Source organism: Gordonia jacobaea (assembly GCF_001186365.1).
Taxonomy (GTDB): domain Bacteria; phylum Actinomycetota; class Actinomycetes; order Mycobacteriales; family Mycobacteriaceae; genus Gordonia; species Gordonia jacobaea.
In genome coordinates this window covers 55,284-112,954 of sequence record NZ_LDTZ01000020.1, presented here as the reverse complement: position 1 = coordinate 112,954, position 57,671 = coordinate 55,284, and the positions used below count along the sequence as shown (strand labels likewise).

The following is a 57,671-nucleotide window of genomic DNA, read 5'->3' as shown; positions in this document are numbered from 1 at the left end:
CCGAACTCTTCTGTGCGATCTCAGTGCCCGTCCACGTGGTCGGTGCGTCTGTCCGCGAGGTGAGGTCAGTCAACGGTTACTCCTTCGGCAAGGCATCCACACAGCACTTCGTCACAGGCGCACATTTGGTGCTGTGCGGAGACGTTTGGCCGCGACCTTTCAGCCGAAAACATACTCCGTACCCCGGAGGAGATGCGACGTGATCGAGCTGCCGAGAATGGGCTGTGGGTTGTCGTCCGCGTTGCGGGGACGCTTCTGCTCCGCGAAGGATCGCGCAGCGGCATTCTTCACGGCCATCACGATCGGCGAGACGCCGATGGTTTGCACACGGTGCCACGGCACATTCGCGTCGCCGGGATGTGCCCAGTACCAGAGCCAGATCGGGTACATCCACAGTTGGATACCGCGTGGTTTTGCGACACGCATGGCGGCCTGGCCGACGGCTTCGTGATCGGCCTCGCCGTCGTGATCCCAGACGGCCAAGAGGCCGTTTCGGGCGCCCGGCCGGTCGTCGAGGGCGTCGGTGATCATCGCGTCGAGCCGGTCGGGGTACTGCTCGAGGGTTCCCGAGTGGAGGCCGCCCCACCGCGGGAGGTCAAGGCCGAGCAGCATCGACGCGGCATCGAGTTCGAGGTGTCGACGGTTTGCCAGTTGCTCCGGCGATCCGGGGTGGGTCGCATGGCCGTCGGAGGCGCAGATCGTGACCACCTCGATGCCGTTCGCCGCCGCGGCATGCACGAGGCCACCGGCCCCCAGGATCTCGTCGTCGGGATGAGCTGCGACGACGACGAGGCGATCGATGTCGAAGGCAACCTGTGGCCAGCTCTGCGAAGCCAGCCAGGTCAGCCACTCCGGTTCCGGGGTGCCGAACGACTGCGGTGGCTGACTGTGCGTCGGCGCGGGAAAGAACCGGGTCATCGGCGTGCGGGGCGGAATCGGGACGTCAGACGTCGAAGAACTACGCAGAGAGACTGGTGGGGTGATGTGCTGGGAGGTCATTGGCGGACTCCTCGGGGAGTTGCGCAATCCGCGGTACTCGAACAGCGGTACACAAACTGCGTCGCACAGTCTTCGGTGAGCCGTTTTCTACAGCCCGATGTATTGATTATACCGGCCCTGGCCAGCCTTAATTGTGTGCTCGGGGCACATCACGTCCGAATAGGGGACTCGCGACGTCGTCTCAGGGTGTTCGCGCGTGTCGACCACCTCGACCCTGCGTGCGTCGACGACGCTGCCCCCGCGTGTGTGGACGACTCCCCTGCGTGTGTGGATAGCACCGTTGTCGGGTCCGTTACCCTGAACACCCGTGGCCACCAATAGCACCGTCGTGTCGAACTCCGCCTTCGATCTGATCATCGTCGGATCCGGGTTCTTCGGTCTCACCATCGCCGAGCGCGCGGCGACCCAGCTCGACAAGCGGGTTCTGGTGGTCGAGCGCAGGTCGCACATCGGCGGGAACGCTTATTCGGAGGCCGAGCCCGAAACCGGTATCGAGGTGCACAAATACGGCGCCCACCTGTTCCACACGTCGAACAAGAAGGTGTGGGACTACGTCAATCAGTTCACCGACTTCACGGGCTACCAGCACCGGGTGTTCGCGCTGCACGACGGCCAGGCGTACCAGTTCCCGATGGGACTGGGCCTGGTGTCGCAGTTCTTCGGCCGGTACTACAGCCCCGATGAGGCGCGCGCGCTGATCGCCGAGCAGTCCAGCGAGATCGACACGAAGGACGCCAAGAACCTCGAGGAGAAGGCGATCAGCCTGATCGGGCGCCCGCTCTACGAGGCGTTCATCAAGGCGTACACGGCCAAGCAGTGGCAGACCGACCCCAAGAACCTGCCCGCGTCGAACATCACGCGGCTGCCCGTGCGCTACACCTTCGACAACCGCTACTTCAACGACACCTACGAAGGGTTGCCGGTCGACGGGTACACCGCGTGGCTGGAGAACATGGCGGCCGACGAGCGCATCGAGGTGCGCACCGACACCGACTGGTTCGCCATCCGCGACGAGATCCGCGCCGCCAACCCCGACGCACCGGTCGTCTACACCGGCCCGCTCGACCGGTACTTCGACTACTCGGCGGGACGCCTGGGATGGCGCACCCTCGACTTCGAGACCGAGGTGCTGGCAACCGGCGACTTCCAGGGCACCCCGGTGATGAACTACAACGACGCCGACGTCCCGTTCACGCGTATCCACGAGTTCCGCCACTTCCACCCCGAGCGCAAGAACTATCCGACGGACAAGACCGTCATCATGCGCGAGTTCAGCCGATTCGCCAACGACGACGACGAGCCGTACTACCCCATCAACACCCCGGAGGACCGCGACAAGCTCGCCGCCTACCGGGAGCTTGCCAAGACCGAGACCGCAGACGCCAAGGTGTTGTTCGGCGGCCGGTTGGGCACCTACCAATACCTGGACATGCACATGGCGATCGCGAGTGCGCTCACCATGTTCGAGAACACGCTGGCGCCGCACCTGAGTGACGGTGCGCCGCTGGCGGAGGCGGAGTAGATGAGTGTGACTGTTTCCAACGAAACGACGTCTGTCGAGACGATCGAGACCACCGGGGCGCAGCCGGCGACGGCGCCGAGCGTTCCCGAGTCGAAGGCCGTCGAACTACTGCAGCGGGTCATCTTCCCGCGGCCGGGTGAGCCCATCGACGTGCGCTCGCTCTATCAGGTGGAGTCCGACAACAACACTCGTCGTGCCCACGCGCCGACCAGGACGTCTGTGCTTCTCGCAGGCGAGTCGGAGGTCAGCTTCGAGACCTACTTCAACGCGTTCGCGGCGTCGTATTGGCGACGCTGGTCGGTCCTGAAGTCGGTTGTGCTGCGCGTCGAGGTCCGCGGCACGTGCCGCGTGGACCTCTACCGCTCCAAGGTCGACGGTTCGCGCATTGGAATCGGCGGCGACCTGGTGCCCACCGACGAACATGGTTACGGCGTCATCGAATTCGAGCTCGACCTCGGGCCATTCGAGGACGGCGGATGGATCTGGTTCGACGTCACCACCGACACCGACACCGAAATCGTCTCGGCGGGTTGGTATTCGGCGGTTGCAGCGGCTACAGGCCCGGAGACCAAGCGCGTCACCGTCGGCATCCCGACCTTCAACCGGCCGACGGACGCGGTCAATGCACTGGCCGCGCTCACGTCGGATCCGTTGGTGGACGCGGTGATCGACGCCGTGCTCATGCCCGACCAGGGCACGCGCAACGTCGTCGACGAGCCCGGCTACGAGGAAGCTTCCGCAGCGCTCGGCGATCGGTTGCACATCTTCGACCAGGGCAACCTCGGCGGCTCGGGCGGCTACGCGCGCATCATGTACGAGGCGCTGCGGCTCACCGACAGCCCGTACATCCTCTACATGGACGACGACATCGCGATCGAGCCGGATTCCATCCTGCGCGCGCTCGCGATGTCGCGATTTGCCAAGTCGCCCATGCTCGTTGGCGGTCAGATGCTCAACCTGCAGGACCGCAGTCACCTGCACTCGATGGGTGAGGTGATCAATCACCACAACTTCATGTGGACGGCCGCGCCCTTCGTCGAGTACGACCACGACTTCGCGCAGTACCCGTTGCGCGACAGGGAGAATTCCAAGAACCTGCATCGTCGGATCGACGTCGAGGGCAACGGCTGGTGGATGTGCATGATCCCGCGTGAATGCGCGGAGCAGATCGGCCTACCGATGCCGTTGTTCATCAAGTGGGACGACTGGGAGTACGCCCTGCGTGCCGCGAAAGCGGGCTACCCGACGGCGACGATCCCGGGAATCGCCATCTGGCACATGGCCTGGAGTGACAAGGACGACGCCATCGACTGGCAGGCGTACTTCCACCTTCGCAACCGGCTCGTCGTCGCCTCGATCCACCACGACGGTCCGATCAAGGGGATTCTGCAGTCGATGGTCAAGGCGACTGCCAAACATCTTCTGAGCCTTGAATATTCGACGGTGGCGATTCAGAACGAAGCGATCCGCGACTTCCTCGCGGGACCGGATCACATCCGCGACCTGTTGCCGACAGCGCTTCCCAAGATCGCGGAGATGCGTAAGCAGTACCCCGACGCGGTCGTGTTGCCCTCGGCGACCGAACTGCCTCGAACCAGCGGGGAGGCAACGCATCTCGGTGTCAATGTGCCGACCAATCCGGTGAGCAAGATCAAGGCGCTCGCGGCGTCGGTGGTCAACAACCTGCGCCCGGCAGACCCTCGTCATCACGAGGTGCCGCAAGCCAACTACCCGCCCATCGAGGCGCGGTGGTTCTCGCTCGGGCGGGTCGACGGTGTCACGGTCACCACGGCGGATGGTCGGGGAGTGGTGTATCGCCAGCGAGACCGCGACAAGATGATCGCGCTCGCACGCGAATCCGCTGCCCTGGTGCGTGAACTCAACGAGAGGTTTCCTGAGATGGCGCAGCGCTACCGCGCCGCTCATCAGGACTTGACCAGTAAGGAGAGCTGGGCGGGTGTCTTCGGAATCGAATGATCGGGACGTCGCGGAACGCGACGAGTCGTCGAACGATGCAGTCAGTCGCGGCGAGAGCCGCGAGGTCGACGCGCTGATCGCCATCCAGGATGCGCTCTACGACCGACCCGGTGTGCTCCCGACAGCGCGGGCTCTCTCGCATTTCGGAGAGCATTCGCTCGGTTGGCTGGCCATCTCGGGACTCGGGTACGCCGCCGCTCGTCGTCGGGGCGACGCCACGGCGCAACGTCGATGGGTCGAGGCCGGAGTCGGAGCATTCGGGACGCACGCGGCGTCGGTGATCATCAAACGCATCGTCCGACGCCCCCGGCCGCACGACCCCAGAATCCGGATCGGGGTGTCGACGCCGAGCAAGTTGAGCTTCCCGTCGTCGCACGCGACGTCGACAACTGCGGCGTCGATTCTGATCGGTCGGGCCGCCGGTTTGCCGCCCTACCTGCTACCGGCACTTCTGGTGCCACCTATGCTCACCTCGCGGCTTGTGCTCGGGGTTCACTATCCGAGCGACGTCGCCGCGGGAGCCGCACTCGGCGCGCTGGGTGCTGGAGCCGTCATCGGTGCTGACACGCTGTTCGAGCAGGCATCACGCACGGCTGCAGGGCATCCGCGTGCCACGCGCACCGCGCGTGTGGCGGCCCGAGCGGGTGCACTTGCACTGGTGCCCGGGCAGACCGCACGGACCGCTGCCGCGTGGGCGATCAGGAACCGAGGAGAGGCATGAGCGAGGAGCCCATCGAGCACGGCAAGAAGGTCGGCCCGCCGAAGAACCGGGTCGACGGCCTGATCAAGGCGCTCCGCCCACGCCAGTGGGTGAAGAACGTCCTGGTGCTGGCAGCTCCGCTCGCCGCGGGCAGCATCACCGATGCACACGTGCTCGGCCGCGCGGGTATCGCCTTCGTGGCGTTCTGTCTCGCGGCGTCGTGCATCTACCTGATCAACGACGCGATCGACGTCGAATCCGATCGCAACCACCCGACCAAGCGTTATCGGCCGATCGCCGCCGGCGTGGTGCCGGTCAAGCTCGCGTACGTACTCGCGGTGGTGCTCGGTGTGGCGTCGCTGCTGATCGCCTATTCGGCGAACTGGCAGACCGCGGTGGTCATCGCGATCTACCTGGTGATCCAGCTCGGTTACTGTTTCGGGCTCAAGAACCAGCCGGTCATCGACATCTGCATCGTCTCGTCCGGCTTCCTGCTGCGCGCGATCGCCGGTGGTACCGCGACCGACATCAAACTGTCGCAGTGGTTCCTGCTGGTCATGGCCTTCGGATCGCTGTTCATGGCAGCGGGCAAGCGTTACGCCGAGCTGGTTCTCGCCGAGCGAACCGGCGCAAAGATCCGCAAATCGCTGCAGTACTACACCACGAGTTACCTGCGTTTCGTGTGGACGCTGTCGGCGACGCTCGTCGTCGCGTTCTACGGCCTGTGGGCGTTCGACAAGAACTCCGGGCACGACACCAACGTGTGGTACGCCATCTCGATGGTGCCGTTCACCATCGCGATTCTGCGCTATGCCGTCGTCGTCGACGGCGGTACCGCGGGCGAACCCGAAGAGATCGCCTTCGGCGACCGCATTCTGCAGATCCTGGCGCTGGCATGGATCGTCTGTGTTGGTGTCGCGGTCTATGTCGTCTGACGTTCGTGACGAGCCCGCTCGCGCGGGGCGACACAGACTTCGAGAGATCCCCGGCACCGCGGACTCCTATGACGACGCCGACCGAGCCGTGGGCACCGACGTCACGATGGTGATCCCCGTCATCGGTGAGCGGTCTGGTGCCGCCGATCCGGAAACCGGTCCCGTCGGCGAGGACACCGGAGCTGATGTCGGCTCTGATGACGTCGGCCCCGATGACGTCCGCACTGACGACAAGGTCGACGACGAGAGTGACAAGGCCGTCGACGGTGCGGCCGCCGGCCCCCCGCCGGGAGCGGGGCGTCGGCGATTTCTGTCGTCGTGGGGGCCGCGTGAGTGGACGGCGACGGTCAGTTTCCTGATCGGGGCCATCGGGGTCGCAACCTTCTTCGCGATCGGTGCGTGGCAGCGTCGCTGGATCGCCGACGACGGTCTGATCGTGCTGCGCACGCTGCGAAACCTCTTCGCAGGCAACGGACCGGTGTTCAATGCGGGCGAGCGAGTCGAGGCGAACACGTCGACGGCGTGGACCTACCTGCTGTGGTTCTGGGCATGGGTGACCGACGGTCAGCTCGAGTACGTCGCCCTGTGGGTCGCACTGGTGCTCTCGGTATCTGCGATCCCGATCGCGATGTACGGCACGGCGCGACTGCTCGGACCGCGCATCACCGGTCCCGCTGCAACCGGGATCACGCTGCTGCTGCCGCTGGGAGCGATCATCTATATCGCGATCCCACCCGCGCGTGACTTTGCCACGAGCGGCCTGGAAAACGGGCTGTGCATCTTCTGGGTCGCGGTGCTCTGGTGTCTGCTGATCGCCTGGTCCCGAAGACGGTCCGGTGGTGCCGCTCCGGAGGGCGCGCAGAGAAACGCGGGATACCGAGGAGCAGCGGCGACGCTGTTCCTCGCGTTCTGGGCGGGTCTCGCGCCGCTGATCCGGCCAGAACTCGCCGTGGTCGGCGGAATCGCCTTGCTGTTGGTCTTCCTGGCGCCGCTGACGTGGAAGATGCGTGTCGGCGTTGTGCTGTGTGCCGCGGTGTTGCCGGTTGGCTATCAGATCTTCCGGATGGGCTACTACGCACTGCTCATTCCCAACCCTGCCGTCGCGAAGGATGCGAGCGGGTCCAAGTGGCATCAGGGTTTCGTCTATCTCGGCAACCTCTTCGGGCCGTACACGCTTGTCCTTCCGGTCGTCCTCGCGATCGTTGCGGGAGTCCTGATCGTCGTGGGCATCCGGATGAACCGCACGGCCACACGAGACGACTCGAGCGCCGCGGCGTCGTCAAAGGACACGTCGAAGGACACAGAACGCCCGACGGTCCGCGAGCGACTGTCACGATGGTCGCGCAATCTGCAGACTCCGACGACCGTCACGGTGGCCATCGTGGTCGCGGGATTCGTGGTCGGCGTCTACTGGCTGCGCCAGGGTGGCGACTTCATGCACGGCCGTGTGTTGCTGACGCCGATGTTCACGATCCTGCTCCCGGTCATGGTCATACCGCTCTCGCTGCCCGCTGTTGCCGATGTCCGCGCGGCCTTCGGACGCGGCGTCGACGCGGTGAAGGACCGGGGTCGGCGCCGACGCGTGATGGTGCAACTCGGCGGTGCGACCGTGATGGCTGCGCTGTGGATCACGACGCTCGTCTGGGCGATCGTCTGCCATGAGAAGGTGCTGCCCAACGCCGGCATCGACATCGGACGCAGCGGCATCGTCGACGAGCGTCGGTTCTACGTCACCAACATGGGCAACGAAAACCCGGTCACCGCAGCCGACTACCTCGACTACCCACGCATGCGTGCCATGGTCGAGCGGATCGACGAGTACCGGACGCAGGGTGGAGTGATCCTGCCGTCGAACAACTACGACGAGTGGTACGTGGCCAAGCTGCCGGACAACACCCCGCAGTCAGAGCGCAAGGCGACCGTCTACTTCCTCAATCTCGGGATGACGAGCATGAACGCTCCGCTCGACGTCCGCGTGATCGATCAGATGGGACTCGCGTACCCGATCGCCGCACACACCGAACGCCTCGAGGACGGTCGCATCGGGCACGACAAGAACCTGCCCGCCGAGTGGGTCATCGCGGAGTCCGGCGCCTATCCCAAATGGCCGGTGCTGCCGGGCTTCCTCGACGAGGACATGGTTGCGCAGGCGAAGGAAGCGCTGACGTGTTCGCAGACCGTCGATCGGATCGAGTCGTATAAGGACACGTGGTCCTTCGAGCGTTTCAAGAAGAATTTGCCGCAGTCGTTCGGCTTCTCCGACTACCGCATTCAGCGCAACCCGGAGTACGAACTCCAGCGCTGCGGACTGCCCGTTCCGCCCCGCATGCACCCGAGATGAGCGTCACAATCTGGACAAATCACCCAACGATCTGTGCAGGTCAGACACCTTAAGGGTGGCTAAGTGCATGACAGATTTGTCCTGTTATGTATCGGATAGGTAACGTCGGAGCCTGATAAAGCGATGAGAGATAAGACCGAGCGGTATTGGTCGATCGGCACCACGTCGACGTCGTAAGACGGTCCATGTGGCGACGGTCACACTGATTGTCAGTGTGTTGGACTATGCAATAGGCTCCCGAGTCGTTGTGCATTGCACCGGATTCGGTGTGTATTGCACTCGCAGAGTGTGTCTCGCACAGGTCGTGCGGAGGCCGCATGTGACGGGTGGGAACGTAGTCCAGGGGTAGCCAAGCCGGTCGGGTTGATATCGCGCACGTAACGATCTGGTGCCTGGTGTGTCCTGTGGGGCGCATGGGGACTGGTAACAGAGGAGAGTTTGGTCGATGGGAGTAGCGGTGAGGTCGGGAGCGATGACGCCCGGGAAACGCGGTGGATTCCGGATGCGTAGCCGGTTGGTTGCGGTGACAGTCGCGCTGATGACGATCGCGGGTCTCGCGTCGGTCATCACGGGCGCAGGTACCGCAGATGCACGTGTCAACGGAACCCCCGCAGGCAAGAGCGAGTGGTGGATCGACGCCTGCGGCATGCCGACCAACGGTGCCTTCGGCAACAAGTCGATGGCTCCCGGCAAGGTCAAGGTGCGCTCCTGGTTCAAGCCGGGCAACACCCGCACCGTGATCCTTCTCGACGGGATGCGCGCCCAGTACGACTTCTCGGGCTGGGAAATCAACACCAACGTCCAGGAGCTGGTCAACCGCGGCGTCAACGTCGTCGAGCCGATCGGCGGACCTGCCAGCTTCTACACCAACTGGAACGCGCCGAGTAACTTCAACGGCCAGCAGCGTCGTTACATGTGGGAGTGCGTGATCCAGAACCGCCTCGCGCCGGCTCTGCGCCAGAAGGGCTTCAAGGGCAAGGGCGGCAAGTACGCCATCATGGGCATCTCGTCCGGTGGTAACGCGGCTCTGGTTCTCGCTGCCAAGCGCCCCGATCTCTACTACGCGGCAGGCTCGCTCTCGGGCTACGACTTCCTGAGCGCGCCGGGCATGCACACCATGCTTCGACTGGCCATGCTCGACGTCGATCCCAAGCCGTGGAACGTCGACGCCATGTGGGGTCCCCCGTGGGATCAGCGTTGGTACGACAACGACCCGTTCATGCTGATCAACCGCATGCATCACCTCAAGGTCTTCACCGGATCGGGCAACGGACTCTTCGGCCGCTACAACGCGCTGCCGAACGTCTTCGACGACCTGTTCAAGGGTTCGACGCTCGAGGTGCTGGCGCTGGCACAGCGCAAGGCATTCGAGGTCGCAGCCTTCACGCAGGGCATCAACCTGATGACCTACGACGCCAATGGCACCCACGCGTGGGGCTACTGGCAGGACATGGTGTGGAGCGCCTACCAGCGAGGCTTCTTCCGCTGATCTGATCAGTAACGCTCTACTCGTACGCGACCCCGACCGGGACTCCCGGTCGGGGTCGCGTCGTTTGTGGCCGACCTCGAATTTGTGGCCGACCTCGATAGCGCCACGTCGACTGACCCCATCTGCATCACAAGTCACAGAAATCTCATCCGCCTCAGCGCGTCGCGCGTGGATTCATCGTCGGGACAGGGTAAGAAACACCTGAGGCAAAATGTGGCTAGTGGGATGTGTGTGATTTCTGAGGTGTGCGTAGACGCGTACACAGCGGAGTTCCGCCCCACCGGTGCGAAGGAGTGGGAATCGAATGCGTCGAGCGGTACGCGCTGATCGCGCGAAGGGGGATCGGGTGACGAACGAGCAGGGGTGGCGACGAGGACGTCGGATCACGCGTTTCGCAGCCACGGTGTCGGCGACGATCGCCGTGGCAGTCGGTGTGACGATGGCGGGCCAGGCGTCGGCGCCTGCTGATCCGCCCGCCGCGCCCCCTGCCAACCCGGCAGCGCCGGCTCAACCCGCAGCGCCAGCCCAACCCGCAGCGCCGGCGCCCGCTCAGCCTGCGCCGCCCGCGGCAGCACCCGCGCAGCCTGCAGCGGCGCCCGCTCAGCCCGCACGCGTCACGAAAGTGTTCTGGTACACCGACCGCCGCGTCGCGCTGTGGGTGCACTCGCCCGCGATGAACACCGACATCCAGGTGCAGATCCTGCTGGCGCGTGACTGGTGGGCGCGCCCGGACGCCAAGTTCCCGCAACTGACGATGCTCGACGGCCTGCGTGCGCAGGACGACCAGAGTGGGTGGGTCCTGAACACCAACATCGTCGACTTCTACAAGGACAAGAACGTCAACGTCGTTCTCCCCATCGGCGGTGAGTCGAGCTTCTACACCGACTGGAAGCAGCCCGACCGCGGCAAGACCTACAAGTGGGAGACATTCCTCATCCACGAGCTGCCCCCGATCATCGAAGGCGACTGGCGTTCGACGGACGTCCGCGGCATCGAGGGCCTCTCCATGGGTGGCACCGGCGCGATGATGCTGGCCGCGCGCAATCCGGGCTTCTACAAGTTCGCGGCGTCGTTCTCGGGCATTCTGCAGTTGACGTCGACGGGTATGCCGCAGGCAATCCAGTTCGCTCAGCGCGATGGCGGTGGCTACAACTCGATGAACATGTTCGGACCGCCGAGCGATCCGGCATGGAAGGAGCACGACCCGTTCCTGATCGCCGACAAGCTTCGCGGAACGAGCCTCTACGTCTCGTCGGGCAACGGACTCGTCGGACCACACGACAAGCCGTCGGATATCCCGCTGCTCGCCACGAACTACTCGGGCGTCGGTCTGGAACTGCTCAGCCGCGTCACGTCGCAACAGTTCGCGATCAAGCTCAACCAGCTCGGCATCCCGGGGCAGGCGGTGTACCGACCGTCCGGAACCCACACCTGGGCCTACTGGGAGTTCGAGATGGCGCAGGCGTGGCCGCAGGCTGCGGCGGCGCTCGGACTCGGCGGCGACAAGGTCGCGTGCCGTGCGTCGGCGGCGTTCAAGAAGGTCGCAGACGCCAACAAACTGGGCGGCTGCCTCACCCCCGAGTACGCGGTACCGGGTGGACGCGCACAGGACTTCTACAAGGGTCGCGTGATCACGGGTCCCAAGGGGCCCAAGGAGGTCGCGGGCGCGATCGGTGGGGCATACGCCTCGATCGGCGGTCCCGGCGGCAAACTGGGTCTGCCGACCAGCGACGAACTGCCAACCAGGGACGGCAAGGGACGCTTCAACACGTTCGAGCGCGGCAAGATTTCCTGGACCGCCAATGGCGGGACGGTCATCGGTAAATGACCGCGCGCAGCCTCACCCGGTGCCGAGTGTGTTCGATTGATCGGCACAGCCTCGGCGCCGGGTGTGGGTGCGCTGAGATCTCGCTGAGGAATCGCGGCGTTTTCGCAGGTGACGTCGTTGTGGTGGTCTGTGACGTCTTGCGTTCGGAGTAGCCTGGCACGGTGCCGACAACGACCGGTCGGGTTGTGATGAGGAAGTGATGATGAGGAAGTTCTTCGGGTTGGGTGTGATGGTGGCGGGACTCGCTCTGGCAGGCGGATTGACCGCGTGCTCGGACGACTCGACAGCAAGTGCTCCGATCACGAGTGACCCCGTCACGACGACGTCGATGTACTCGTCTCCGTCGTCGTCGGCCGCGAAGTCGTCGGAATCAGAGATCGAGTCGTCGAAAGCCGCGTCGGACGGCACCAAGGTGTCGGGTTCGACGACGCTGCCCGCGACCGCACCGAACAGCGGCACCAAGGTGCCGGAGAACTTTCCCGGCCCCGGCGGCGAGCCGGTGAGCAACAAGGGCAAGAAGTACCTGCAGGCGCTCAAGGACCAGAACATCAGCTTCGCAGGCGACTCCGACAACTCCGTCGCGCTCAACAGCGCCGAGTACGTCTGTGCGCAGCAGTCCAAGGGAGCCGATCCGACGACCGTGAAGGCTTTCGTGACCGCGATGATCGGCCCGAGTTCGAAGAACGTCGCAGAGGCGAACTCGAAGGCGGACAAGGTCATCAAAGCCGCACGTGACAATTACTGCTAGGTGACGGCCAAGCGAGGTGCCACCGGTCGACGTAAGGGTCGTCGACTCGGTCGTATTGCACTGCTCCTAGCCCTTCTCGCCGTCATCGCGATCGTGTTGATCGTGATCTTGGTGATCACTCTGCTCAAACCCGGACCGCCGAGTATTCCCGGCGGCGAGGGGCCGTCGACCAGCGCTCCACCGTCGCCCGGACGTCCGGAGGCGCAGTCCGCCGACTGTCCGGACGTGTTGACGCTGGTCATACCGGGTACGTGGGAATCGTCGGCCGACGACGACCCGATGAATCCGACGGCCAACAAGGCGTCGCTGATGCGACGGGTGTCCACGGCGCTGCAGAACGAGTACCCGACCTCGCGCACCGAGGTCTACACCGTTCCCTACATCGCGCAATTCCGTAACCCGACCAATCTCAACGACCGCCAGGTCGACTACAACGTGTCCCGACAGCAGGGCTACAACCGCGCTGCGGCAAAACTGCGTGACACCAACAAGAAGTGTCCGCTGACGCGCTACGTGATCATGGGCTTCTCGCAAGGTGCGGTCATCGGAGGCGACCTCGCGAGCAACATCGGCAACGGTCGCGGCCCGATCGCCGCGTCGGATCAGGACCTGGTGCTCGGCGTCGGGCTCATCGCCGACGGCCGACGCGAGAAGGGGCAGCAGAACGACATCGGCCCCGCACCCGACGGTGTAGGTGCCGAGGTCGCGCTCAGCGGGATAGGCAAGCTCGTGCCGGGGATCACGATGACCGGACCGCGAAGCGGTGGGTTCGGCGATCTCCGAGACCGCGTCCAATCTATCTGTGCGCCAGGCGATCTCATCTGCGATTCGCCGACCGTCGCCAATCCGGTCGCTGCGGTCGGTCAGCTCGCGGGCGCGATCAACAATCCCGTTCACGCCATGTACGCGACCAAGCGCTACTGGCAGCTCGACGGCGTCAGCGCCACGCAGTGGATGTACGGCTGGTCGAACAAAGTGATCGCCGACGCCCCGCGTCCCGCACACAACTGACGTAGATCCGACGTCGCGCCCGTCACGCGGCGTCGGATCGTCGCGTTCGCAGTCATGCCCGCGCTCGACTAGGTCGTATGTCCCGTCGAGCCGTGTTTGGGCAGCGCCGTCGACCTGCATTACCGTTGGACGGTCGGGCATATACGCCCACCAGACCAACCGGCAACGCGACCGGTAACCGCAGTGATGCGTGAGGAGAAGCAGGCGACGATGAGTGACCCCGGTGAACTGCGCAAGTTCCGGTTCGGAGCCGGCGGCGAGGGCAACAAGGACGAGGGCGGAGCCCGCAAGTTCGTGAAGCTGGCGCAGACCGCGGAAGAGTACGGCTACGACACGTTCGCGGTACCCGACCACCTGGGCAACCAGGTCGGACCGCTCGCAGCCCTCGGAGCGCTCAGCCAGGCGACGAGCACCATCCGTCTCGGAACCTCCGTGCTCGCCAACGGCTTCCGTCATCCGGCGATCCTGGCCAAGGAGGCCAACACGATCGACGTCCTGAGCAAGGGCCGACTCGAGCTCGGCATCGGCGCGGGATGGATGAAGGAAGAGTTCGACAAGGCGGGGATCGAGTTCGAGTCGCCGGGTGTGCGCATCAGGAAGCTCGACGAATCGCTGACCATCCTGGACAAGCTGATGCGCGGCGAGACCGTCGACTTCGACGGCGAGTTCTATCAGATCCACGGCCTCGAGGGCAGTCCTCGGCCTCGTCAGGGACCGCGACCGCCGATCGCAGTCGGCGGCGGCGGACCGAAGATGCTCGCCCTGGCCGCCAAGCACGCCGACATCATCTCCGTCGCCCCGGGCACCACGCCCGACGGCAAGATGAAGCTGTCGGACATGACGATCGAGAGGACGGCGGCGCGCGTCGACCGCATCCGCGAGGTCGCGGGCGACCGGTTCGCCGACATCGAGCTCAACTGGACCATCGCGGTCATCGTCATCACCGACGACCGCGAGGCCACTGCGGAAATGGCACTCAAGGCGCTTGCGCAGGGGTACCCGCCTAACATTGCCCACGACACCGAGTTCACCGTCGACGACGTGTTGACGTCGCCCTATATCGCGATCGGATCGTTCGAGGAGATCGCCGACCAGATCCGCGAGGTGCGTCGACGCACGACGATGTCGTACGTGGGCGTCTTCCCCACTCAGATGGATGCGTTTGCGCCTGTGCTTGCACAATTGAAGGGGGAGTAACATCATCGACGGCCCATTTCGCATTCGTCGGAATGGGCTGACGTGAATTCGCCTGCGAATGACTCTCGGGATGTGTCGGAATTCCGACGTCGTAAAGGTGCAATCCACCAAAAGCCAAGAATTCGGGTGAGTAGCCGAGTGTGGGCTACCGTGTCACGCGTTATAGATGCGGACGCGACGCCCAAAAGACGTGGTACCTGCGGGGAGTGCCACGACACCGCGCCGACGAGGCGCACGGACGTGGCGTCCCACAAGGGGGCCACAGGAGTAATGGATGCTGAACACAGAATTTGAGCAGTTCCTCGATGAGAGCGGCAACCTGCATTTCAACGAGGACGCGACGCTGGTCGACTATGTCGAACGGAACGTGCGCGATCAGGCTGACACGCTGGCGTACCGCTTCATCGACTACAGCCGCGAACGCGACGGCGAGGCGCAAGACCTCACCTGGGCGCAGTTCGGTAAGCGACTGCGCGCGGTCGCCGCACGGCTGCAGCAGGTCACCAAGCCCGGTGATCGAGTCGCGATTCTTGCTCCGCAATCGCTGGAGTACGTGATCGGTTTCTTCGCGGCGCTCTACGCGAGCAATATCGCCGTTCCGCTCTTCAGCCCCGACGAGCCGGGCCACACCGATCGCCTGACCGCGGTGCTCGCCGACTGCAAGCCGACGGCAATCCTCACCTCGACCAAGTCGGCCGAGGCCGTACGCGACTTCTTCGCCGGCGTGCCCGCCAAGGAACGTCCCCGCGTGATCGCCGTCGACGCAGTCCCCGACTCCGTCGGATCGAGCTGGGTCGCACCGGTCGCGGGTAAGGACCACAACCGCGACACCGTCGCGTACCTCCAGTACACGTCAGGCTCCACCCGCGTGCCCGCAGGCGTCGAGATCACCTACGAGGCTGTCGCGGCCAACTGCCTGCAGATCTACGACTGCATCGAGATCGACCGCAACGCGCGCGGCGTCACCTGGCTGCCGATGTTCCACGACATGGGTCTGCTCACGGTGATCCTTCCTGCGCTCGGCGGCCGCTACATCACGATCATGAGCCCGCAGGCATTCGTCCGCAGGCCGGGCCGCTGGATCAAGGAACTCGCAGCGGCAAGCGACGGCGCCGAGACATACGCGGCAGCCCCGAACTTCGCCTACGAGCACGCCGCAGCACGCGGTCTGCCCAAGGACGGCGAGCACCTCGACCTGTCGAACGTGATCGGCCTGATCAACGGCTCCGAGCCCGTCACCGTCAGCTCGATGAAGAAGTTCAACGACGCATTCGGTCCGTACGGCCTGCCCAAGACCGCGATCAAGCCCTGCTACGGCATGGCCGAGGCAACGCTGTTCGTCTCCGCGACGCAGCGCAACAACGAGGCCAAGATCGTCTACGTCGACCGCGACGAACTCAACGCCGGACACATGAAGGTCGTCGACCAGCACGCACCCAACGCGGTCGCACAGGTCTCGTGTGGACAGGTCGCGCTGAGCCAGTGGGCCACGATCGTCGACGCCGCTGAATACGACGAGACCGGAAAGGCCGTCGAGAAAGCCGACGGCGAGGTCGGCGAGATCTGGCTGCACGGCCTCAACATCGGAGCCGGCTACTGGAACAAGGCCGACGAGAGCGAGGCGACGTTCCACAACACCGTCGACACGCCGCTCGAACAGGGCAGCCACACCGACGGCGCGCCCGCAGACGCACAGTGGATGCGCACAGGCGACTACGGCGTCTGGCTCGACGGCGAGCTCTACATCACCGGTCGCGTCAAAGACCTCGTGATCGTCGACGGCCGCAATCACTACCCGCAAGACCTCGAGTTCAGCGCACAGGAGGCCAGCACCGCGCTGCGCCCCGGCTTTGTCGCCGCCTTCGCCGTCCCCGCCAACCAGCTGCCGAGCGTCGTCTTCGAGAACGCCGCCAGCGGACTGAAATTCGACGCCGACGACGCGTCGGAGCAGCTGGTCATCGTGGCCGAGCGTGGACCGGGCAAGAAGACCGATCCGCAGGAGATCGCCGACACCGTCCGCGCCGCGGTGGCCCGGCGCCACGGCGTGATGGCCCGCGACGTACTGCTCGTGCCCGCAGGCTCGATTCCCCGCACCAGCAGCGGCAAGATCGCACGCCGCGCCACCAAGACCGCATATGTCGACGGCCGACTCCGCGGCGGATACAAGCAGGATGCGTTTCCCGATTCGGTGTGATTGGGGCCCGCGGCGCAGCTCTTCGTCGGAGGCGGCGTCGTCGGGGTGGTCGAGCGGCCACCGCTGGTCGAGCTTGTCGAGACCACCCGCTGGTCGAGTGCCCGCCGCTGGTCGAGCCCCCGCCCCGCTGGTCGAGCTTGTCGAGACCACTTCTGCCCACAACCCGCGCAGCCCTGGCTGCGCCGCCAAGTAGTCTGGTGACCGATGTCTGAACTGAACAACGAGCCGAACATCGAGCCTGCGGCCGACGCCGACAGCCCCGACACCGACAGCGTCAACAGCGAGAGCACCGACGGCGAGACCGCCGGTGGGCTGACGGTTTCCGAACTGCGCGACTGGCTGCGGGAGTGGGTCGCGACGTCGACCGGAATCTCCGCGGAGCAGATCTCCGACGACCGTCCGATGGAGGAGTTCGGCCTGTCGTCGCGCGATGCGGTGGCGCTTGCCGCCGACATCGAGGACAAGACCGGCGTCGTACTGACCGCGACGGTCGCCTACAACCACCCCACCATCGCGATGCTGGCCAAGCGCATCATCGAAGGCGACCCCGACGAGGGCCTCGACCTCGACGCCGAGACCTTCTGGATTCGCGAGCGCAACGCCGACGACGACATCGCGATCGTCGGCCTCTCGACACGCTTCCCCAAGGCCGGGCAGACCCCTGACTCCACCTGGGAAGCCCTGATCTCCGGCCGCGACGGCATCTCCGACCTTCCCGACGACCGCTGGGCCGAGTTCAAATCCGACCCGCGCCTCGCGAAGGTGATCGACGAGTCCAACGTCAAGGGCGGCTACCTCGACGACGTCAAGAGCTTCGACGCCGACTTCTTCCAGATGAGTCCGCGCGAGGTCGAGATGGTCGACCCGCAGCAGCGCCTCGCACTCGAACTGGCATGGGAGGCACTCGAAGACGCCCACATTCCGGCCAGCGACCTCAAGGGCGCGCCGGTCGGTGTCTTCATCGGCACGTCGACCAACGACTACCAGCTTCTCGCGGCCATGGGCCTCGACGACGGCGCTCACGACACCGCCGCCTACGCGCTGACCGGAACGTCGACGTCGATCGTCGCCAACCGCGTCTCCTACTTCTTCGACTTCCACGGTCCGTCGGTCGCGATGGACACCGCGTGCTCGTCGTCGTTGGTCGCCGTGCATCAGGCCGTACGCAGCCTGCGCTCGGGTGAATCCGACGTCGCGCTCGCCGGTGGCGTCAACATGATCATCACGCCCGCGGCGACGCTCGGCTTCGACAGCATCGGCGCGCAGGCCAAGGACGGCCACATCAAGGCGTTCTCGGCCGACGCCGACGGCATGATCCGCGCCGAGGGTGGCGGACTGTTCGTACTCAAGCGCATCGCCGACGCCCGACGCGACGGCGACACCGTGCTCGCAGTTGTCGCGGGTTCGGCGGTCAACTCCGACGGCCGCTCCAACGGCCTGCCCGCTCCGAATCCCGAGGCCCAGGTCGAGGTGCTGCGCTCGGCGTACACCGACGCCGCTGTCGATCCGCGCGGCGTCGACTACATCGAAGCGCACGGAACCGGCACGGTGCTCGGCGATCCCATCGAAGCCGACGCCCTCGGGCGCGTCGTCGGGCGCGGTCGACAGGCCGACGCGCCTGCACTCCTCGGTTCCGCCAAGACGAACTTCGGGCATATGGAGTCCGCCGCGGGCGCAGGTGCGCTCGCCAAGGTGGTTCTCGCTATGCAGCACAACAAGCTGCCTGCATCGCTCAACTACTCCGGCCCCAACCCCTACATTCAGTTCGACGCCGGACACCTCAAGGTGGTCGAGGAGCCGACGGACTGGCCGCGCTACTCGGGCCATGCTGTCGCGGGTGTGTCGGGCTTCGGCTTCGGTGGCACCAACGCGCACGTCGTCGTGCGTGAGGCGCTGCCGAGTGATCTGTCGGGCGTGGTCTCGACAAGCTCGACCAGCGGAGACACCCCGACCACCGGAGACGCTGAGTCCTCCTCGTTGGTTGAGCCGTCCCCGCTGGTTGAGCCGTCCTCGCTGGTTGAGCTTGTCGAAACCACCGACGATGACGACGAGGACTTCCTCACCGACGCCGAGCGCGCCGTCCTGGCCGCGCAGGCGAAGAAGGACGACGCGCCCGCCGAGGTCGTCGAAGCCGACCCCGCCGACGGCTTTGCCCCGTGCGCCGTCGAGGGATCGGTTGTGCCGCTGGTGCTTTCGGGATTCCTGCCGTCGCGGCGTCGTAAGGCTGCCGCCGACCTGCTCGAGTGGCTCGAGTCCGACGAGGGTGCGTCGACGCCCCTCGCCGACATCGGACGCGCGCTCGCGCACCGCAACCACGGTCGTTCGCGGTCGGTCGTCATGGCCCGCACCCACGAAGACGCAGTCAAGGGTGTGCGCGCCGTCGCGGAGGGCAAAGCCAATCCTCTTGTGTACTCGGCTGATTCGCCCGACGCCGCAACGGCGGTCTGGCTGCTCTCGGGCTTCGGCTCGCAGCATCGCAAGATGGCCAAGCAGCTCTACCTCGAGAATCCGATCTTCAAGAAGTACGTCGACCGCGTCGACGAGTACGTGCAGAACGAACTCGGATACTCCATCGCGGAGATGTTCGTCGACGACGAGCAGACCTACGGCATCGAGACCGCCCAGGTCGGTATCTACACGATCCAGGTTGCCCTTGCCGACCTCCTGCGTCACCACGGCGCCGAACCCGGTGTGCTGGTGCCGCATTCGATGGGCGAGGCGTCGGCCGCGTACATCAGTGGGGGGCTCTCGCTCGAAGACGCCACACGTGTCATCTGCCAGCGCTCGCGGCTCATGGGCGAGGGCGAGGCGACGCTCTCCGGCGACGACATCCGCCTGATGGCGCTCGTCGAGTACAGCGCGGACGACATCAATGACGTCCTCGTCGACTTCCCCGACCTCGAGATCTGCGTCTACGCGGCACCGACGCACACCGTCATCGGTGGACCCGAGCCTCAGGTCGACGCGATCGTCGCGCGCGCCGAGGCCGAGGGCAAGTTGGGTCGCAAACTGCAGACCAAGGGTGCGAGCCACACGTCGCAGATGGACCCGTTGCTCGGCGAATTGTCTTACGAGCTCACCGGAATCGAGCCGAAGCGCCTCGAAACCGGCTTCTACAGTTCGGTCGATCGCGAGGCCTTCTACCGCGCTGGACACGAGCCCGTGCACACCATCGACTACTTCCTCAAGGGCCTGCGCCACAGCGTGTGGTTCAGCCAGGCGATCTCGAAGTCGGTCGAGAACGGCCACCGGACCTTCCTCGAGCTCTCGCCGAACCCGGCGGTGCTGATCTCCGTTGCCGCAGTGACCTTTTCGGCAGGCTTGCACGACGCCGAGCTGATCGAGACGCTGCGCCGCAAGGAGGACGAGAGCTTCGGTGTCGTCAACGCGCTGATGAAGCTGTACGTCCACGGACATCCCGTCGACGTCGGATCACTGTTCGGCACAGGCGATTACGCCGACATCCCGCGAACCCGTTTCGACCGCAAGCCATTCTGGCTCACCGCGCAGATCTCCAGTGGTGGTACGGCAGGGCGGATTCCCGGTTCGCACGTCGCGCTTCCCGATGGCCGCCACGCGTGGGAGGTCAATGCTGCTGCGGTGACCGATCCGCGTGAGTTGGTTCGTGCCGCGGCCGCAGAGGTATTCGACGACGCGCGCGTCGGCGCTGCAGCTACGCACGGCGAGTTCCCGAAGACCGGCTCGTTGACCACCACACTGAGTCCGCATCCTGGCGGTGCGTCGGTGACGGTGCACACCAAGCGGGACAAGAACTTCCACCTCCTGTTCGAGGCGGTCGTCACGGGCACCACAGAAGCTGGCGGCGGCAGCGCGGAACCTGCCGACGGCGCTGCCGAGCGCGCAGACGGTGCCATAGACCCGGCGAAGGTCGGCTACACCGACACGTCGCTGACGGTCGAGGACGAGGTCGTCGACGACATCGGCAACAAGTGGGACCCGGAATCGGGTGAGTCCGTTGGTGATCGACTCGCGATCATCGTCGGTGAGTCGATGGGCTACGACCCCGAGGATCTACCGCGCGAGATCCCGCTGATCGAACTCGGACTCGACTCACTCATGGCGGTGCGCATCAAGAACCGTGTCGAGTACGAATTCGACATTCCGCAACTGCAACTGCAGGCGATGCGTCAGGCAAACCTGTCCGACGTCGAGAAGTTCGTCGCGTTCGCGGTCACCCACCGCGACCAACTCGACGACCTCGCAGGCAAGGCCGCCGGCGAAGGTGAACTCGACACCGCAGCGCTCAACTCATACATCGACGAGCAACTCGCGAAGGATGATCTCGACAAGCTCGATCAGCGGGAGACCGCCGATCAGCGGGGTGATCTCGACAAGCTCGATCAGCGAGAAGAGCTCGATCAGCGGTCGGAGGTCGATCAGCGAGAAGAGCTCGATCAGCGGGTGGAGACCGCCGCGCCGGCCAAGGCCGCTGAGGTCGCGGCCCCTGCGCCGGACCTCACCAGCCAGCAGGCCGTCGCAGAGGCGGCGGGTTCCGACGTTCCGCCGCGAGATGCCGCAGAGCGCTTGACGTTCGGCGTGTACGCGGTCATCACGGGCAAGTCGGCCGGGGGCATCTTCAACAAGCTGCCCGTGCTCGAAGAGGACGTCGCACAGAAGCTGACCGACAAGCTCAACGAGCGCACCGGTGGCGACATCGATGTCGAGGACATTCTCGATTCGGAGACGATCGAGGAGATGTCGGACTACGTCCGCAAGTTCCTCGACGCCGCGGCCGACACCGACGGCTTCATCCGCTACCTGCGCCTGGTGCCGAGCGGTAAGAAGTCGTACGACCCCACCGCGGGAGATCCGGTGCCCGCCTTGCTGTTCCACCCCGCGGGCGGTAACACGTCGGCGTACGAGGCACTGCTCAAGCGGCTTCCCGACGATCAGCCGGTGATCGGTTTCGACCGCGTCGAGGGCACCATCGAGGAACGGGTCGCGCAGTACCTGCCTCGGTTGCGTGAGGTCCAACCGCACGGCCCGTATGTGCTGATCGGGTGGTCGCTCGGCGGCGCGCTCGCGTACGGCTGCGCCAAGGTCTTGCGTGACGAGGGCGAAGAAGTCGCGTTCGTCGGACTGATCGACGTGGTCCGACCGCGCCACGATGTGCCCGACACCCCCGAGAACAAGCGGGCACGGCTCGAACGCTGGAAAGACTTCGCGATCCGCAACTACGATCTCGACCCCGACGTCCCGATCCCGATGGACCGACTCGTCGACGCCGACGACGAGGGCCAGTTCGCGATCATCATGGAGATGGTCTCGATGTCTGGCACCAAGATCCCCGGCGGCATCATCGAGCATCAGCGGACGTCGTTTGTCGACAACCGCGCGCTGACCAACATCGCGCCGCAGCCCTATAGCGGCAAGGTGATCCTCTACCGCGCCGACAAGATGCACGACGGCGCAATCGAACTCGAGCCCCAGTGGGCGGAGATCGACGAGGATGGTCGGTGGGGCGAGGTCGTCGACGACCTGGAGATCATCCATATCGGCGGCGATCACCTGTCGATCGTCGACGAGCCGTACATCGCCAAGATCGGCGCCGACCTGACGAAGCGTCTGGCCGCCGTGGAGGCGAAGGCGACCAACTAGCACCGACATCGCGACGGAACGCGAAGCGGGCCGGCGCAGCACTGACATCGAGGAAGAAGAATCACGTGACCGACACGACCGCAGCCAAACTCGCCGATCTACGCGTCCGGTTGGAGCAGGCGCGTGAACCCGGTGGCGAGAAGGCGATCGAGAAGCGCGAGCGTAAGGGAATCTGTTCTCCGCGTGAGCGTCTCGATATGCTGTTCGATCCCGGGACCTTCGTCGAGATCGGTGCGCTCGCCAAGATGCCCGGGGCAGCACACACGGGCTACGGCGACGGCGTCGTGACGGGACACGGACTGGTGCACGGCCGTCCTGTCGCTGCCTTCAGCCACGACCAGACCGTCTTCGGCGGCACCGTCGGAGAGATGTTCGGCCGCAAGGTTTCTGCGCTCATGGAGTGGGCAGGCAAGATCGGCTGCCCGATGGTCGGCATCAACGATTCGGCCGGTGCGCGCATCCAGGACGCGGTGACCTCACTGGCTTGGTACGCCGAGATGGGGCGACGAAACGATCTGCTCTCCGGTCTGTCGCCGCAGGTGTCGGTGATCCTCGGAAAGTGTGCGGGCGGCGCGGTGTACACGCCCGCGAACACCGACATCCTCGTCGCGGTCGAGGACAAGTCGTACATGTTCGTCACCGGCCCCGACGTCATCAAACAGACCACGGGCGAGGAGATTTCGGCAGAAGACCTCGGTAGCGCTCACAACCAGGCGCGGTGGGGCAACATCCATCACATCGCGCCGGACGAGAAGCAGGCATTCGAGTGGGTACGCGAGTACCTGCAGTACATGCCGTCGACCAGCTTCGAAGAGCCGCCGGTCATCAATCCGGGCCTCGAGCCCGAGATCACCGAGTCCGACTTGGCGCTCAACGATTTCATGCCCGACAGCGACAACGCCGCGTACGACATGCGCGACATCATCGTGAAGCTCTTCGACGACGGCGCGTTCCACGAGGTCGGCGAATTGTTCGCGCCCAACATCCTCACCGGTTACGCGCGCGTCGACGGGCACAGCGTCGGCGTCGTCGCCAACCAGCCGAGCGTGATGGCGGGGACGCTCGACACCGACTCATCCGAGAAGGCAACGCGATTCGTGCGCATCTGCAACGCCTTCCGCATCCCGCTCGTATTCCTCGTCGACACCCCGGGAATCCTGCCGGGACTCGTCGAGGAGCAGAAGGGCACCATTCGACGCTCGGGCAAGTTCTTGTTCGCCTACGTCGAAGCCGACGTTCCGAAGGTCACCGTCGTCCTGCGCAAGGCGTACGGCGGCGCGTACGCGGTGATGGGTTCCAAGCAGCTCGGTGCCGACCTCAACTTCGCGTGGCCGACGGCGAAAATCGCTGTGATGGGCGCAGAGTCGGCGGCGGCGGTGCTGACTCGTAGGCAGACCGAGGGCATGTCGGCGCACGACGCCGACAAGGTGCGACGCGACTTCATCGACTTCTACAACACGATGATGGCCACGCCGTATCTCGCCGCAGAGCGTGGCTACATCGACGCCGTCATCGAGCCCGCCCAGACGAGACTGCAGCTTCGAAAAGCGTTGGCGCAGTTGCGTGACAAGCAGACGATGCGCACTCCGCGTAAGCATCTGCTGATGCCGATCTGAGTTCGCTCGCAGAGAGGTAGGGCGTCAGGTGAAGCGGGACAAGATCACTCGCACCGCCTGCGTCACGATCGTCCGATCGTAGCTCTGGACAAACATGAACTCGCGACGACCGCTGGGGCGTCGCCCATGGATTTCGCGTGCGGAAAGCAGTGCGGCGAAGTGCATTCCGAGGACGGCGACGTTCCATTCCTCCACGAGAGCGTCGTCGGAACTCAGTGGTGCGTAATGGATGTTGCCCTCGCTCATGGGCCGGATTCCCTCGCCGTACACGCCGACGAGGCCCACCTTTTCCGAGAGTGCACGCCACCGTTGCGACGTCGACGGTGCGAAGCGGTGTTGATCCTGGAAGGTGCCGAGCACCACCGCGACGCTCGCCTCGGTCGCGGTCCGCTCGAGGTCCTTGCTCATCTCGAGCAGCAGTCGTTCGTCGGCGAGACGTGGCGCACCCGACTTCGATGCGATGGCGAACGGTGTCTTCTCGTCGGTGGACGGCGTTGTGCGTGCAGGCAGCGGAGGGAGTTCGGAGATCGAGCCGAGCACACGGTCGTCGGCATCCGACACCGGCGGGTGCAGGGCGCCCAACCCGTATCGGGCGCCGAGGGTCTGAGCGGTCCGCCGATCGGCCTCGGTGTCGACTCCCGTTGCGATGACGATCGCGCCGGTGCGTTCGGTGTGTGCGGCGAGTGTGTGTGCGAGGTGCGCGGTTTCGGGTGTCGGAATCGGCGCGAGGATGTCGGGGTGCAGTAGCACGACGTCGGGTTCGACGAGCGTGAGTAATGTCGCCGTCCTACGATCCGCGCTGACCCCTTCGACGGCGATCAGTCGTCCGTCTCGCCGTGCCCGTGCGACCTGGGCGAGCCGCGACTGCGGACGCCGCAAGACGCTACGCGGTTCGATCAGCAACGCAAGGGTCTCACCATCTGAGTAGGTGCGCTCCGGATCGTAGAGGTCGATGTCGACGGCGAGGAAGAGCGGAAGAGCCGCGGAGACGCGTCTGGCCGCCGCGGAGTCGGCGAATGCGAACTTCCGCGAATCGAGGACCGTGCGCTGTTCCATGAGCGTCGCGGTTCGACGCAGAGCGCGCGGGGAGTCGAAATTGGTGCCCTTCGGGCCGCTGAGCTCGAGACTTGCCCCGACCAGGCTCCCGCCCGACAGTTCGAAGACCGGGCTGAACTGAAGCCTCAACTCCATACCCTGGAAGATCGACGCTGCGTCCCCGCCCCTGGTACTCGTCAGACCTTGGCTCATCCCTCACGCTCTCTGACGGAGCGTCGATGTCGCCCCGACATCTACGGCGCGGTCGGACCGCGCTATTCGCTGTCGTGAAGTGCTGATGCGACGAGCACTCCGAGCGTGAGAGTAGCAAACACTGCGACGATGGAGGCGGTGAGCGCAACGGAATCAAAGAGGCTGTCGACGGTGATGCCGATCCACAGACAGCCGATGGGGAGGAGTCCGGCGATGAGGAGGGTGCTGTGTTCCTCGTGGTTGTCGGGGGCGGGCACGGTTCCAGTGGTGGACTCGCGACCCACCTTTGGGTCGGTACCAGAGGTCGAAACCGGAGAGGCGTCGGCACGTAGCGAGGGGAAGTCGCCGGTGTCTGCTTGCTCGACGAACGGATCGAAATAGTGCTCAGGAGCGGTCTTTTCGAGCTCCGCGTGCTCGAACCCGACGATCTCGCCGAAGTCGTTTGTCTCGTAGCCGTGCTCGCGCGGGGAGAGGTCGTGTGAGGTGTGATCCAGGATGCTCATCGTCGCTCCAATGGGAGGGTGAACCCTTGTCGGAGGTCCACTGCGGAAGCGGTTCAGCAGAATTCGGTTCGCTGGACGTACAAGCCTTTTCTGTTGCGGTTTCTCGCGGTTTCTTTACATACTCAACGGTAGGCCACGAGAATCCTTGCGGTATGCGAACCAAATCCTTGTTAATTGAAATGTGACCACTTCGGAATCGGATCGCGTGCGTGTCTCGGGGTGCGTCATCGGCAAGCAAGGTAAGCCTGAACTTGCTGGTAGAAGTCCATTTTCGTATCACTCACAAGCGCCGCACAGGTAGTCGTAGGTGACTGTCAAGTAACGGTATGGCCTACCAAGTGACCAATGCCGAATGTCACGGCCATCGCGATTGCGCCACCGATCACGACCCGAATCATTGGTCTCCACGGTTTCGAGCCGCCGAGGATCGCGCCGAGGGCTCCGGTTATCGCCAGTGCGATCAGGACAACGACAAATGTGACCGGAATCCGAATCGATGCGGGCGGCGCGAGGATTGCGATCAGGGGTAGGACTGCTCCCGTCGTGAACGACACCGCCGACGAGACTGCCGCCTGCCAGGGGTTGGTGAGCTCGTGCGGATCGATGCCCAGTTCGGCTTCGACGTGCGCGTCGAAGGCATCATGCTCGGTCAACTCGCGCGCGACCTGACACGCCGTCGAATGTGTCAGTCCCTTCGCTTCGTAAAGGCCCACCAGCTCGTCGAACTCGGCTTCGGGTTGCTCGGCCAGTTCCCGGGCCTCTTTGTCGAGCAGTGCGCGTTCGGTGTCGCGCTGGGTGCTGACCGAGACATACTCGCCGAGCGCCATCGACACCGCTCCTGCGGCCAACCCCGCGATTCCCGCGGTGAAGATCGGGGCACGATCAGTGGTCGCGGCGGCAACGCCGACGACGATGCCCGCCGTCGAGACGATGCCGTCGTTGGCCCCGAGCACGCCAGCCCGCAACCAGTTCAGCCGATTCGCGAGCGACCCCGCGTGCGGCTCGTCGCCGTGACCGTGGCTGTGTCCTGGCTCCTCCGCGTGCTCTGCGCGCCGTGGGGGTTCTGCGGGTTCCGCGGGCGAAGAATCGTCGACGCTCATGAGCACCAATGATGCGCGCCCACGCCGTTGGCGCAAGCAAGGTGATCATGTCCTCACCACGCTGGACGGCTCGACCCGAGCCGCAAATACACGTGTTTCTGACACATGCACGCGAAGCTTTGCTCGCGTCTGTCAGAAACACGTGTTTCTACGACGCCGCGCCGGCGCCCGGTCAGTACCCGCTCGAGCGAATGGGACCCGGGTCCCAGAGTCCCGATCGGCGCGCGGTGCCGAGTTCGAGCTGTGCCGGTGGCGCGGGGTCGACCTCGGTGAACCGCTGCAGTCCGCCCCAGTCGCGGCCCCAGTTGTTGCGCAGGTATGTGGGGAGCAAGGTGGGGATGAGCATGGCCTCGGTGATACCGAGCGGCCCGCCCGCGGTCCCCGACATCCAGGTCTGGCTGTTCTTCTGGGTGGCCTCGGCGTCGGGCATGATGCGCCAACGCGGTACCTGCATCACACCGTTGCGCACCTTCATCGGCTGCTGGCACGGGAAGACGAGTCCCGACACCCAGTCGATGAAGACCGGATCTGTGGTTCCGACGACCTCGTTGAGCGTCCGCAGGGCCGGAACCCGTGGCGGGGTGACTGCGACCCATTCCGACGGTGCTCCGGATGTGTCACGCACGACGACCCGCGCGAGCGTCGCCTGTGCCGGTGCATCGGCGAGGGGGAATCGGAGGTTGCGCCACGTCGGAGCCGTTCCGACGTCGAGCGGCGACATCGTGCCCAGACGCTGCACGGTGCCGCCGGCGCCGACGCGTCCGAATTCGACGGTCACGTCCTGACCGTCGCTGCGCAGTCCGTCACCGTCGACGGCGTCGACCGAGCCCGCGACGGCGATCGTGAGCAGCGGCTTGTCGGCGCTGCGTTGGGGTACCTGGTACCAGTCGGTTGTCACCGAACCGGTTCCCGACGGCGCGCCGTAGGAGCCGAGTACCGGGGTGGTCGCGGGGTCGAGTCCGAAGGGCAGTCGCACAGTGGAGCCGTTGACGCCGCGCGCGCCCTGCCCACCCTCGGTGCCGCCCTGCGAGGCGTCGGTTGTCTGGTCGCGATCGTCGGAACCCGCGCCCGTCGGTGCAGAGTTGGTGGGCGCCGAACTCACGGCGCCCGACGATCCCGACGAGTCCGTGTCCTCGGTCGCGTCGACCGACAGCTTGTTGGCCACACCGTTCGGGGTGAATCCGACAGCCGAAGAGCCCTGCCCAGCGCCTGCGAGAGCGTCGGAGATGCTCGGCGCGGGGCGGCCGTCGACGGCAGCGGGTGCGAGCATGCCCGTGTTGACGTCGGCCTCGACGAGGACGTCATTGGCGAGGCCGCACTCGTTGCCGGTGAGAGCGCGGGCGTTGGAGTTCAGCCACGACCACGAATCACGTTGCACGTAGGCGGCTTTTGCGAACGAGGCCACCATGAACAGCACCATGAAGATCGAGATGACCGGCAGCGGAGAGAATTTCAGCTTGCTGTACCAGTGATCGGAGTGGCCGGTTCGCGTCTGTTCGTCGGTGTAGTCGTCGCGCAGGTGGAACCACAGACCTGCCGCCGCAGTGAGAACCGCTGCGATCAGGAATACCCACCAGAGGCTCACACCGCCGATCGACGGCTGCCTGTCCCACCAGGGGATGCCGTAGCTGCCGACGAACCACCAACCGTTGGTGCCCGCGAACGAGATTCCGGTGACCGCGAGTACCGCCGCTGCGAAGAACGCGCGGTTGCGGCGTGAACGCAGAATGGTCGGCGCCATCATTGCGCCCGCGGCGGCGGCGAGTCCGCCTGCGATTCCGGCGTAGACGCCGAAGTGATGAGTCCACTTGGTGGGTGTGAAAGCGATGAAGAACATCGTGCCGAGCGTGACCGCGATCAGCCGCCAGATCGGTGCGCGCGCAATGCCGTTGGGATGCTGCTTACGCAGCAGTCGCAGGAGTACGACGACGAGGCACAGGATCATGATCAGCACGCCGTAGCGGCGTGCGAGCGTGCCGTCGGCGGTGGGCAGGATGAGGTAGTAGTAGCGAATCGGCTCCTGCCACCACTCGAGCGTCGGACCGACGTCGGTGGCAACCTTGTTGCCCGCGATCAGCGGCGCGAGTGGCTGGTCGGCGAAGATCTCGTACAGCACAAGGGTTCCGGCCGCGAAGATCGGCGCGAGCATGGGGAGCAGTCCGTCGCGCCGACGTCGGGTCACGATGGTGCGCACGATGGGACGGACACCCGCGAGCAGGGCGGCCACGGCCATGAGACCACCGGGAGCGAGTGCAAGGGTGAACGCGGCGACGGCGACGGCGACCGCGTACGGCAGCAATCTGCGTGTGGCGATGGCACGTTCGACGCAGCACCACGTCAGGAGTGCGCCGACCGCTTCCGCTGGTTCGGGCCGCAGACCGTTGTTGTAGGGCAACCAGAGTGCGAGATAGACGAATGCCGCCGACCACACGGCCGGAGTGCTCGTGCGCACCGCTCGTCCCAGCCGCGGGATCACCTCGCGGGAGATGAGCCACCATCCGAGAAGTCCGAGTAGGAAGGCGGGCAGGCGCATCCACGGTGTGGCGAGACTGACGTGCGTCATCGCGGAGATCACCTGGAAGTGCCAGCCGAAGGGGTCCTGCGGCACACCGAAATAGCGGAAGTAGTTGTCGGCGTAGCCGGCATCGCCGGTGATGCGTCCGACGATGAAGTTGTAGCCGTCGTCGGATGTGTTGGCCCCCGCCAACCACCAGAACGCCAGTATGGCGAGTACCGCGAGGTCGGGGCCGCGGATGGTGAACCAGCCGGCGGGCAGGAATCGTCTGTGGCCCCTGCCATCTCGCGAGTCGAGCACGCCGAGTGCGACCAGGGACAGCAACGTCATGATGATGCCGACGATGATCGCGGCCAGTTTGAGCGGCGTCGGCGAACTCACGTATCTGGTGTCGATCGTGGCGTGCATCGACAGGCCGTCGCGCGACGCAGACCCGGGAAGGTCGGTGTAGACCCCGACGATCTGCGGGCGCATCTCGTGGTCGGGAGTCGAGTACGTCAACGGGCTGCCCGCACCTGCCGACGTGCCGTCGATCTTCGCGTTCACCCCGCGCTCGTCGGCGTGGAACACCACCGCACACGACGAATTGTCCTGAGCGGCTGCGCGTTCGGTCGAGAGAATCACGACGTCGCGGTCGGTGACGGTGATCGTCGACGCGTCGGCGCGGACGAACAATCCGCGCGCGCTGGCGTCCTGACCGCCCGCGGGCGTCGTCGACATCAGGACTCCACCCGACGCGGGCAGGTCACGGGCGAGTGAGCACGGAACCCGCAGATCCATGTCGACGGGAACGAACGAGACGAGCGGTGCGGCGACGTTGCCGACGCCCTCACCCTGCGGCCACGACAGGGCCGCTGTCGACTGTGTGACCGGCAGCAGCGGAGTGGCAACCGCGAGAAGGACACCGAGCACTCCCGCGACGGCAGCGATGATCTGCGCTCGGCGGTAGTTGCGTGGCGCCCCGGTGGTTGGTTCGTCGCGTTCCGTGCTCTGGGTCGGCGGCTGCGGTGTCGGATCAGTTGTCATCGGACTGCGGCTCCACCCTGATCGAACCATCGTGTGACCAACCCCAGCGGGTGGTCTGTGACGTCTGTAGCTGTGCTGACGGCGCGTCCGGGGTCAGTGGTGAAAGTCGTTCCAGCGCACCCCATTCCCGTGTCCAATCGTCCTTGAGATAGGTCGGGACGGCCTGGGCGGCCGTCGTTGTCTCCGAGATGCCGAGCAGGCCACCGTCGACCCCCGCCTGCCAGGTCTTCGACTGGGAGTTGGCGAAGGGATAGTCGGGCAGGATGCGCCAGCGCGGGATCTCCGCGACCCCGTTGGTCACCCGCATCGGCTGCTGGCACGGGAAGTGGGCGGCAACCATGAAGTCGATCAGTGTGGGAGTCTGTGATCCCACGACCTGCTGGAGTGTCTGCAGTTGCGGCGCTCGTGGCGGGGTGATGCCGATGAACTGGTACTGCCCGAGGTTGTTGTCCAACAGCGACATTCGCATCGCCGATGCTCTCGGTGGCGCCGCACTCATGGGTACGCGCAGGTTGCGCCACGGCCGGTTGGAGATGACCGGTCCGGGGTCGATCGGGAGGATGTCTGGCCCGATCTGGGTGAACGACCCGTCGGGTCCCCTGGTGCCGAACTGCACGACCAGTTTCTGTCCGAAGTTGGTCACCCCGAAGGTGTCGACCGTCGAGATCGCACCCGCGGCCGAGACCACGAGCAGCGGGGTCTTCGCGCGATCGGCGGGTAGGTCGTACCAGTCGGTGGTCAGGCGGGCTTCGCCCGCGTAGCCGTAGCTGCCGAGGACGGGCGTCGTCGCGGGGTCGAGTCCGTACGGAAGTGCGACGGTCGAACCGTTGACGGTTTCGGGTCCGCGGCCGCCCGTGGTGCCCGCGCCCAATCCGCCCGTGATCGAGAACGGTCGTGCGGGACTTGCCGCCACGTTCATCTGGCCGGGCCGTTGACTGCCGGGCTCGGGGGAGAGATCATCGGGAATTCCGTTGGGGGAGAATCCGACTGCCGCGTCCGGTCCACTTGTCGCTCCCGAGAGTGCCTGCGTCGCCGTGCGTCCGTCGGCGGGTCGCAGCATGCCGGTGTTGGGATCGGATTCGACGAGCACGTCGTCGGCCATGCCACAGTTGTTGCCGCGCAGCGTGTTCACGTTCTCGGCGAACACGGTGGTCGCCGGATAGCGCGATACCGCCCCTTTGGCGAACACCAGCAGCTCCGCGATCACCATGAGTCCGGCGATGAGCGCGATGGGCGACGACGCGAGGAAGAGTCGTCGACGATCAGCCCGCGTCTCGCCGGGGCCGTCCGTCGTATGCGAAAGTCCTTTGTTCTCAACGTAGTCGAGTCGCAGGTGCTGCCACACCGCGATTCCGGCGGCGATCACGGCCAGGATCAGGAACAGGGTCGACACCGGTCTGCCCGCGATGATCGGGGCGCGGTCGAACCACGAGATGCCGTATTCGTAGGCGAATGGCCAGGCGTTGTAGCCGGCCATTGCGGCGGCGAGGGCGAAGAACAGTCCCGAGACGAAGACCGTCAGATTCCGTGCCGAGCGTGCGGCCGATTGCGCGACAGCCAGAGTCGCGATCGCTGCGATCGCGGCGGCGAGTCCGGCGAACACCCCGAACTGAATCGTCCACTTCGTCGGGATGAAGGCGAACAGCACGAGGGTCACGCCGACGGCGCCGATCAGTCGCCATGTCGGGCCGGCGTGGACACCGGCAATTCGTCCGCGCCGCAACATCACTGCGACGGTGACGACCATTCCCGCCAACAGCAGCAGTACGGGGACGCGGCGGGTGAGCGCTCCGTCGTCGGTCACGACTGAGATGAAGTAGTAGCGCAGATACTCCTGATACCAACCGATGACGGGTCCGACGACGTAGCGGACGCGGATCGCCTCGATCACCGCGGCAATCGTCTGGTCGCGGAACACGACGACCAACACGAGAAGTCCGGCGGCGATGGTTGGTGCGACCAGGGGGAGCAGACCGTCGGAGCGTCTGCGCACGAGCAGCACGTGCAGCAGTGCGCGGGAGGAGGCGATGAGGATCGCGACGCCGATGATGCCCTGTGGCGCAAGGGCAAGAGTGAATGCCGCGAGACCCGCTGCGATGGCTCCGGGGAACAGTTTGCGGGTCGCCAGTGTGTGCTCGGCCGCCCACCACGTGAGCAGTGAGCCCAACACGATGATTCCCTCGGGACGCAGACCGGAGCAGAACGGCAGCCAGAACGCGGTGAAGACCAGTGCCGCCGACCATTGCGCCCAGCCGCTGCCTCGAATAGCAGAACCCAGTCGGGGCAACAGGATTCGACTCAGCACGAACCACGAGGCGAGTCCGGCGATCAGCGCGGGGATGTGCATCCACAGAATCGACGGCGAGATCGACGACCAGTGGGCGAGGAACGAGTAGTACCAGTCGAACGGAGCCTCGGGGATTCCGTACCAGCGGTAGTAGTTGGCGAGATAGCCGAACGACGACGCTGTGCGTCCCATGTTGAGGATGTACCCGTCGTCGGGACTGCCCGCCCCGAGGAACAACCAGATCACCAGTACCGCGGTGACCGTCAGATCGGTGGCGCGGGGACGCAGGATGCGCAGCCACCCGGCGCGGCGTCGGGCTCGGTGCCGCACGTCGTCGCTCATTCGGTCGAGCAGGAAGAGTGCGACGAGCGAGACGATCACCGCGAGCACTGCCAGAACCATGAGGACGGTCTTGAGTGTCGTCGGCGAGCTCTCGTAGCGATTGTCGATGCGGATGTCGACCCGCATCCCCGCGTCGGCGGCTGCTCGAGCCTGGTCGGGCGTCAGGTCGCTGAACACGCCGTCGATCTGCGGGCGCTTGTCGGGGTCGAGGGTTGTGGCGGCACCGAGGCCGACGAACTGCGCGCCGGGTCCGTCCGGCGACGACCAGACGTGCAACTCGCTACAGCGACCCAGATCGGCTCTCGGCGCCGACGCCGCGACGGAGTTGCGGAAGGTCGCGGTGACGGTGTCGCCCGCGGTCACGTAGAGGGCCGAGGCCTTGGAGTCCTGTGCGGAGACGGCCATCGTCGACATGATGAGCGTCGACTTGCCCGCCGGTACGTCGGCGAGGACGCGGCACGGGATGCGGACGTCCAGCGATTGCGAGGTCTGCGCGATCAGCGGGGCGGTCACCGACGACGTCGTCGACGCGAGTTGTTGACCCTGCGGCCAGGAGAACGACGCGTCGGTGCTGTGTACGGGTAGGAATCCGATCAGCACGCACAGCACGGCACCGAGTAGTCCGGAGACGGTGGCGACCAGCCCGACGGTGCGACGTGAGCCGATCGTCGAATTGTCGGCCGGTGGCGAAGCATCGGACTCGGCTGGCGGGGCTGTCGCAGGCACGGTCACTGATGTTAGGCGATTACGTCGCGCCGCCCGCCCGGTGCCGCGATCAGCGGTTGCGGGTCAGTGCCTGATCGGGGCCGGGCTCCACAACCCGCTGCGCGTTGCGGTGCCCGTGGTGATGGGAGCGAGGGTCGTCACGTCTCCGTAGGGCTCGTAGCGCTCGAGAGCTCCCCAATCCCGGCCGATGTCGCCCTGCAGGTAGGTCGCGACGGTCTCGGGCTGCTGCGACACCTCGAGCCACCCCAGCGGACCGCCACCATAGGAGTCCTGCCACGCCGAGACGGCCGCGGCGAGGTCGGCGCCGGGCCTGATGCGCCACTTCGGGATCTCCGCGACGCCGTAGTGATGGGTGAACGGCCGCTGGCAGGGGAAGACCAGACCCGACGTCCAGTCGACGTGTACCGGGTCTTCGCTTCCGACGACCTCTTGCAGCGTCTCCATGTGGGGCAGTCGCGGTGGGGTCACCACGATGAACCGATCCGCCGAGAGATTGTCGTCGTTGGCGACGATCCGCACCGCGGTGAGGTCGTCGGGGAGTGACGACGTGGTGATGCGGACGTTGCGCCACGACGGTTGCGGCCCCGGGTCGATCATCTCGGTCTCGCCGGTCGGCTTGAGGTCGGCGTCGCGGGTCGACGACCCGACGGGGTCGGTTGTGTACTCCAGCAAGAGGTTCGGATTGTCGTAGCGTCCGGCGACCGAGAAGGTCAGCAACGGCTGCTTCTTGTAGTCGCGAGGCAGTGCGTACCAGCCGGAGGTCAGACGCGCGGGAACCTGATCGGTCGTCGAGTAGCTGCCCTCGACAGGTGTGCGGGCCGGGTCGAGCATGAACGGCAGACGTGCGCGGCTGCCGTTGACCCCGGCCGTCGAGAGTTCTCCACCGCCGGTTCCGCCGCTGTTGGCGGTGAGGACGTCGTTGGTCGACGTCGCGTTGCCTGCGAGCACGCCGAGCGAACCCGCGCTCGCCTGCGTGGTGAGGTCTTCGGGAACGCTGTTCGACGTGAATCCGGTTGTCGGCGGCCGGGATGCGTTCGGGTCCACGGTCGACGGACCCGCGAGGGGGTCGGTCAGGGTCGGGTCGACGGGCGAGAGCATGTGGTCGTTGGGGTTGCGTTCCACCCACACCTTGTCGGCCATGCCGCACTGTTTGCCCGCGAGAGCCTCGATGTTCGACCGCGGAACCGAGAACGACGACGACTGGTTGACCGCTGCGAATCCCGCGGTGACGAGTTCGAAGATCACCACGGCGGCGGCCACATATGCGAGCGGTGCACCCGCGACGGAGTCGATCGCCCTGCGATACCAGCGCTGTCCGGTGTCGGTCTCTTCGAGCGTCGTGTCCTGGGGGTCGGTTCCGGTGAACGGTTCGCGGAAGTGGAACCACAGCGCGACCAACAACAGCAGCAGCGAGACGTAGAGCAGCGCATTGCTCACCGAGAATCCGAAGCTGACCTGGCCGACGCCCCACGGCATGCCCCACGCCGACGCGTAGTAATACGAGTTGGGTGCCGTGAACGCCAGACCCGCGATGAAGAGCACGAGTGCGGCGAAGAGTGTGCGGTTGCGCCGTGAATGCATGGCCTTGTTGCTCGCGGCGATGGCGGCGATGGCAGCCAATGCCGCGGCGAGTCCGGCGAACACGCCGAAGTGGTGCGTCCACTTGGTCGGCGTGAACATCAGGAAGACCAGCGATGCGAATGTGATGCCTACGATGCGTCGAGCAGGGCCGACGGCCGTGCCGGGGATGCGCGACTTGCGGATCAGTACCGCTGCCGAGACCACCATGCCCAGGATCATCGCGAGGACGGCGAAGCGTCGTGCGATCGAACCGTCGGCAGAGAACGCGAACAGCGACGAGTACCGATCGATCTCGTTGTACCAGTGCGCCGACGGCCCCAGTGCGGTCTTCATCTTCGACGAGTCGGAGAACGCGCGCAGGGTCAGGTTCGAGAAGACGACGAAGATGACGAACGTACCGGAGGCGAGAACCGGTGCGAGCAGTGCTGCGTACGACCAGAATCCGCCGCCGATCGCCCGAGCACGTTTGATCAGGGCCAAGATGATCGGTCTCGCTCCCGCGATGAGCGCGGCGACGGCGAGTAGGCCCGTTGGGCCGGCGGCGAGACTGAACGCGCCGATGAGACACGCGATCGCGGCGGGCAGGATCCGTCCGGTCGCGATTGCGCGTTCGACCGAACACCAGGTCAGTAGCGCGCCCAGCGCGATGATCGGCTCCGGTCGCAGGCCGTTGTCGAAAGGGAACCACGACGCGAGGAAGACGAAGGCTGCCGTCCAGCCGACGACCGGTCGGCTGATCGCGGCACGGCCGAGCCGTGGCAGCACCTCGTGGCTGACGATCAACCACGACGCGATACCGCACAGCAGAGCCGGTATACGCACCCACGGGCTGGCGAGCGAGATGTGGCTCATCAGGCCGAAGACCTCGTAGTACCAGCCGAAGGGCGCCTCGGGTGCACCGAACCAACGGAAGTAGTTGGCCGTGTACTCACTGTTCTGTGCCACCCGCGACATCGTCAGCAGGTAGCCGTCGTCGGACGTGTTGGGTCCGATGAAATGCCAGACGATCAGGGCGCCGATCACCACATAGTCGCGTGCGTTGAGTCGCCACCACTTCGCAGGGAAGATTCGACGGTGCTTGCGGCCGTCCGTCGAATCGAGAACGGCAAGTGCCGACAGCGACAGCAGCGTGCACACGATGCCGACGATCAGGACGAGCCATTTCAGGATTGTCGGGGCCGTCGAATAGCGCGAGTCGATGGTCACGTGTGCGCGTAGACCGGGCAGTTCCGACGCCGCTCCGGACAGGTCGGTGAACAGTCCTGTCACCTGTGGGCGCTGGTCGGAGCTGTAACTCTGCGACTCGCGTCCCTTGGTGGTCCCCATCAGCGTGGTGTTGCCGGATTCGGAAGAGTCGGCGGGTGCGGTCATGCCGACGAACTCGGCGGTCACGGCTTCGGAATCGGCGTGGACGACGATGTCGCGGCACCCCTGCGAGCGCATGTCGGCAAGCGTGGCCGAGACGAGTGGCACGTTACGGACGACGACTTCGATGCTCTGCTTGTCCGGAGAGTCGGCAGGGTTGCCGGTGCGGCGGATGAACAGGCCGCGCTCGGCCGACTTGGCAGCCTGCTTGGGGGTCGTCGACAGCAAGACCGAATCGTCGGTGCCGAGCCGCTCGGCTGCCGAACACGGAACCGAGACGTCGAGGTCGATCGGGACATAGGAAATGAGGGGTGCCGAGACCGACCCGATCTCGCTGGATCCGACGCTGCCGGTGGAGGGCCAGTTGATCTCCGCCGTGGTCTGCTTGACCGGCATCAATGGCGTGGCCAGCGCGAGGACTACTCCGAGCAGGCCGGTGACGATGGCGATGAGTTTCGCTCGTCTCACGGTCTGCGATTGCACAAGCAGTGATCCTAACGGCCGGATGCGACGTCGCGAACTCTCGGTCGCTCGTGGGTCTGACGGGCTCGTGGGTGTGGACGCCGGAGAGTATGGACGCGGGCCCGGTGCCGGTGGATAGGCTTGCAACCATGTCGACCGACGCCACGGATACCGAACCGCTGCCGATCCTGCTGCTGAACGGGCCCAACCTGAACACGCTCGGGATTCGACAGCCCGAGGTGTACGGCTCGGCGACGCTTGCCGACGTCGTCGAACTCGCCGAACGCACCGCTGGTGAACTCGGCTACGGCCTGCGTGCGGCGCAGACCAACCACGAGGGCGAGATGATCGACTGGCTGCACGAGGCGCGCGGCAACATCAGCGGGATCGTCATCAACCCGGCCGCGTGGACGCACACCTCAGTCGCGCTCGCGGATGCGCTTGTGATCCCCGACGTTCCGATCATGGAGGTGCACATCAGCAATGTGCACAAGCGGGAGGAGTTCCGACACCACTCGTTCGTGTCGCCGCTGGCCTCGGGTGTGATCATCGGTTACGGCATCCGCGGCTACGAGTTCGCGATTCGACGCCTCGTGGAGGTCCTGGGCTGATGGCCGATCTCGACGATCTCGGACTGACGGCGCTGGGTGTCGCGTGGGCGCGAGCCGCCGAATCGTCGAGGGACGACGCATTGTTCGACGACCCGCTGGCCGAGGCGATTGCGCGAATCCGGCCCCGCGGCTCCGAGTTCGGCGGAGATGATGGCACCGATGAACGTGGTTCGGCCAAGATCCGAGCGATGTACGACTGGATCGTCGCGCGCACGGTGTTTCTCGACGAGGTGTTCGCGGCCGCAGTCGCCGCCGGCATCACGCAGTTCGTGATTCTCGGGTCGGGGCTGGACGGTCGGGGATTTCGACTCGATTTCGGTTCGGGAGCAAAGCTTTTCGAGGTCGACAGGCCGTCGGTGGTCGAGGTCAAGGAGGATCTCGTCGCGCAGTCGGGTCTTGCTCCGACCGTCGAACGTCGTGTGGTGGCTTCCGATCTGGCCGACGACTGGCTGCGCGCCCTGCAGGGCAAGGGTTTTCGGGCCGACCTGCCGTCGGCGTGGCTCGCCGAGGGGCTGTTCGTGTACCTACCCGACGGGCTCGGTCTGCGCGTGATCGAGGGCATCACCGCGGCATCCGAGTCCGGCTCACGGATCGGGGTGACCGTGCGCCGCGCCGCGTCGTCGGTTGTCGACGATTCTGCTGCTGACCCGTTCGCTGATGTGCGGAAGTTGTGGCGCAGCGATGTTGACGTCGCTCAGCACGTCGACGCCGCCGGGTGGGACTGTGAGCTTTCGGATACGCGCGAAGTGCTTGCCGCTCATGGGCGTTCGCTGTCCGAGGCCGCCGGCGCGCAAGAGTCCGCGACGCTGCTGTCGGGTGTTCGACGCCAACGCGGCCACGGGACTATCGACCGCTCCTGACGGATTCTTCAGCGCGGCGGCAGTTTTCGCGCTGGGTTCATCGTGCCGAGGCTTGTCGTGTCGGGTGTTATCGAGCCAGGGCTTCTCGGGCCAGCTCGGCGACTGGGCCGTCGAGGCGACGTCCGTGTCCCGGGAAGAGCACTGTCGCGTCGAGGTCGGTGAACGATTCGACGCTGCGTCGGGTCGCGGCAGCGTCGTGGTTGAAGAAGCGCGGGAGTAGCTGCGGCCCTTCGTGTCCGGAGAGCGGGTGGCCACTGATCAGAGCGTCGCCCGAGACGAGTACCGCGCCGTCGGCGACGAGGAAGGCGCTGTGCCCATCCGTGTGGCCGTGAGCAATGACCGGCCGTGGTCGCCCGGGAAGGTCAAGGGTGCCGTCGGTCGAAAAGGGTTGCGCGGTGGCGATTCCGGCCCGGTTGAGCACGCCGAGAGGTGTGACCAGCGCCAGCCACCGCCACGCGCGTGGCTGCCACGCGACCGCAGCGATGTCGAGTGGGCCCGCCTGCTGCAGGAGGTCGCGGTGTGCGTGTGCCACTTCGGCGGGGTCGACGAAGACCGGGAAGCCGAAGCGGTCCACCAGCTTCGCGAGTCCTCCGATGTGGTCGACGTGAGCGTGGGTGAGCAGTGCTGCTCTGATGTCGGTGGGGTGTGCGCCGATCGATTCGATCGAGGCCACCACGTCGTCGGCGTTGCCCGGATATCCACCGTCGATCAGCGTGATGCGCGAATCATCGCGCAGCAGAACCCAATTCACCGCGGCCGTGTGCACCAGATACGCCGTCGACGACGCGGCGCCGACCTCGGTGATCTCGAAGGAGCTCACTTGCGCACCACAAGGACGAATGGTCCGACGTCGGTGACCTCGAAACGTGGGTCGTTGAAGAGGTTCGGGTCGAAGGTCACCGTGTAGCGCTTGACGTTTGGATCGTTCGGGTAGACGTCTGCGGCGAGGCGCAGTGCGTAGCCGTCCGCAGAGTAGCGGAACAAGAAGACGTTCGGCGGTGTCCATGGCGCGGCGTCGAGTTGGCGGACGAAGTCGTCGGCCGATGTCGCCTTGGACCAGGTCTCGATCGTGGCTGCTCGTTTGTCGAACTCCGCCAACGGGTTTGCGTAGTGCGAGGTGAGCCCTTGGAAGCCCCAGTACGGATAGACGGAGAGGAATCCGTAGTCCGCGGTGAGTACGACGTTGTCGGTGGCCGGGCGTCCGGTCTTCTCGCCGATGAGCTTGTCGATCTGCGGGTAGTACGACTCGGCGCCGGGTGGTCGCTTGTCGGCGCGGTCTCCATAGCCGTCGGTGTCGGTGTAGGCGGTCGTGATCTCGTTGGAGAGATAGGCCGGAATGCTCTGTGCCACAGCGATTGCCGCGAGCGCTGCGAGTACGCCGACCACGACGCGCACGTCACCGAACCTGCCGACTGCCCAGTGGGCGAGCTCGACGACTCCGAACACTCCGGCCGCCGCGAGCACCGCGACGAGGATGGGTTCGAGTCGGAAACCGAGCAGCGTCGTACCCGCGGCGGTGACCAGCATCGAGAGCAGACTCATCAGGTAGATGCCGACGACCGTGATGCCCAGGGCTGCGGCGATGGTGCGTTGACGGAACCGGAGCAGAATCCAGATGAGTCCGATGAATGTGATCGCACCGACGAGGCTGAGGTGGAACATCGGCCACGGCAAGAACGAACCACGTTCTGGCAGATAGTGTTCGGCGGTGCCGCCACTCGTGGGCTCACTGCGCGCTCGAGCCAGGAGATAGGGCGCCCACACGGTCAATGCGATGAGGCCGGAGATGACGCCCATCACCACCAGCCGCCCGACTACCGCCAGCACGACGCCGCGTCGAATTTTCGATACTTCGTCGCTGGGTAGCGCTTTGTTGGAGGCGTTGACCCAGCCGTGAACGATGAGCGCCAATGCCATCAGGATCGCGACGCCCGCGAACAGTCCCGTGTAGAGCGTGTAGAAGGTTGCGCTCAGACCGAGGAAGAGGCCGGTCGCCACTACCGCCGCCCAGCTCGTGCCGGAGCGGAGCGAGGCGGTCGGGCCGTCGGCGTGGCGTGAGCGACCGCGCAGGCCGTAGAGCATCGGGATCAGCATCGGGACGCCGACCATGATCAGTACCGCCGCATACGGCTCGGGACCCGCGTACATCAGCGTCACCACGGTGACCGCGAGCGCTGTCGCGATGCCGCGGTCGGCGCGTACCATGCGAGCCCAGAGCACTACTCCGATCGCTGCGGCGACCGCCATCGAGAGGATCGCCCACGGTTTGAACGCCTCCCACCCGGGCAGACCCATCAACGACGCATAGCGGCCTCCGCCCCAGAACCATCCAGCCGGATAGTAGGGAGCGAGGTGCAGATAGGTCATGTCCGCCAGGTGCGGACTGCTGGTGAGCCGGGTCAGGTACTCGGTGCGGAACTGCTGGTCGGCGGAGAGGCCGAAGAGGTAAAGGCGCGTCGCCCCGAGTGGCATACCGAGCGTGACGGTGACCAGCCCGGAAATGCCCGCCGCCGACAGCAGAGTGACCAGCCATCGCGCTTTGCCGTAGCGGTACAGCAGTGCCGCGATCACCAGGATCGCCACGGCCACCACCTGGCCCGCCGTGGTCAGCGAGCGGGTGACATTCGACGAGTTGAACGCGGGCCATTGCACCGAGTCGATGGCCTTGAGGCCGACGAATGCCACGATCGCCCCGACAACCACCGCGATGACCAGGTCGATCAGGGTGCGGACATGGCGATTGGCTCGACGCTGAGGGGTCGCAGCAACCTGAGGACTGGAGTCGTCGGTGGTCGGGCTCTGCGTTGACGTCACGCGTCTATTTCTAGCAGGGGGCCGTACTGACCCACGCCGGACGCCGCAGCTCGACGGCGCGCGGCCCCCGAGACCGTGTCTGGGGGCTGGCGCTCGCGCGGGCGTGGGTCAGAAGGGCGGGTCGCCGGTGTTGGGGTCGTTGGCGAGCCGCCAGGCGCGGGTGTCGGCGCGGTGTTGTCCGATGCGCGCGCTATGAGCGGAGGCGAGCCGTCCGGGGATGCGTCGGTCTGGGCGATCGGGTTCGTCGAGGTCGGGGAAGAGGTCGCGACCGTTGTACGCGTTGCCGACGAAGTGGTAGCCGCCCGGGGACCGGAAGATGGCGCGGCCCATGGGTGTCTGATGGTCGCGCCAGCCGACGGCGAAGGTTTTGTGGCGGTGGTGGAAGCGGCACAAGGGGCGCAGGTTGGTGCGCTCGGTGAGTCCGCCGGCTTTCGGATTGCCGTGGTTGAACGGCTTGGCATGGTCGACGTCGGCGGTGGCAACTTTGTTGGTGCAGCCGGGGAAAGTGCAGCAGAGTTCGCCTGCCTTGACCAGGACTCGCAGTTTCTCGGGGATGGGATAGCGGTAGGCGGCTTTGTTGTTGGGGGTGACGCGGTTGGGATGGATGTAGTTCCGGGTGGCGTCGGCGAGTAGTCGGCGGGCGGTGTCGGCGTCGATGAGCCCATGGCCGTCGAGGAACGCGGGGTTGTTGTCGTGGCCGAGCAGAGTCGAGAGGTTGACCACGATGTGGAACATCGGCCGGGGTGCGAGGGCGGTGGAGCTCTGAGTTGCTGCGACCGGGTTCGTGACGGTTGTGGTTGCGGGGTTCTGCTTGTCGTCGACGTTGTCGCTGCGCGGAGTATCGGACACGGTGGCGCAGTCGGGGCAGGTGCAGGGGAGGGTCTGGTGGCCCTGCGCGAGGGCGGTGAGTGCGTCGGCGCGTTGTTGGGTGTGCGTGCGGGGGTCGTCGGGGTGGATGTCGGCGATCATCGCTTCGAGCCGGGTATCGAGGATCGCTGCCGCGGTGGCAGGGATTTGGCCGTCGATTCTGGACTGACCGGGCTCGTCGCGGTGGGGGCGGATGCGGAGGTAGCGGCGGCTGGTGGCGGTATCGCGGCGGCGGGCGGCGCCGTCGGGATCGACGCGTTCGACGGTGGCGTCGATCATGGTGCGAAACCTGGTCATGGACATGGGTTCTCGTGCGCTGATTGCTGCGGCGAGTGCGGTATCGACCGCGGTGAGATGCGCGTCGTCGACGTTGTCGGTGCGGGCAACGACTTCGTGGAAGCGGGGTAGGTCGATACGGCCGGTTGCCAACAGTTCTGCGGTTCGGGGTATGCGGTAGCGCAGGGCTGCGCCGGTCTCGATCATCTTCTTGGCTTGGCCGGGTGTGAGGCAGAGGGTGGCGCCGAGCTCGGCGATGGCTGTGGTCAGGCCATCGGGGCCGAAGCGGGCCAGCGGGTTCTGGTTGTTCTGCGTCAGGAGCGCGGCGAGTTGTTCGGGGTCGGTACAGCCGTCGGGGACGGCGTGTTCGCCGGTTCCGATTTCAGCGTCGATGCGCTGGAGGTATTCGGCCTCGCGTTCTTCGTACAGCAGGATTGCGGCTTGCAGCATGCGATAGTCGGCGCACGCCTTGATCGCGTTGGTGTGGAAAAGCACCTCGACGAGTTCACGTGAGTAGAGGCGTTCGTCGTCGGCGAGCTGTGTCAGCTGTGTCTCGACGTCGGAGGTCGGTGCGTCAACTGCTGGCGTATGCGCATGACTGTTGGCCGCGGGCACGACGGGTGATTCGTCGGGTGTCAGCGGGCCGGTGCCGTCGGGGTTCTCCGATGCCATAGTCAGAACATACATTCGAGGTCTGACAATTCTGTCCGACCAGGTGAAAGCGTTAGCAGCCGGTGTTTCGGACGGTGTGACGAATCATCTCGACGACGTTCGATCCCGGTATGGTCAGTTCGAGGGCGCCCGTTGACGACAGGACCGCTATCCCGTGTAGCGCGACCCACAGTGAGGCTGCGACTCTTTCGGGATCTGTTGTCCGACCGCTCTCCCGAATGACGGACACCAGCCACTCGTACAGCGGGCGCGACGCGTTTCGAAGCTCAGCGCCCGACCCCTCGAGTAGGTCGTGACGGAAGATGAGCGTGAACATCGCAGGTCTGCGTTGCGCGAAGTCGACGTAGGCGAGTCCGATCTCCACGAGGTCGTGGTCGGATGCCAGGTCTGCAGTTTTGAGTGCTTCAGCTAGATCGTGCAGGCCCACTTCGGCGATTCCTGCAAGCAGGCTCCGGTGCGTCGGAAACCAGCGTCGGGGCGCTCCGTGAGACACGCCGGCGCGCCTCGCGATCGCCCGCAATCCGACGTCGGCAGAGCCTGTCTCCTCCAACAATTCGATGCCCGCATGTACGAGTGCGGATCTGGTGTCTTCGACGGTCACGTAGACAGTGTCTCCTATCTCGTGTAGGCACTGTCTATGCGCTTGTGGACTGCACTTGTTTATCGCGTGTGCCGACATCTTGTGATCGGGCCAATGCTGTACGTCTTCGGGCGGCCGAAGGTCATGGGCCGCGAGCACATCCCACGATGCGGGCCGGTGATCTTGGCGGCCAACCACCTCGCCGTGCTGGACTCGTTCTATCTGACACTCGCTGCGAGGCGACATGTGACGTTTCTGGCGAAGCGCGAATACTTCGATAAGCCAGGGCTTTTCGGCCGGACGCAACGATGGTTCTTTGCGGCAATGGGGCAGATCGGCGTCGACCGGCGAGGGGGTAGCGCGTCGTCGGCGTCGCTGCGAGCCGCGACGACGATCCTCGCGCACGGAGGGGCGTGGGGCATTCATCCCGAGGGCACACGCTCGCCGGACGGTCGGCTCTATAGAGGCCGAACCGGTGCTGTTCGAGTCGCAATGGACACGGGCGCACCACTGATACCAGTCGCGATCACGGGAACGAGACCGGGATCTGCGGTGCGCTGGTGGCAGCAGCGGGTCTCTATTCACATTCTCGAGCCACTGGAACTCGATCCGTATCGCGTCGAAGGAGCGGCTGGCATCAGGGCGGCGACTGACGAGTTGATGCGCAGGATCTCGACGCAGACCGGGCAGTCATGCGTCAATAGGTATGCGCGAGAGTGGAAGTCGCATGTGGAAGAGTCTGACGCAGCGTGATGGTTGTCCGCGTGCGCGGCTCGCGCGGTCGAGTTGTCGGCCCCGGGTTCTGCAGTCTGCAGCGCTGCGTCAGGTTGGCGTGGTGCTAGACGGCTTGGCGATCTGTATGACGTAGACGCCGGAAATGGGTGCCTATTGTCATACGGATCTGCAGCGCTGCGGCGGGTCGGCGTGGTGCTCGACCGCCCAGCGATCCGTATGACGTTTACCCCCAAAATCGGGGCCGACTGTCATACGGATCAGCCGCGGCGCGGTCGTCGGTACCGTGGACAGCAAAGCGCAAGGAGGCGTCTACCTGTATGCAGTCACCCGTCCGCGATTATCTGACCGAGGTCCTCGATTCGCTCGATGCCGAGCGCGGCGGAGCCGTCGCCGACTACATCCCGGACCTGGCCGAGGCCAACCCCGATCTGTTCGCGATCGCAGTCACCACCGTCGACGGCCGAACGTACTGCGTCGGCGACGACGAGGTCGAGTTCTCCATCCAGTCGATCTCCAAGCCGCTCGCCTACGCGGCAGCTCTGGCCGACCGCGGATTCGACACTGTGCTGGAGAAGGTGGGCGTCGAACCGTCGGGCGAGGCGTTCAACGAGCTCTCACTCGAGAGCGGTACCTGCCGGCCGCGCAACCCGATGATCAACGCCGGCGCGATCACCACCCACGGGCTGCTCGTCGACGACGATGCCGACGTCGAGTCGCGCGTCGAGCGGGCGCGCAGCTTCTTCTCCACGCTGGCCGGACGCGAACTGACCGTCGATCAAGCGCTACACAAGTCCGAGATGGACTCGGCCGACCGCAATCTTGCGATCGCGCACATGCTGCGCAACTACGGAATCGTCGACGACGCGCCGCACGACATCGTCGACGGATACATCCAACAATGCTCAATCATGGTGACCGCCAAGGATCTTGCTGTGATCGGAGCGTGCTTTGCCAACGGCGGCGTGCACCCCGTCACCGGCGAGCGGGTGATGAGTCGACGGATCGCGCGTCAGGTGATGTCGGTGATGGCAGGCTGCGGCATGTACGACGGCGCGGGCGAGTGGTTGACCACCGTCGGTATTCCGGCGAAAAGCGGTGTGGCGGGCGGACTTCTGGGAACGCTGCCCGGCCAATGCGGCATCGCGGTCTTCTCGCCGCGGCTTGACGAACACGGCAACAGCACGCGCGGCGTGTTGACGTTCCGCCGGCTGTCGACCGACATGAACATGCACATGGTCGACGCCGAGCCCTACGGAACCACCGTGCTGCGCGACGTCCGAACCTCCGACGATTCGACGACCTTCGAACTACAGGGAGTCATCCAGTTCAGCGGCGCGGAGTACGTCCTCGACAATCTGGCTGCCGACGAAACAGGCACCCCGACTGTGGTTTTCGACGTCAGTCAGGTCAGCCACTTCGCCGACGTCGGGCGTCGGATGATCTTGGAGGGCATGCGTCGTGTCCGCGAGGACGGGCGCCGCGTCGTATTGATTGATCCCGACGACACTCTGCCCGATCCCGATCTGGGCGACGGAAGCTATCCGGACAGATCATGACTGGTGATGCGCGGCAGGCACGCGCGCGGACGAACCACACCGAGGACACGAATCGGCGAATGCTGCGCGCGCGTGATGCGATGGATTGCCGGTTCGCTGAACCCCTGGACCTTGCTGCGCTGGCGGCGATTGCGCACGTGTCGGAGTCGCACTTCAGCCGCGTGTTCAAGGCGACCTTCGGCGAAACGCCGCACCGCTACCTCCAACGACGACGGATTGAGCGAGCGTCGTCAATGCTGCGCGAGACGCAGCTGTCGATCAGCGACATCAGCACCGCAGTCGGGTTCAGCAGTTTCGCGACCTTCACCAGGACCTTCGGGCAGATCATGGGCGAGACACCCACCGCGCATCGCCGTCACGCCGGGGACCACGGTGCGCCGATCTGCGCGGTCAAGGCGCTACGTCGGCCGGCGTGAGCATCTGTCACGAACAGAGCAGTTTTGGACAAGTGAGACCGGGGCAGCGTCGGTAGCGTTCCCGCCATGCCCAACACGATCATCCTGTCCCAGATCTACGTACTCGACCACGATGAAGCCCTCGACTTCTACGTCGGCAACCTCGGCTTCGAGGTGCACTCCGATGTCGACATGGGTTTCATGCGATGGCTCACCATCAATCTGCCGTCCGACCCCGACCGCCAACTCATGTTGGAGATCCCCGGGCCGCCGTCTTTGAGCCCGGAGACCGCAGCCCAGGTCCGCGACCTATTGACGAAAGGTGCTGGCGGTGGCTGGTTTTCGATGTCAACCGATGATGCCTATGCGACCGCAGACGCACTTCTGGCCAAGGGTGTCGACTTCACCGATGAACCGACCGATCGTGACTACGGCATCGATTTCGGTATCCGCGATCCGTTCGGCAACCGAATCCGCATCGGACAGATGAAGTCTCGCCCCTGAGTGTCGCGAGCGTGACTTCGGGTGCGTCTAGACCGGCAGCTTGCGGAAGACCTTGCGCGGGATGTGGCGCAGCACGGTCATGATGAACCGGAAAGTGCCAGGCACCCAGACGATTTCCTTGTTGTCGTCGACGGCCTTGATGACGGCCTTGGCGACGACGTCCTTGTTGACGGTGAGCGGCGCTTCCTTGACGTTTGCCGACAGTCGGGTCCGCACCTGGCCGGGACGCACGACGAGAACGTGCACGCCGTCGTCGGCCAGCGCCTCGCCGAGGCCGAGGTAGAAGCCGTCGAGACCTGCCTTCGACGACCCGTACACAAAGTTGCTGCGTCGAACACGCTCGCCCGCAACCGAACTCATCGCGACGATCTGCGCACGACCCTGATGCTTCATCTTGTCGCCGAGCAGCACGCCAACGCTGACCGCGGCGGTGTAGTTGATGGTCACCTCGGTGACGGCCTTGCGCTGGTCCTGCCAGACCTCTTCGTCGTCGAACTGCACACCGGCCGCGACGATCGCGAGGTCGACATCGCCTCCGGCAAAAGCCTTCTCGATGGTCTCGGGGTGCGTCTCGGGCTTCGTCGCGTCGTAGTCGATGAGCTCGACCGACGTCGCACCCGCCTTGCGCATGGTGTCGGCCGCGGCGTCGGCCGTCGGATCACCGGGCACGACGGCGAGAATGACGCGGGCGGGTCCACGAACGAGGAACTCGCTGGCAATGGCGAGTCCGATCTCGGAACTGCCACCGAGGATCAGGATCGACTGCGGCGAATCGACGGCGTTGAACATTGGTTGGTGTCTCCTCGGGTGTTGGGAAGTAGATGGTGGTCTGAACGGGCAACCGAATTCGGCCGCAACGCAATTCAGTACAGGCGAGCCGAGTTCACGTCAGTTGAGCTCAAGTCGTCGGCCCATGTCGGACAGGAACACGCCGGTCGGATCGATCTCGCGACGCTTGGCGATCCACTTGTCGATCTCCGGGTACATCTTGTGGAAGTGCTCGGCAGACGTGCGCGAATCCTTTGCGGTGTACAGCCTTCCGCCGATCTCCATGACCCGACGGTCCATGTCGTTTAGAAACTCTGCGAGCCCTGCGCGCAGCGGGAAGTCGAGGCAGACGTTCCACCCCTCGAACGGGAACGACAGCGGCGCTTTGGGATTGCCCTTGCCGAACAGCTTGATCACGTTGAGGAAGCTGATGTGACCCGACGCCTGGATGTCGGTGATGATCTTCTTGAACTCGTCCTCGTTGCCCTTGGGAACGATGAACTGGTACTGCGTGAATCCGCCGCCCTTGCCGTACGCGACGGGGCGCCCGTAGGCGTTGTTCCAGTTCCCGATCAGATCGAGCGGGTGATAGAACTGCGGCAGACTCTCGATGACGTCGCGCTTGTTCGATCCGGCCCGGTAGTAGAGCTCGCCGATGAGTCCGAAGTCGAATTTGTTGTCGAGTCCACGCGGGAAGATGTTCGGCAGCGTGATCAGCGGCTTCGGGTTGAACTTGAGCGGATCCTTCTTGAGCTTGTCCGGCAGTTCGTCAAACGTTGCCAGGTTGCCGCGGCTGAACGAACCGCGACCGAGCTTCGGGGCGGCGCTCATCGTGTCGAACCAGCCGGACGCGTACTCGTAGCCGTCCTCGTAGTTGTCCTCGAGGTGCAGCGCGATGGTCTCGTCGAGGTTGTTGGTGGTGAAGGTGTCTGCCTTGAAGTAGGCCGTCTCGGTGCGCTTGAGCTTGATCTTCACCCGCAGCACGATGCCCGTGAGGCCGATACCCGCCACCGTGCACCAGAACAGCGAGCCGTCGGGGTCGTCGGGCGAGCCGTCGGGAGTCAGGGTGAGAATCCGACCGTCTGCAACAAGCAGTTGCATCTCGGTGACGTGATCGCCGAACGCGCCGGTCGCGTGGTGGTTCTTGCCGTGGATGTCGTGCGCGATTGCGCCACCGATCGTGACCTGTCGCGTACCGGGCATCACCGGCACCCAGAAGCCGCGGGGCACGACGACCTTCATCAGGTGGTCGATCGAGAGGCCTGCGTCGACGTCGACGATGCCGGTCTCTTCGTCGAGCGAATAGATCCTGGTCAGCGGCGTCATGTCGACGGTCAGGCCACCGGAATTCTGCGCCGACTCGTTGTACGAGCGGCCAAGTCCACGGGCGATGACCCCACGCTTGAGGTAGTCCGGTTTGTCCGCGTTGTCGTCGGCGACCCGAGCCACCGCATCGGCGATGACCTCGGGGTATGGCGTCGACAGGACATGCCCGGTGATCGGGGTGGTACGTGACCATCCGGCCAGCGTGCGCGTGGTGATCGGCAGGAGCTCTTCAGTAGACATCGTTAGGGATCTTACCGCGACGGCAGATACGCCCGACGCAGCTTGTCAGCCTTCGAGCACCAACGCCGCCGCGTTGTGTCCGGGTATGCCACTGACACCACCGCCACGACGCGCCGCCGCACCAGCAAGCAACATGCGGGGGTGCCGCGTCTCGACACCCCATTGCCCGACGGCGTCCCGGTCTGGCGCCCACGGCCACTGCAGGCTCCGATGGAAGATGTTGCCGCCGGGCAGCCCGAGTGCGGCCTCGAGATCCTGCGGCGTCTTGGCCTCGAGACATGGATTGCCGTGGGCGTCGGTGCAGATCACAGACTGAATGGGTTCTGCAAGAACAGAATTCAACGAGTCCAGAGTGGCTTCGACGGCCCTGCTGGTTGCCGACGGCGCGTCGAAAACCGCCGGAGGCATCTGGAGTCCGAAGAGCGTCAGCGTGTGGCATCCGGCGAGCTCTGGTCCGAGAATTGACCTGTCGGACAGTGTGTGACAGTAGATTTCACACGGCGGGACGCTCGGGACCTTGTCGATGCTCGCCTGCTGCCACGCCGCATGCAGTTGGCCGTATGACTCGTTGATGTGGAACGTCCCGGAGAACGCCGCGTCGGGGAGCACTGATCCATCACGTAGCGCCGGCAACCGATTGAGCAGCATGTTGATCTTCAATTGTGCTCCGGCGGTGTCGGATTCGACGTCGAGCGGAACATCGAGGCAGTCGTTGATCGACTGCGGCGCACACGCGACGTAGAGCATCGAGGCGCGGAGGGTGGTCTCGACTCGGCTGCTCGCTGCGCTCGCGGCCGGCTCGACCAGCGGGGAGGAGCGGCTCGCGGCCGGATCGGCCGGCTCGACCAGCGGGGACGGGCTGCTCGCGGCCTGCGCGGAGCGCGCGTACTCGACAGTGCCATCGGCCGGGTCGATGCCCGTGATCCGCGCGCCGGTCACGATGCGTGCGCCCGCGGCGACGGCGGCCTCGTAGAGTGCGCCCGACACGGCGCCCATCCCGCCGACCGGGACGTCCCAGTCGCCGGTGCCGCCACCGATCAGGTGGTAGAGGAAGCAGATGTTCTGGCGCAGTCGGGCGTCGTGGAGGTCGGCAAAGGTGCCGATCAGCGCGTCGGTGGCGACGACACCGCGCACCACGTCGTCGGCAAAGTAGCGCTCGATGAGTTCGCCGAGTGGACGTTCGGTGAGCATCTCCCAGAGTTCGGCGAGTGAGGTGTCGAGGCCGGCAGGACGCGTCGCGCCTGCTACCAGGTCTCGCAGTTCCTCGCGGCTGCGCAGCGGTTCGATCAGCGTCGGGAAGACGCGACGTGCGATTTCACCCATCCGGCCGTAAAACCATTGCCACGACGCGAACTCCGTGTCGTCGCCGGTGATGCGTCGAAACGATTCGGCGGTCGCAGACTCGTCTGCGTTGTCGACGAGCAGGCCACGAGTGGGGTCGGTGGGCATGGGCGTGTACGACGAGTAGCGGCGTCGAATCAGCGAAATGTCCAGGTCCAGGTCGGTGATGATCTCGCGCGGCAGCAACGACACCAGATACGAGTAACGCGAAAGATGTGCGGGCACACCGGGAAACGGCGTCGCGGAGACGGTGGCACCGCCGACGTGGTCTGCACGCTCGAGCACCAGCACTCGACGTCCCGCACGCGCGAGGTACGCGGCAGCCGTCAGTCCGTTGTGACCCGCGCCGATGATGATGTCGTCGAAGCGTTCCATGCATCGAGCATGACCACCGTCGTGACGTGTTGTCGAGGGTCGAGGTACCCGACCGGTCGCTACGCGGTGTCGGGTCGGGCACTTCGGATACGTCATGGTCACGATGCGTCAACGACGGGGGTTGTTCACCGGGCACGATCGGTCGTCGCGACCATATCCTTGTGGACGTGGACATCCCCTCGGTCGAACTCTCGTCTGGATTCCGGTTACCTCTCGTCGGCCTCGGAACCTACGACATGCTCGGCATGCCCTGCGTCGATGCCGTGTCCGACGCACTCCGGTCCGGATATCGCCTGCTCGACACCGCGTCGAGGTACTCCAACGAACTCAGCGTCGGGATGGGGTTGCGTGAATCGGGCGTCGCGCGCGACGAGGTCGCCGTGCAGACCAAACTCGGCGGTGGCGACCAGGGATTCGACGAGGCGATCAACGCGGCCAAGGAGAGCGCTCGACGGCTCGGTGTCGCGCACATCGACATCTACCTGATTCATTGGCCTTGCCCGAGCCTCGGTCGAACCGTCGACTCCTGGAAGGCGCTGCTGACCCTCGCGGACGAGGGGTTCATCACCGTGCCAGGTGTGTCGAACTTCAAGGCGCATCAACTGCAGATGCTCTACGACGAAACGGGCGTCTGGCCGCAGGTCAACCAGATCCAGTGCTCACCTGCACTCGCACGAGATGAGTTGCGCGAGTTCATGTCCGAGCGTGGAATCGTCGCGCAGGCGTGGCACCCGACGGGCCGCAAGGAAGGCATGCTCGGCGACGCCGTGATCATCAGACTCGCACGCAAGTACGGCAAGTCGCCGACGCAGATCGCGCTGCGCTGGTCGGTGCAGCAGGGCATCTCGGTGGTACCCAAGTCGTCGCATCGCGGTCGGCAACTCGAGAACGCCGACCTCTTCGACTTCTCCTTCGACGCCGCCGACCTGGCAGAACTGGCAACGCTCGACCGTGGCGAGAAGGCGGCCCGCGACTCAGACGTCGAAGAGGAGTTCTGAAACAGAGCCTGCCGGGCACCGTCTAGGGTGGCAGGGTGCAAGACGCAACCTCCGACGACGGGCACGACCACAAGTCGCGGCACGAAGACTTCAAGACGCGCCACGCGCCGACGCCGATCGAACTACCCGTCGACGATGCGGAGGCCTCGACCGACGTTTCGCTGAAGACCCAGATACTTCGGTTCGTCATCAGCGGCGTGATCTCCGGCATCCTCGACTTCGGGCTGACCACGATCCTGCAGTTCGGTTTCGGGTTGCCGCCCGTGGTGTCGAAGGCCGTCGGCTTCATCTGCGGCACCACCTGTGCGTACATCATCAACCGTCGCTGGACATTCCGCGCATCGCCGAGTGCGGCTCGGTTCATCGCGGTCGCACTGCTCTACTGCTGCACGTTCTTCGTCAACGTCGGCATCTACACCTGGCTGGCGCACGTCTGGGAGCACACGTTCCTCAACAGCCTCATTGCCTATGTGATCGCGCAGGGCACGGCGACGGTCATCAACTTCGTGGTGCAGCGCACCGTCATCTTCCGAGTCACATAGTCATGCCGACCGCGGTTGTCGTCGGCGCAGGCCCGAACGGGTTGTCGGCAGCGGTCCGACTCGCGCAGGCGGGGCTCGACGTCACGGTCCTCGAGGGTGCAGACACGATAGGCGGCGGCACGCGGTCGGGTCCGTTCGACGACGAGTTTCCCGAGGTCATCGTCGACCATTGCTCTGCGTTCCATCCGCTGGGGACGTCGTCGCCCTATCTGCGCACCCTGCCCCTCGCCGAGCACGGACTGCGCTGGTCCTGGCCCGACATCGACTGTGCGCACCCGCGCGACGACGGCAGCGCTGCACTTCTGTTCCGCGACATCGAGCGCACCGCCGCCGGTTTCGCCGCCGCGGGATTCCCCGGGGCGGGCGACCGATGGATCGGGCTGCTCGGCAAGGTCTCGACGCACTTCCCCGAGGTCGCCGACGACGTGCTATCGCCGATGCTGGCGCTGCCGCAGCACCCGCTGCTGCTGGCGCGTTTCGGGTTGCCCGCGCTGATGCCTGCGACGGCCCTTGCCCGCTTCCTCGGTCCGCATGCGGGCGCTCTGTTCACCGGCATGGCCGCGCACGGTTTCACCCGCCTCGACCTTCCGGGAAGCTCTGCTGCCGGACTTATGCTGACCGCAGCGGGCCACCACGGTGGCTGGCCGGTCGCGGTCGGCGGGTCGTCGGCGATCACGACCGCGCTCGCCGGACTGCTGCGCTCGCTCGGCGGCACTATTGAGACCGGACACACCGTCTCCGACGTTGCGCAGATCCCCGCCGACATCGTGATCCTCGACGTCATGCCGGGCTCAGCCGCCGACATCCTCGGTGCGCGCCAGCCCGCACGCGTCGCTCGGTCGTATCGGCGATGGCGGCGCGGCCCGGCGGCGTTCAAGGTCGACTACGTGATCGACGACGAGGTCGGCTGGACGGCGCGTGACTGCGCTCGCGCGGGCACCGTGCACCTCGGCGGCGAGGCGTCGGACATCGCGAAGGCCGAAGTCGACGTCGTCGCGGGACGGATGCCTCGTCGTCCGTTCACCCTCGTCGGGCAGCAGTGGGTCGCCGACGAGAGTCGAGCGTCGGGGAGTCTCAAGCCGCTGTGGGCCTATGCCCATGTGCCGCAGGGATATTCGGGCGACGCGACCGAGTATGTGACCTCACAGATCGAGCGCTTCGCTCCGGGCTTCCGCAACAGGATCGTCGCGGTCCGTGCGACGACGCCTGCCGAACTGGAACGGTCGAATCCGAACTATCCCGGCGGCGACATCGGCGGCGGACGCAACGACCTCGTGCACCTCGTCGCCCGACCACGCCTCACGCCGTCGCCGTACTCGACGGGAGCCGACGGCGTGTACCTGTGCTCGGCCGCGACGCCACCCGGTGGTGGAGCGCATGGAATGTGCGGCTTCGGTGCCGCCCAGGCCGCGCTGGCCGGGCTCCGCTGAGGACGTGACGGTAGCTGTCGGTCGCACGAACGACATGTAACGCGTGTGTCCGAGGGCCCGACAGAACTGATACGCGAGTTCGGTCGCGATGGTCAGCCCGATTCGACCGAATGCGTTGCGACGGCGCCGACTTGTGCAGCAGTGGTGTTCAGGTGTCAGTGACAGGGTGTTCACAGGCCTTGGGTTACTGTGGCCGTCGGGGCCGACACGTGTGGCGCGAGAGCCCCCGAAGAGATGAATGGGATGCAATGTCGACAGCAGCACAGCCGACCACGACCGATACCCCGCACACGGACCCGTCTGATTTGCGCGAGATGACCAATTCTCCTTCGGGCCGCCTGCTCGTCCAGCGCACGCTGTTCACCGGTCCGGATACCCGGATCGAGCCGGGGATGTACGCCGACACCGACCTCTCCAGGGTGCGACTCGATCGCCGCAGAGCTCATCTCGGACCCGGGGCGCGACTGTCGGCGAACACCTACTTCGGACGTTTTCCCGCAGCCTTCTGGCAGAGCTACACCCGCGTGCGGTCCGTCCGCCTCGAGTTCGACCACGACTGCGCACCCGGCACGACGCTGCGGATCGACATCCGTGCCTCCGACATCAGCGGTCGCGAACGTCCGGTGCAGACCGCGGAGGTCTCCGGACAGGGCCATGTGAGCTTCGACCTCGACGTCAAGCGATTCATCGACGGTGGAGCCCTCTGGTTCGAGTTGACCGCCATCGACGGGCCGGCAAGCATCTCCGGTGTCGAGTGGAGCGTGGACTCTCGGGTCCGTGACCGGCCCGTGTCTGTCGTCATGTGCACGCACAACCGTCCGGCCGACGCGGTGGCGACAGTGTTGGCGCTCGCATCCGATCCCGTCGTGCTCGAGAGGGTCGCCGCCGTGTACGTCGTCGACCAGGGCACCGACCGTGTCGCCGACCAGGCGCGGTTCAGCGAGGTCACCGCGGTACTCGGCGACCGTCTGCACTACATCACTCAGCCCAACCTCGGCGGCGCGGGAGGATTCAACCGCGGTATCCACGAGGTCACCAAGGGCGGCAGCCACGACACCGACATCGTCGTGATGGACGACGACATCACGTGCGAACCCGAGTCCATCCTCCGGCTGACCTCCTTTGCCAACAGCACGGCGCGACCGATGCTCGTCGGTTCGCAGATGTTGCTGGCGTCGGAGACCTACCGGGTGCACATGACCGGCGAGTGGGAAGCGCTCGACGAGCTCAAGGCCGGACGTCCCGGTGCGTACGGCAAGCAGGGACTGAACGCGCTCGAGAAGCAACAGGACGCGCGCACCGACGCCGGATGGAACGGTTGGTGGTCGTGCCTGCTCCCGGTCGAGGCTGTCTATGCGGCTGGACTCTCGCTGCCGCTGTTCTTCCAGTGGGACGACATCGAGTTCGGTATTCGCGCGCGCCGCAACGGTTTTCCGACGGTCACGCTGCCCAACGCGGGCGTCTGGCACGCCGACTTCCACCTCAAGGACTACGACGACTGGTCGCGCTACTTCAGTTGGCGTAACGCGCTCATCGTCGCGGCGATCCACGGGCCGTACGACCCGAAGCACCTCGCGACCGTCATCGCCAAGGAGGTCGGCGCGCACATCGTCTCCATGCGCTACGGCCTCGCCGCGACTTTCCTTCTGGCCGTTCGTGATTTCCTGCGCGGACCGTCGATCCTCGACGACGGCGGAATGTCGAAGCTGTCCGAGTTGAAGGAACTGCGTGCGCAGTATCCGGACACGGTCATCCGCGACAGCGCCGACGTGTTCGTCGACGCCGATCCCAACACGAGGATCTCACGCCGCGGACCGCTGCCGGACGAAGACAAAGAGACTCGCGTGCTGGTCAAACGTGCTGTGCAGCAATGGCTCGGCCGGGTATCGCCAGCACCCGTCTCCATTTCTGCCGACGACGGACGGTGGTGGCACGTAGGGCTCTTCTCGTCGGCCATCGTCACCGATTCGTCGCAGACGGGTGTACGAGTCAGGCGGCGCGACAAGCAGATCGCGGTCCGGCTCGGACGAGAACTCGCACAGTTGTGCCTCGAACTGCGTCGTGACGGACTCGACGTCGCCGACGGGTGGCGACAGGCAATGCCCGAACTGACGAGTCGCGAGAACTGGACGAGATTGTTTGACGGCGACTGAACGACTCCGCTCCGCCCGACCCGCACTGGTGGTCGGGATCTTTGGAGTGGTGTTGTGCGCGTACGGTTCCTGGCGTCCGTCGCTCTGGTACGACGAGGCCGCGACGGTGTCTGCGGTGCACCGTCCACTGTCGGCGATGTGGGATCTGCTCGCTCAGATCGATGCCGTGCACGCGCTCTACTACCTGTGCATGCATGTGTGGACCAAGGTGTTCGGGCTGTCGGAGTTCTCGCTGAGGTTCCCGTCCGCATTGGCGGTCGGTGTCGCAGCAGGCCTGCTCGTCGTTCTCGGTACCCGACTGTGGGACACACGTTTTGGCGTGATCGCCGGCCTGGTGCTCCTGTGTCTGCCGCGCACGACCTGGGCGGGCTCTGAGGCCCGATCCTATGCCGGCACAATCGCTTTCGGGATCGCCATGACGCTGGTCCTGCTTATCGCGCTCGACGTCGACGACGGTGCCTCTCGGCGACGACGCTGGGGGTGGTGGGCGGCATACGTCGCGGTCTCTGTCGTCGGTGTGGTGTGGTTCTTCTTCACCATCATGCTGCTCTCCGTGCACCTGCTGATCGTGCTGATGAAGGGTCGGGGGCGAGATAGGTCGCGATTACGCTGGACGGTAGGCGCTTTCGTCATCTCCGCGATTATCGTGTGCGCACTTGTCGCGCCATTCGCGCGCGTCTTCGTCTCGCAACGGGCGCAGATCTCGTGGGTCGAGCAGATGTCGCCACGGACGCTCGGCAACTATGCACGATTCGAGTTCTTCGACGGCGCAACCATTTTCCTCATCGTCGGCGCTGTCGTCGTGGTGGCAGGACTCGCCGCCGCTGCTGTCCTCGGTGCCCGCGGGCGATGGTCGACCCTGGTCATCGGACTGCTGTGGGTCTTCGTGCCCGCGGCACTGGTGTTCGTGTTCTCGTGGTTGGTCGACGCCGTCTACACACCCCGCTACCTGATCTTCACAGCCGGTGGGCTGGCGCTGATCCTGGCGTGGGCGGTGTGTCAGATCGCTCGCGACCGTGTGTGGGTGGCAGCGCTTCTCGTCGTGGTTCTGGCCGCGGCCGCAACGCCGACGTACCTCGCCGACCGCAGCGCGTACGGCCGACTCGGCGGCACCGACTTCTCCGAGGCCGCCGACTTCATCGGCTCGAACGCACATTCCGGCGACTGCGTCGCGTTCTCCACCGCGCCGACGTGGAGCCCGGTCTCGCAGCGAGTCGTCCTGCGCGCCAAGCCCGACGACTTCGTGGGACTGCGCGACGTCGGCCCCTCGGTCGACGCGATCCACGGGGACGTGCTC

The 57,671-nt window shown here is 65.4% G+C and carries 39 protein-coding genes (2 of these 39 cut by a window edge); 24 read left to right on the top strand and 15 right to left on the bottom strand.

The annotated features are described in order from the left end of the window. Both ABW18_RS17185 and ABW18_RS17180 read right to left on the bottom strand, forming a co-directional pair. Positions 1-73 carry the beginning of a GAF and ANTAR domain-containing protein gene (locus ABW18_RS17185; protein WP_049700199.1) on the bottom strand. It extends 650 nt beyond the left edge of the window, so the window shows 73 of its 723 coding nt (coding positions 1-73); the start codon lies at positions 71-73; the stop codon falls past the left edge of the window. An 86-nt stretch (positions 74-159) separates the two neighbouring features. Continuing rightward, positions 160-999, bottom strand: a complete 840-nt coding sequence (locus tag ABW18_RS17180) for a PIG-L deacetylase family protein (RefSeq protein WP_049700198.1) — start codon at positions 997-999, stop codon at positions 160-162. Positions 1,000-1,306: 307 nt separating this feature from the next. On the opposite strand from ABW18_RS17180, the gene glf reads away from it, so the two are divergent. From glf to ABW18_RS17110, 13 genes are all read left to right on the top strand, one after another. Next, positions 1,307-2,521, top strand: coding sequence for a UDP-galactopyranose mutase (gene glf / locus ABW18_RS17175; protein ID WP_049700197.1), 1,215 nt, complete (start codon positions 1,307-1,309; stop codon positions 2,519-2,521). Beyond that, a complete protein-coding gene (locus ABW18_RS17170; RefSeq protein WP_231894229.1) occupies positions 2,522-4,498 on the top strand; it encodes a glycosyltransferase in 1,977 nt (658 codons plus the stop codon). Further along, entirely contained in the window at positions 4,479-5,219 is a 741-nt protein-coding gene (locus ABW18_RS17165; protein WP_049700196.1) for a phosphatase PAP2 family protein, read from the top strand. Before ABW18_RS17170 ends, ABW18_RS17165 begins: the two co-directional genes overlap by 20 nt. Beyond that, positions 5,216-6,133, top strand: a complete 918-nt coding sequence (locus ABW18_RS17160) for a decaprenyl-phosphate phosphoribosyltransferase (protein ID WP_049700195.1) — start codon at positions 5,216-5,218, stop codon at positions 6,131-6,133. The genes ABW18_RS17165 and ABW18_RS17160 overlap by 4 nt, the downstream gene beginning before the upstream one ends. Further along, the gene (locus ABW18_RS17155; protein WP_053117511.1) at positions 6,123-8,474 is read left to right on the top strand and encodes an arabinofuranosyltransferase AftB family protein; all 2,352 of its coding nucleotides are present in this window, start codon (positions 6,123-6,125) and stop codon (positions 8,472-8,474) included. Before ABW18_RS17160 ends, ABW18_RS17155 begins: the two co-directional genes overlap by 11 nt. Before the next feature lie 472 nt (positions 8,475-8,946). Beyond that, entirely contained in the window at positions 8,947-9,963 is a 1,017-nt protein-coding gene (locus tag ABW18_RS17150) for an alpha/beta hydrolase (protein ID WP_049700194.1), read from the top strand. A 304-nt stretch (positions 9,964-10,267) separates the two neighbouring features. Then, positions 10,268-11,791: an alpha/beta hydrolase-fold protein gene (locus tag ABW18_RS17140; protein ID WP_420841307.1), complete on the top strand. Its 1,524-nt coding sequence runs from the start codon at positions 10,268-10,270 to the stop codon at positions 11,789-11,791. Positions 11,792-11,993: 202 nt separating this feature from the next. Next, positions 11,994-12,539 carry a DUF732 domain-containing protein gene (locus tag ABW18_RS17135; protein ID WP_049700304.1) on the top strand — a complete coding sequence of 182 codons (546 nt, stop codon included), beginning with the start codon at positions 11,994-11,996 and terminating at the stop codon, positions 12,537-12,539. Next, the gene (locus tag ABW18_RS17130) at positions 12,540-13,550 is read left to right on the top strand and encodes a cutinase family protein (protein ID WP_049700192.1); all 1,011 of its coding nucleotides are present in this window, start codon (positions 12,540-12,542) and stop codon (positions 13,548-13,550) included. Positions 13,551-13,760: 210 nt separating this feature from the next. Further along, positions 13,761-14,747: an LLM class F420-dependent oxidoreductase gene (locus ABW18_RS17125; protein ID WP_152930124.1), complete on the top strand. Its 987-nt coding sequence runs from the start codon at positions 13,761-13,763 to the stop codon at positions 14,745-14,747. 274 nt (positions 14,748-15,021) lie between these two features. After that, on the top strand, positions 15,022-16,941 hold the full coding sequence (fadD32, locus tag ABW18_RS17120; RefSeq protein ID WP_049700190.1) for a long-chain-fatty-acid--AMP ligase FadD32: 1,920 nt from the start codon (positions 15,022-15,024) through the stop codon (positions 16,939-16,941). Between the two features lie 204 nt (positions 16,942-17,145). Beyond that, a complete protein-coding gene (gene pks13, locus ABW18_RS17115; RefSeq protein WP_049700189.1) occupies positions 17,146-22,560 on the top strand; it encodes a polyketide synthase Pks13 in 5,415 nt (1,804 codons plus the stop codon). Between the two features lie 65 nt (positions 22,561-22,625). Continuing rightward, positions 22,626-24,176, top strand: coding sequence for an acyl-CoA carboxylase subunit beta (locus tag ABW18_RS17110; RefSeq protein WP_049700188.1), 1,551 nt, complete (start codon positions 22,626-22,628; stop codon positions 24,174-24,176). Positions 24,177-24,200: 24 nt separating this feature from the next. Here the strand turns inward: ABW18_RS17110 and ABW18_RS17105 are convergent, their stop codons facing one another. From ABW18_RS17105 to ABW18_RS17080, 6 genes are all read right to left on the bottom strand, one after another. Continuing rightward, positions 24,201-25,367 carry a DICT sensory domain-containing protein gene (locus ABW18_RS17105; protein ID WP_231894228.1) on the bottom strand — a complete coding sequence of 389 codons (1,167 nt, stop codon included), beginning with the start codon at positions 25,365-25,367 and terminating at the stop codon, positions 24,201-24,203. 119 nt (positions 25,368-25,486) lie between these two features. Then, positions 25,487-25,927 carry a hypothetical protein gene (locus ABW18_RS17100; protein ID WP_049700186.1) on the bottom strand — a complete coding sequence of 147 codons (441 nt, stop codon included), beginning with the start codon at positions 25,925-25,927 and terminating at the stop codon, positions 25,487-25,489. A gap of 314 nt (positions 25,928-26,241) precedes the next feature. After that, on the bottom strand, positions 26,242-27,027 hold the full coding sequence (locus ABW18_RS17095) for a VIT1/CCC1 transporter family protein (RefSeq protein WP_049700185.1): 786 nt from the start codon (positions 27,025-27,027) through the stop codon (positions 26,242-26,244). A 172-nt stretch (positions 27,028-27,199) separates the two neighbouring features. Then, entirely contained in the window at positions 27,200-30,568 is a 3,369-nt protein-coding gene (locus tag ABW18_RS17090; RefSeq protein WP_197494540.1) for an arabinosyltransferase domain-containing protein, read from the bottom strand. After that, complete coding sequence (locus ABW18_RS17085; RefSeq protein ID WP_082938013.1) at positions 30,558-33,923, bottom strand: arabinosyltransferase domain-containing protein; 3,366 nt, start codon at positions 33,921-33,923, stop codon at positions 30,558-30,560. Before ABW18_RS17085 ends, ABW18_RS17090 begins: the two co-directional genes overlap by 11 nt. Positions 33,924-33,986: 63 nt before the next feature. After that, positions 33,987-37,352: an arabinosyltransferase domain-containing protein gene (locus tag ABW18_RS17080; protein WP_049700184.1), complete on the bottom strand. Its 3,366-nt coding sequence runs from the start codon at positions 37,350-37,352 to the stop codon at positions 33,987-33,989. 128 nt (positions 37,353-37,480) lie between these two features. On the opposite strand from ABW18_RS17080, the gene aroQ reads away from it, so the two are divergent. Both aroQ and ABW18_RS17070 read left to right on the top strand, forming a co-directional pair. Further along, on the top strand, positions 37,481-37,942 hold the full coding sequence (gene aroQ / locus ABW18_RS17075; RefSeq protein WP_049700301.1) for a type II 3-dehydroquinate dehydratase: 462 nt from the start codon (positions 37,481-37,483) through the stop codon (positions 37,940-37,942). Continuing rightward, positions 37,942-38,802: an SAM-dependent methyltransferase gene (locus ABW18_RS17070; RefSeq protein WP_049700183.1), complete on the top strand. Its 861-nt coding sequence runs from the start codon at positions 37,942-37,944 to the stop codon at positions 38,800-38,802. Before aroQ ends, ABW18_RS17070 begins: the two co-directional genes overlap by 1 nt. A gap of 67 nt (positions 38,803-38,869) precedes the next feature. Here the strand turns inward: ABW18_RS17070 and ABW18_RS17065 are convergent, their stop codons facing one another. The 4 genes from ABW18_RS17065 to ABW18_RS17050 form a co-directional block, all read right to left on the bottom strand. Continuing rightward, the gene (locus ABW18_RS17065; protein ID WP_049700182.1) at positions 38,870-39,622 is read right to left on the bottom strand and encodes an MBL fold metallo-hydrolase; all 753 of its coding nucleotides are present in this window, start codon (positions 39,620-39,622) and stop codon (positions 38,870-38,872) included. Then, a complete protein-coding gene (locus tag ABW18_RS17060; RefSeq protein ID WP_049700181.1) occupies positions 39,619-41,616 on the bottom strand; it encodes a galactan 5-O-arabinofuranosyltransferase in 1,998 nt (665 codons plus the stop codon). Before ABW18_RS17060 ends, ABW18_RS17065 begins: the two co-directional genes overlap by 4 nt. A 108-nt stretch (positions 41,617-41,724) precedes the next feature. Beyond that, positions 41,725-43,431 carry an HNH endonuclease signature motif containing protein gene (locus ABW18_RS17055; protein ID WP_231894227.1) on the bottom strand — a complete coding sequence of 569 codons (1,707 nt, stop codon included), beginning with the start codon at positions 43,429-43,431 and terminating at the stop codon, positions 41,725-41,727. Between the two features lie 52 nt (positions 43,432-43,483). Then, a complete protein-coding gene (locus ABW18_RS17050; RefSeq protein ID WP_064864700.1) occupies positions 43,484-44,032 on the bottom strand; it encodes a TetR/AcrR family transcriptional regulator in 549 nt (182 codons plus the stop codon). A 36-nt stretch (positions 44,033-44,068) separates the two neighbouring features. Between ABW18_RS17050 and ABW18_RS17045 the strand changes: the two genes are divergently transcribed. The 4 genes from ABW18_RS17045 (at position 44,069) to ABW18_RS17030 (ending at position 47,201) form a co-directional block, all read left to right on the top strand. Beyond that, positions 44,069-44,764 (top strand): lysophospholipid acyltransferase family protein, encoded by a 696-nt coding sequence (locus ABW18_RS17045; protein WP_049700299.1) that lies wholly within the window; start codon positions 44,069-44,071, stop codon positions 44,762-44,764. 299 nt (positions 44,765-45,063) lie between these two features. Then, positions 45,064-46,302: a glutaminase gene (locus ABW18_RS17040; protein ID WP_049700179.1), complete on the top strand. Its 1,239-nt coding sequence runs from the start codon at positions 45,064-45,066 to the stop codon at positions 46,300-46,302. A 59-nt stretch (positions 46,303-46,361) separates the two neighbouring features. Then, on the top strand, positions 46,362-46,718 hold the full coding sequence (locus ABW18_RS17035) for a helix-turn-helix transcriptional regulator (RefSeq protein ID WP_053117514.1): 357 nt from the start codon (positions 46,362-46,364) through the stop codon (positions 46,716-46,718). A gap of 66 nt (positions 46,719-46,784) precedes the next feature. Continuing rightward, positions 46,785-47,201, top strand: a complete 417-nt coding sequence (locus ABW18_RS17030) for a VOC family protein (protein ID WP_049700177.1) — start codon at positions 46,785-46,787, stop codon at positions 47,199-47,201. A 27-nt stretch (positions 47,202-47,228) separates the two neighbouring features. Here the strand turns inward: ABW18_RS17030 and ABW18_RS17025 are convergent, their stop codons facing one another. The 3 genes from ABW18_RS17025 to ABW18_RS17015 form a co-directional block, all read right to left on the bottom strand. Then, on the bottom strand, positions 47,229-47,990 hold the full coding sequence (locus ABW18_RS17025) for a decaprenylphospho-beta-D-erythro-pentofuranosid-2-ulose 2-reductase (RefSeq protein WP_005208185.1): 762 nt from the start codon (positions 47,988-47,990) through the stop codon (positions 47,229-47,231). Between the two features lie 99 nt (positions 47,991-48,089). Next, positions 48,090-49,535: a decaprenylphosphoryl-beta-D-ribose oxidase gene (locus tag ABW18_RS17020; RefSeq protein ID WP_049700176.1), complete on the bottom strand. Its 1,446-nt coding sequence runs from the start codon at positions 49,533-49,535 to the stop codon at positions 48,090-48,092. 45 nt (positions 49,536-49,580) lie between these two features. Next, entirely contained in the window at positions 49,581-51,251 is a 1,671-nt protein-coding gene (locus ABW18_RS17015) for a phytoene desaturase family protein (RefSeq protein ID WP_049700175.1), read from the bottom strand. Between the two features lie 167 nt (positions 51,252-51,418). On the opposite strand from ABW18_RS17015, the gene ABW18_RS17010 reads away from it, so the two are divergent. The 5 genes from ABW18_RS17010 to ABW18_RS16990 all read left to right on the top strand — a co-directional run. After that, entirely contained in the window at positions 51,419-52,249 is an 831-nt protein-coding gene (locus ABW18_RS17010; RefSeq protein WP_049700298.1) for an aldo/keto reductase, read from the top strand. A 35-nt stretch (positions 52,250-52,284) separates the two neighbouring features. After that, a complete protein-coding gene (locus tag ABW18_RS17005) occupies positions 52,285-52,791 on the top strand; it encodes a GtrA family protein (protein ID WP_082938009.1) in 507 nt (168 codons plus the stop codon). A gap of 2 nt (positions 52,792-52,793) precedes the next feature. After that, a complete protein-coding gene (locus ABW18_RS17000; RefSeq protein ID WP_049700174.1) occupies positions 52,794-54,221 on the top strand; it encodes a phytoene desaturase family protein in 1,428 nt (475 codons plus the stop codon). Positions 54,222-54,469: 248 nt separating this feature from the next. Next, complete coding sequence (locus ABW18_RS16995) at positions 54,470-56,374, top strand: glycosyltransferase (protein ID WP_049700173.1); 1,905 nt, start codon at positions 54,470-54,472, stop codon at positions 56,372-56,374. Beyond that, positions 56,361-57,671, top strand: partial view of a glycosyltransferase family 39 protein gene (locus ABW18_RS16990; RefSeq protein WP_082938008.1) — the 5' portion only. Its footprint extends 246 nt past the window's final position; the window shows 1,311 of its 1,557 coding nt (coding positions 1-1,311); it begins with the start codon at positions 56,361-56,363; the stop codon falls past the right edge of the window. The genes ABW18_RS16995 and ABW18_RS16990 overlap by 14 nt, the downstream gene beginning before the upstream one ends.

What these genes read in the sequence shown, in the direction of transcription:
- ABW18_RS17090 (WP_197494540.1), bottom strand. Translation starts at nt 30,568, where the DNA reads ATGACAACTGATCCGACACCGCAGCCGCCGACCCAGAGCACGGAACGC.
- fadD32 (WP_049700190.1), top strand. Translation starts at nt 15,022, where the DNA reads ATGCTGAACACAGAATTTGAGCAGTTCCTCGATGAGAGCGGCAACCTG.
- ABW18_RS17030 (WP_049700177.1), top strand. Translation starts at nt 46,785, where the DNA reads ATGCCCAACACGATCATCCTGTCCCAGATCTACGTACTCGACCACGAT.
- ABW18_RS17035 (WP_053117514.1), top strand. Translation starts at nt 46,362, where the DNA reads ATGCTGCGCGCGCGTGATGCGATGGATTGCCGGTTCGCTGAACCCCTG.
- ABW18_RS17070 (WP_049700183.1), top strand. Translation starts at nt 37,942, where the DNA reads ATGGCCGATCTCGACGATCTCGGACTGACGGCGCTGGGTGTCGCGTGG.
- ABW18_RS17025 (WP_005208185.1), bottom strand. Translation starts at nt 47,990, where the DNA reads ATGTTCAACGCCGTCGATTCGCCGCAGTCGATCCTGATCCTCGGTGGC.
- aroQ (WP_049700301.1), top strand. Translation starts at nt 37,481, where the DNA reads ATGTCGACCGACGCCACGGATACCGAACCGCTGCCGATCCTGCTGCTG.
- ABW18_RS17095 (WP_049700185.1), bottom strand. Translation starts at nt 27,027, where the DNA reads ATGAGCGTCGACGATTCTTCGCCCGCGGAACCCGCAGAACCCCCACGG.
- ABW18_RS17180 (WP_049700198.1), bottom strand. Translation starts at nt 999, where the DNA reads ATGACCTCCCAGCACATCACCCCACCAGTCTCTCTGCGTAGTTCTTCG.
- ABW18_RS16995 (WP_049700173.1), top strand. Translation starts at nt 54,470, where the DNA reads ATGTCGACAGCAGCACAGCCGACCACGACCGATACCCCGCACACGGAC.
- ABW18_RS17160 (WP_049700195.1), top strand. Translation starts at nt 5,216, where the DNA reads ATGAGCGAGGAGCCCATCGAGCACGGCAAGAAGGTCGGCCCGCCGAAG.
- ABW18_RS17155 (WP_053117511.1), top strand. Translation starts at nt 6,123, where the DNA reads ATGTCGTCTGACGTTCGTGACGAGCCCGCTCGCGCGGGGCGACACAGA.
- ABW18_RS17045 (WP_049700299.1), top strand. Translation starts at nt 44,069, where the DNA reads ATGCGCTTGTGGACTGCACTTGTTTATCGCGTGTGCCGACATCTTGTG.
- ABW18_RS17135 (WP_049700304.1), top strand. Translation starts at nt 11,994, where the DNA reads ATGAGGAAGTTCTTCGGGTTGGGTGTGATGGTGGCGGGACTCGCTCTG.
- ABW18_RS17055 (WP_231894227.1), bottom strand. Translation starts at nt 43,431, where the DNA reads ATGGCATCGGAGAACCCCGACGGCACCGGCCCGCTGACACCCGACGAA.
- ABW18_RS17140 (WP_420841307.1), top strand. Translation starts at nt 10,268, where the DNA reads ATGCGTCGAGCGGTACGCGCTGATCGCGCGAAGGGGGATCGGGTGACG.
- ABW18_RS17040 (WP_049700179.1), top strand. Translation starts at nt 45,064, where the DNA reads ATGCAGTCACCCGTCCGCGATTATCTGACCGAGGTCCTCGATTCGCTC.
- ABW18_RS17020 (WP_049700176.1), bottom strand. Translation starts at nt 49,535, where the DNA reads ATGTCTACTGAAGAGCTCCTGCCGATCACCACGCGCACGCTGGCCGGA.
- ABW18_RS17105 (WP_231894228.1), bottom strand. Translation starts at nt 25,367, where the DNA reads ATGGAGTTGAGGCTTCAGTTCAGCCCGGTCTTCGAACTGTCGGGCGGG.
- ABW18_RS17100 (WP_049700186.1), bottom strand. Translation starts at nt 25,927, where the DNA reads ATGAGCATCCTGGATCACACCTCACACGACCTCTCCCCGCGCGAGCAC.
- ABW18_RS17015 (WP_049700175.1), bottom strand. Translation starts at nt 51,251, where the DNA reads ATGGAACGCTTCGACGACATCATCATCGGCGCGGGTCACAACGGACTG.
- ABW18_RS17150 (WP_049700194.1), top strand. Translation starts at nt 8,947, where the DNA reads ATGACGCCCGGGAAACGCGGTGGATTCCGGATGCGTAGCCGGTTGGTT.
- ABW18_RS17000 (WP_049700174.1), top strand. Translation starts at nt 52,794, where the DNA reads ATGCCGACCGCGGTTGTCGTCGGCGCAGGCCCGAACGGGTTGTCGGCA.
- ABW18_RS17170 (WP_231894229.1), top strand. Translation starts at nt 2,522, where the DNA reads ATGAGTGTGACTGTTTCCAACGAAACGACGTCTGTCGAGACGATCGAG.
- ABW18_RS17125 (WP_152930124.1), top strand. Translation starts at nt 13,761, where the DNA reads ATGAGTGACCCCGGTGAACTGCGCAAGTTCCGGTTCGGAGCCGGCGGC.
- pks13 (WP_049700189.1), top strand. Translation starts at nt 17,146, where the DNA reads ATGTCTGAACTGAACAACGAGCCGAACATCGAGCCTGCGGCCGACGCC.